18 protein-coding genes, 4 tRNA genes and 2 pseudogenes (2 of these 24 only partly in view) are annotated in these 57,671 nt (G+C 38.8%); 8 read left to right on the top strand and 16 right to left on the bottom strand.

What is annotated here, in order from left to right:
- The 11 genes and pseudogenes from BWD162_RS00755 to BWD162_RS00710 form a co-directional block, all read right to left on the bottom strand.
- Positions 1 to 3,372: the 5' end (the start) of a YadA-like family protein gene (locus BWD162_RS00755; RefSeq protein WP_194284861.1), read on the bottom strand. 4,674 nt of this gene lie to the left of the window's left edge; the window shows 3,372 of its 8,046 coding nt (coding positions 1–3,372); its start codon is at positions 3,370 to 3,372; its stop codon lies beyond the left edge, outside the window.
- A 533-nt stretch (positions 3,373 to 3,905) separates the two neighbouring features.
- Positions 3,906 to 4,943, bottom strand: a pseudogene (locus BWD162_RS00750) (YadA-like family protein); the annotation flags it as partial.
- A gap of 11 nt (positions 4,944 to 4,954) precedes the next feature.
- Positions 4,955 to 5,455 (bottom strand): hypothetical protein, encoded by a 501-nt coding sequence (locus BWD162_RS07840; protein WP_236824121.1) that lies wholly within the window; start codon positions 5,453 to 5,455, stop codon positions 4,955 to 4,957.
- A gap of 14 nt (positions 5,456 to 5,469) precedes the next feature.
- Positions 5,470 to 6,072, bottom strand: a complete 603-nt coding sequence (locus BWD162_RS00745) for a hypothetical protein (protein WP_153300978.1) — start codon at positions 6,070 to 6,072, stop codon at positions 5,470 to 5,472.
- A gap of 317 nt (positions 6,073 to 6,389) precedes the next feature.
- Entirely contained in the window at positions 6,390 to 15,431 is a 9,042-nt protein-coding gene (locus BWD162_RS00740) for a YadA-like family protein (protein WP_153300977.1), read from the bottom strand.
- Between the two features lie 850 nt (positions 15,432 to 16,281).
- Complete coding sequence (locus BWD162_RS00735) at positions 16,282 to 25,296, bottom strand: YadA-like family protein (protein WP_153300976.1); 9,015 nt, start codon at positions 25,294 to 25,296, stop codon at positions 16,282 to 16,284.
- 850 nt (positions 25,297 to 26,146) lie between these two features.
- Positions 26,147 to 30,418: a YadA-like family protein gene (locus BWD162_RS00730; RefSeq protein ID WP_194284860.1), complete on the bottom strand. Its 4,272-nt coding sequence runs from the start codon at positions 30,416 to 30,418 to the stop codon at positions 26,147 to 26,149.
- Between the two features lie 1,870 nt (positions 30,419 to 32,288).
- Positions 32,289 to 32,378, bottom strand: a tRNA-Ser gene (locus tag BWD162_RS00725).
- Positions 32,379 to 32,505: 127 nt separating this feature from the next.
- Positions 32,506 to 33,078 carry an invasion associated locus B family protein gene (locus BWD162_RS00720; RefSeq protein WP_078705003.1) on the bottom strand — a complete coding sequence of 191 codons (573 nt, stop codon included), beginning with the start codon at positions 33,076 to 33,078 and terminating at the stop codon, positions 32,506 to 32,508.
- Positions 33,078 to 41,510 carry a YadA-like family protein gene (locus BWD162_RS00715; RefSeq protein WP_078705008.1) on the bottom strand — a complete coding sequence of 2,811 codons (8,433 nt, stop codon included), beginning with the start codon at positions 41,508 to 41,510 and terminating at the stop codon, positions 33,078 to 33,080. Before BWD162_RS00715 ends, BWD162_RS00720 begins: the two co-directional genes overlap by 1 nt.
- An 842-nt stretch (positions 41,511 to 42,352) precedes the next feature.
- Positions 42,353 to 42,442: transfer RNA gene (locus tag BWD162_RS00710), tRNA-Ser, on the bottom strand.
- A 270-nt stretch (positions 42,443 to 42,712) separates the two neighbouring features.
- On the opposite strand from BWD162_RS00710, the gene rplU reads away from it, so the two are divergent.
- From rplU to BWD162_RS00680, 6 genes are all read left to right on the top strand, one after another.
- Positions 42,713 to 43,189 carry a 50S ribosomal protein L21 gene (gene rplU / locus BWD162_RS00705; RefSeq protein ID WP_078705007.1) on the top strand — a complete coding sequence of 159 codons (477 nt, stop codon included), beginning with the start codon at positions 42,713 to 42,715 and terminating at the stop codon, positions 43,187 to 43,189.
- An 11-nt stretch (positions 43,190 to 43,200) separates the two neighbouring features.
- The gene (gene rpmA, locus BWD162_RS00700) at positions 43,201 to 43,455 is read left to right on the top strand and encodes a 50S ribosomal protein L27 (protein WP_078705006.1); all 255 of its coding nucleotides are present in this window, start codon (positions 43,201 to 43,203) and stop codon (positions 43,453 to 43,455) included.
- 1,935 nt (positions 43,456 to 45,390) lie between these two features.
- Positions 45,391 to 45,549 (top strand): hypothetical protein, encoded by a 159-nt coding sequence (locus BWD162_RS07645; RefSeq protein ID WP_153300975.1) that lies wholly within the window; start codon positions 45,391 to 45,393, stop codon positions 45,547 to 45,549.
- Positions 45,550 to 45,560: 11 nt separating this feature from the next.
- Entirely contained in the window at positions 45,561 to 47,240 is a 1,680-nt protein-coding gene (locus BWD162_RS00690) for a YadA-like family protein (RefSeq protein WP_078705004.1), read from the top strand.
- Positions 47,240 to 47,812 (top strand): invasion associated locus B family protein, encoded by a 573-nt coding sequence (locus BWD162_RS00685; protein WP_078705003.1) that lies wholly within the window; start codon positions 47,240 to 47,242, stop codon positions 47,810 to 47,812. The genes BWD162_RS00690 and BWD162_RS00685 overlap by 1 nt, the downstream gene beginning before the upstream one ends.
- 127 nt (positions 47,813 to 47,939) lie before the next feature.
- Positions 47,940 to 48,027, top strand: a tRNA-Ser gene (locus BWD162_RS00680).
- A 33-nt stretch (positions 48,028 to 48,060) separates the two neighbouring features.
- Here the strand turns inward: BWD162_RS00680 and pgi are convergent.
- The 3 genes from pgi to BWD162_RS00665 all read right to left on the bottom strand — a co-directional run bounded on the left by pgi (position 48,061) and on the right by BWD162_RS00665 (position 54,176).
- Entirely contained in the window at positions 48,061 to 49,710 is a 1,650-nt protein-coding gene (gene pgi / locus BWD162_RS00675) for a glucose-6-phosphate isomerase (RefSeq protein WP_078705002.1), read from the bottom strand.
- A gap of 189 nt (positions 49,711 to 49,899) precedes the next feature.
- A complete protein-coding gene (locus BWD162_RS00670) occupies positions 49,900 to 53,037 on the bottom strand; it encodes an efflux RND transporter permease subunit (protein WP_078705001.1) in 3,138 nt (1,045 codons plus the stop codon).
- On the bottom strand, positions 53,034 to 54,176 hold the full coding sequence (locus BWD162_RS00665) for an efflux RND transporter periplasmic adaptor subunit (protein ID WP_078705000.1): 1,143 nt from the start codon (positions 54,174 to 54,176) through the stop codon (positions 53,034 to 53,036). The genes BWD162_RS00670 and BWD162_RS00665 overlap by 4 nt, the downstream gene beginning before the upstream one ends.
- Positions 54,177 to 54,538: 362 nt before the next feature.
- On the opposite strand from BWD162_RS00665, the gene BWD162_RS00660 reads away from it, so the two are divergent.
- Positions 54,539 to 54,615 (top strand) — tRNA-Arg (locus BWD162_RS00660).
- Positions 54,616 to 55,063: 448 nt separating this feature from the next.
- Complete coding sequence (gene rpsU / locus BWD162_RS00655; RefSeq protein WP_078662929.1) at positions 55,064 to 55,297, top strand: 30S ribosomal protein S21; 234 nt, start codon at positions 55,064 to 55,066, stop codon at positions 55,295 to 55,297.
- Between the two features lie 266 nt (positions 55,298 to 55,563).
- On the opposite strand, the gene BWD162_RS00650 is transcribed toward rpsU, so the two are convergent.
- Positions 55,564 to 56,937, bottom strand: coding sequence for a glutamate--cysteine ligase (locus tag BWD162_RS00650; RefSeq protein WP_078704999.1), 1,374 nt, complete (start codon positions 56,935 to 56,937; stop codon positions 55,564 to 55,566).
- 68 nt (positions 56,938 to 57,005) lie between these two features.
- A pseudogene (locus BWD162_RS00645) lies at positions 57,006 to 57,671 on the bottom strand (16S rRNA (uracil(1498)-N(3))-methyltransferase) (it continues 77 nt past the right edge of the window).

The raw sequence follows: 57,671 nt of genomic DNA, 5'->3' as shown, positions 1-57,671 counted from the left end.
TGGGGCTGTACCTGCCAGTACATCTGCTCCACCACCTAAATACCGAGAAATATTCCCATCAAGAGTTGTAACATTCCTCTCAACATTCGTTACAGCAGCATTCACACCCTCAATGTCCTGACCCACTTCATAAAGCTGTTTACCTGTTACTGCTTCTATCGAACTTTCAGAAACATCTCCATCCTTCAAGCCGGTAAGCACACGAGCTTCCCCTTTGTTGTTGGTGATACTGATCTTATTACCCCCAGTCTGTCCTCCAATCGTAATCAGCTGAGATTCTTGACCTTGCGCTACAAGACTGTCATCCCCTACGCTGTTGTGCAGACCATCAACTTTCTCATAAAGATCTGTCAGTGAACTATCAACACCTGCAAACGCACTGCCAATATCATTATGCTCCTTTTTCTGAATGCTATACGTTGGGGCTGTACCTGCCAGTACATATGCTCCACCACCTAAATACCGAGAAATATTCCCATCAAGAGTTGTAACATTCCTCTCAACATTCGTTACAGCAGCATTCACACCCTCAATGTCCTGACCTACTTCATAAAGCTGTTTACCTGTCACTGCTTCTATCGAACTTTCAGAAACATCCCCATTTGCCAAACCAGTAAGAACACGAGATTCACCTTTGTTGTTGGTGATACTGATCTTATTACCCCCAGTCTGTCCTCCAATCGTAATCAGCTGAGATTCTTGACTTTGCGCTACAAGACTGTCATCCCCTACGCTGTTGTGCAGACCATCAACCTTCTCATAAAGATCTGTCAGTGTATTATCAACACCTGCAAACGCACTGCCAATATCATTATGCTCCTTTTTCTGAATGCTATACGTTGGGGCTGTACCTGCCAGTACATCTGCTCCACCACCTAAATACCGAGAAATATTCCCATCAAGAGTTATAAAATTCTCCACAACATTCAATACAGCAGCACGTAAACCATTAACATCCTGACCCATTTCATAAAGCTGTGCACCTGTTACTGCTTCTATCGAACTTTCCAAAAGACGCCCCTTTGCCAAACCAGTAAGAACACGAGATTCTCTCTTGTTGTTGATGATACTGATCTTATTACCCCCAGTCTGTCCTCCAATCGTAATCAGCTGAGATCCTTGACTTTGCGCTACAAGACTGTCATCCCCTACGCTGTTGTGCAAAACATCAACTTTCTCATAAAGATCTGTCAGTGTATTATCAACACCTGCAAACGCACTGCCAATATCATTATGCTCCTTTTTCTGAATGCTATACGTTGGGGCTGTACCTGCCAGTACATATGCTCCACCACCTAAATACCGAGAAATATTCCCACCAAAAGTTGTGATATTTCCCTCAACATTCGTTACAGCAGCATTCACACCCTCAATGTCCTGACCCACTTCATAAAGCTGTTTACCTGTTACTGCTTCTATCGAACTTTCAGAAACATCTCCACCCTTCAAGCCGGTAAGCACACGAGCTTCCCCTTTATTATTGGTGATACTGATCTTATTACCCCCAGTCTGTCCTCCAATCGTAATCAGCTGAGATTCTTGACTTTGCGCTACAAGACTGTCATCCCCTACGCTGTTGTGCAGAATATCAACCTTCTCATAAAGATCCGTCAGTGTCTTATCAACACCTACAAACGCACGGCCAACACTGTTATGCTCCTTTTTTTGAATAATATACGTCGGTTCTTGACCACCTGCAAGATTTGCATTACCATCTAAATACCGAGAAAGCCTATTAGTAAAAATTGTCATACGCCCATCTACACCAGACACAGCACCTTTTAATTCGACAACATTTCCCATCGCCTGCCAAAGCTGCGAACCAGTGATAGCGTTTGTCGAATTTTCTGAAACATGTCCATCTGCCAAACCAGTAAGAACGCGAGGTCTCGAACCTCTAGCAGCGATGGAAACCACAGTGCCATCTGTTTTTGCTCCAATAGTGATAGCATGTGTCTCTGGATCTTGCATAGTAAAGCTATTACTGGCAGCATCGTAAAGCCCAGTAGTAAGCCGTGTCAGTACCGTATCAACAGCCTCAAAAGCAGACCCAACATCAGCCTGTACCTCCCCCTGAATTCTATACCGCGGAATATGGCCTTCTAGTACATCTCCTTCACCACCGAAATACTTCGAAGTAGCACTGGCCACCTTATACAGCTGGAAACCATTCACTGCTTCTGTAGAGTCTACTCTAATATCTCCGCCGACCAGGTGTGTAATTGTTTTATACCCAGCATCGATCCCACTAGCACTTAACTTTGGACCACCACTTCCCAATGTAATGCTTGATACTTTAAGATCCTCAACCAAATTAAATTGTATATGATTACCCTCTTTGACAATCTTAATATTGCTATCAGGCTGAGCAGAGAAATCAACCCCGTCTTGGTCACCAATGACTGTAACATTTTGGCCGTCAACAGAAATTCTCCAACGACTGGTTACAGTATCCTTAATGATCCATTCTTTCAATGATTTTAGCTGAGCAACATTCACTGCATCAGTATCATGAGTACCAGCAGAGACTCCCGTAATTTGTCGTGTTTTTCCTAGAGGTTCATCACCAATACTAATTTCACCAAGAGTACTTGTCCATTCAATCCGGTTCACGGCATAATGTCCATCAACCCGAGCATTATAACCAGACACTCCAGCACCACGATGGCCTCTAGAGTAGGACCCCAAAGCAACAGCATCTGCTGCGTCTGCACGAGCTTCGGTACCTATACACACTGACCTCCTTGCTAACCCATCGGAATCACACCAATACTCAAGTTTCTCTGGAAGCACCCCACGACTACTGTTTTCACCAATAATAGAGAGCCCGTTTTGCTGATTATATCCCCCTGCACTGGTTGCATCCGCAGATAAGAAAACTATTGCATTACTAGACCGATTAATAGCATTATTTTCTTTCAGCAACCAATCTCTTGTCGTTTCTACATCAATTAAAGCATTCACTGATGTATCAGCCCCACAACTACTTTCAAAGGAATAACCACCAGAATCATCAGAGAGCTGATTGGCGGTCAATTTCTTATAATGCTCTTCTGCGGATCTTTTCTTGCCTGATGTGGATGATGAACGACTAACAACATGATCCACACCACAAGAACGATCACCATGCGTCATAACAACACGCCCATCACGAGCACTTGCAGAAATTACACCACTTGTGCTTTGGCTCGCATTTGCACTTTGAACTGCCGCCCCTGTTGAAGAAAGATGAGAAGCAAAAACTGGAGAAACACTCGATAAAAGAGAAGCCATTACCGCCCCTAATGAAACAACTCTAACCAAAGACACTTCAGACAGAGATCTTGGACCATTGAGGCCTTTGTTTTTTGGAGTGATATGTAATTTTTTCATAACAAATCTTTCAAAAATAAAAAACATCAAAAAAATGCATTTGAGCCATTTAAAAGTCACAATTGAGCACTATCTAATTCAATGGTAGACTTTTGTTGTGAAAACAAACATAAAAAATAAACCAAAGAATGAGACTAACTTTTCAAGCTAACAAATAAAAGAATGAGGTTTTGTAGCTTTTAAATGGGCTGTTTGAGTCAATAGAAATTAATAAGGAAAGTCATCATTTCGGATTCTGTCCTTATAAGGTGTGTGACCTCAAAAATATGTAGTTTTTCATAATAACCCCTCCAAAATAAAAGTTTGTTGTTATTAATGTGGTCTCAAAAATTAGCAAAGTACATATTGATTAGTAAATAGAAGAAATAAAGGGATATAGTTCTACGTATTAAAATGAATCTTAATAAAGATTGAGATGTGTTTTATTTTCCAGTAAAGATAGGTAGTATATATTCGTAGTGGATTTAATTATTAATTAATATTGTCTCAATAAACCTGTGGATAACTTTTTTCTTTCATGGAGTTTGGTTAATTTATTTAGAAAATTTTAATATTAAGCTTACTCCTGCACCTACACCCCAGTGACCTCCAGAAGTCGCTGCAGATAAACTAGAACGGGCCTTTCCATTTTCAGATGTATAACTAGCACCAAAAGAAGATGCTGATTGACTGCGCCATAAACCACTACCAAATGCAACACTTATTGCCCCAGGTATATCAGCGTAACGCAAATTAGACACAGCTAAACCAATAGCTGCTGCTTGTCTTGCTTCTTTTTGGACGTTTTTAATTTTGTAATTTAAGACATCAAATGTCGTATCAGTATAGGTGTTAGCTTGTGCAACAGCACCACCAACTATATTTTCTATTTTTTCATCGGTGTATTTGTTAGCATCGGCAAGAGTAAGTTTTGTCTGTTCTTGGACGTAATCATGCAACTGCCCACCGTTAATCGCTTGTTTTGAACCTTTTTCGATCCTACCATTTGCAACATTGTCAATGACCACAGGGTCACCTTCTTTAACACCGACTAACGTAATGCTATTAACTTTTGCGCCATGTTCATCTTTATCATAAATAACAGCCCCCTCAGTAAGAATGTCAACATCGTTAATTATACTATCAACTTTGTTTTCAAGACCGTCAACCTTTTCATTCGTCTGCCAAAGTTGATCACCTGTAATCGCATCAGAAGATCCCTGTTCAATAGCACCATTAGCCACATTAGTAATTTTACCTGCTTGACCACCATGGTTAGCATCATAGGCTCCTTGTTCACCACTCCAATTTAAACCATCAGAGTTCACTGAAGAATTCGCCTGATTTTCAACTTGCTGAATGTGATCATTGAGACCTGACAGACTACTATTAACAGCACCAAAAGCATCTGCTACAGTATGATAGTCCTGTCTGACATTCTTGCCATTCGTACCAAATTGGACTACACTAAATGTAGGATCTGTCCATTGACCACCCTCATATCCTGCTCCTCCTCCGAAATACCGTGCTATCGTTGTATTCATCTCATAAAGCTGAGAACCTGTTACTGCTTCTATCGAAGCTTGAGTAATTCTTCCTTCTGTTACATTTTCAATTTTTTTCCAGCATCAATCCCAACACCACTCAACGTTGGACCATTACTCTCCACCGTAATGCTAGTTACTTTAAGATTCGGTTTCAGATTAAATTTAACTCCCTGGTCCGTTTTAGTAATGCTAAGATTATCCTTGGAAATTAACTTAACACCGTTTTTATAATTAATTTTTGTAGCACCTCCACTATCAATAGAAAGTTTCCAAGTGCCACCTTGCTTCTCTGTCCATTCCTTTAACTCTTTTAGCTGCGCAATGCTCGCTGCATCAGTATCGTAATAACCAGCGGCCACCCCTGTAATTTGTCGCGTTATTCCTTCTTTTTCATTACCAAAAGAAACTGGATCGTAAGAACTTTTCCATGAAGCATCGGTCCTCCCCGTAGTCTTACCAGACAAGGGATCATAACCAAACAAAATCTGCTGTCCCACTCTAGCATAAGACATAGAGCTTCTCCCCAAAGCAACACCAGAACTGCTACCAGCATTCACATTAACCCCTGAACCTACACACACATTGAAAGCGTTACCTGGCGGGGCGTCACAACGACTAAGTTGTGACGCCCCCTCATCTCCTCGCCAATAACACGTGTACTAGCTGTATTGACAAACCTTGTATTAACAGACCAGTTGATAGGATTATTTTCTTCTAAAAACCAATCCCCTGCCACTCCATCAATTGAAGCATGTGTACTCGCACTTGCTAAAGCATTTACTGAAGCATCAGCCTCACAACTACTCTCAAAGAAATAACCACTAGAACCATCAGAAAGCTGATTTGCGGTCAGTTTCTTAGATTTCTCCTTCGCAGATACTTTCTTACCCGATCTTGATGAACTACGGCTCACAACCTGATCTACCCCACAAAAACGACTACCATTAGCCACCCCAACACGCCCATGACCAACGTTTGCAGAAACCACACCTGCACTTACACTTTGAACTGTCGCCCCCGTTGAAGAGAGATGAGAAGCAAAAACTGGAGAAACGCTCGATAAAAGAGCAGCCATTACCACCCCTAACGAAGCAGCTCTCACCAAAGACACCTCAGAAAGAAGCTTTTGAGAATTGAAGCTTTTATTTTTTAGAGTGATATGTACCTTTTTCATAACAAATCTTTCAAAAATAAAAAACATCAAAAAAAATGCATTTGAGCCATTTAAAAGTCACAATTGGGCGCTAGTTAATTTGATGGTAGGTTTTGTATTGTGAAAATAAACATAAAAATGAACCAGAGAGTGAAACTAATTTTATGTGCTAAAAACAAAAATGTAGTCTTTTAGCTTTTAAATTAGGTTCCTCACATTAAGAACAATTAGTAAGGAGAGTAATCATTTAAGATCTTATCCTTACAAAAGTAGTGGTTTTCATAATAAAAGCCTCCAAAAAAATGTTGAAGTGGGTGAGTTATTATAAGAAGGGTTTATTATTTTAACATTAAGCTTAAACTTATTCCTATACCCCACTGGCCGCCTGAAGTTGTGGTGGATAAATTGTAGCGGGCGCTTCCGTTTTCAGATGTGTAACCGGCACCAAAGGCAAGTGCAGATTGGCCACGCCATACACCACTACTCAATGCAATACTGAATTTGCCAGGTGTGTTGTTGTAACGTAAATTAGATACGGCTAAACTAACAGCTGCTGCTTGTCGTGCTTCTTTTTGGACGTTTTTGATTTCAGAACTCAAAGCATTAAATTTTATATCAGTATAAGTGTTGGCACGTGTAATGATATCAGGGGGTATATTTTCTATATTTTTTATATTTTTTATTTTTTCATCTGTATATTTGTTTGCGTCTGCAAGAACAAGATCCATTTGTTCTTTGGTGTAATCATGCAATTGACCACCATTGACTGCTTGTTTTGAACCTTTTTCGACTTTACCATCTGCAACATTGTCAATGGTTACAGGTGTGTCATCATCAGCACCTACTAAAGTGACGCTATTAGTTTTGTTGCCTTGTTTATCTTTGTCATAGGTGACAATTCCACCCATAAAAGTGTCAACCCTGTTTTCAACCTTACCAAATTTCTCATTCGTCTCCCAAAGCTGATCACCTGTGACTACATCAGTGGAACCCTTTTCAATAGTACCATTTGCTACATTAGTGATCTTACCAACTTGACCATTATGACTAGCATCATAGGCATTTTTCTCATTATCCCAATTTAAAATACCGAAAGCCTGATTTTCAACCTGTTGAATACGATCATTGAAACTAGACATACTATCATTAACAGCACCAAAGGCATCAGCTACATTATGATATGCTTTTTTTCTATTCTTACCATGCCTACCAAATTTCGTAATTGTAAACGTCGGATCTGTCCACTTTCCATCCTGATACCCAGCTCTTCCTCCAAAATACTGCACTATCGTAGTGTTCATCTCATAAAGCTGCTTACCTGAAACTGCATCTGTTGAAGTTTCCGAAACATCTCCCTCTGCCAAACCAGTAAGTTTGCGAACTTTCTCTTCATTATTCAAAATGGAGATCTCATCGCCCTCTACATTCTTACCAATCGTGATCAACTTCGACTCTTTTTCCTGCACTATAAGGCTATTACTTATCGTACTTGTTACATCCTCAACCTTACCTAAAAGAATCGTCAACGTTTCATCAACACCCTGAAAAGCTGCTTCAACACCTGTACGATCTTGATCCTGAATGGTATAAATAGGTGCCGTACCCTTCAGTATATCTGCACCACCTCCTAAATACTTATTAATATTCTTATCAAAGGTTGTAATATTTGTTTGAGCATTCTTAGCACTGCTAACCAACTTCTCAACACTCTGATCCAGCCCATAAAGTTGCTTACCTGAAACTGCATCTGTTGAATCGTTTGAGAGAACTCCATTTGCAACACCTGAAAGAACACGAGTTCCTCCCTTATTGTTAACAATAGAAATCTCATCGCCTTCTACATCTTTACCAATCGTAATCAGCTTCGATATGAGATCTTGTTCTACAAGCCGTTCATTCTCCATTCTAGATTCCAAGCCACTTGTTGCTTCACTAGCCTTTATAGAAAGATCCGTTAATTTCTCACCAACACCCTTAAAAGCTGCTTCAATACCTGTATGATCTTGATCCTGAATTTTATACTTCGGAGCTGTACCCTTCAGTACATCTGCTCCTCCTCCTAAAAATTCATTAAGATTCTTATCAAAGGTTATAATATTTGTTTGAGCACTCTTAGCACTGCTAGTCAACTTCTCAACACTCTGATCCAACTTATAAAGCTGCTTACCTGAAACTGCATCTGTTGAAGTTTCCGAAACATTTCCCTCTGCCAAACCAGCAAGTACACGAACTTTTTTTTCATTATTCAAAATAGAAATCTCATCGCCTTCTACATCTTTACCAATCGTGATCAACTTCGACTCTTTTTCTTGCACTACAAGCCGCTCATTCTCCACTCTAGCTTTCACACTATTTTCTGTACTTGCAGCCTTCACAGAAAGATCTTCAAGCGAACTACTCACACCCTCAAAAGCAATTCCAATATCATTATACCCATACTGTTGAATGGTATAAATGGGTGCTGTACTCTTCAGTACATCTGCACCACCTCCTAAATACCTATTAAGATTCTTATCAAAGGTTGTAATATTTGTTTGAGCACTCTTAGCACTGCTAGCCAACTTCTCAACACTCTGATCCAGCTTATAAAGCTGCTTACCTGAAACTGCATCTGTTGAAGTTTCCGAAACATCTCCCTCTGCCAAACCAGTAAGTTTGCGAACTTTCTCTTCATTATTCAAAATGGAGATCTCATCGCCCTCTACATTCTTACCAATCGTGATCAACTTCGACTCTTTTTCCTGCACTATAAGGCTATTACTTATCGTACTTGTTACATCCTCAACCTTACCTAAAAGAATCGTCAACGTTTCATCAACACCCTGAAAAGCTGCTTCAACACCTGTACGATCTTGATCCTGAATGGTATAAATAGGTGCCGTACCCTTCAGTATATCTGCACCACCTCCTAAATACTTATTAATATTCTTATCAAAGGTTGTAATATTTGTTTGAGCATTCTTAGCACTGCTAACCAACTTCTCAACACTCTGATCCAGCCCATAAAGTTGCTTACCTGAAACTGCATCTGTTGAATCGTTTGAGAGAACTCCATTTGCAACACCTGAAAGAACACGAGTTCCTCCCTTATTGTTAACAATAGAAATCTCATCGCCTTCTACATCTTTACCAATCGTAATCAGCTTCGATATGAGATCTTGTTCTACAAGCCGTTCATTCTCCATTCTAGATTCCAAGCCACTTGTTGCTTCACTAGCCTTTATAGAAAGATCCGTTAATTTCTCACCAACACCCTTAAAAGCTGCTTCAATACCTGTATGATCTTGATCCTGAATTTTATACTTCGGAGCTGTACCCTTCAGTACATCTGCTCCTCCTCCTAAAAATTCATTAAGATTCTTATCAAAGGTTATAATATTTGTTTGAGCACTCTTAGCACTGCTAGTCAACTTCTCAACACTCTGATCCAACTTATAAAGCTGCTTACCTGAAACTGCATCTGTTGAAGTTTCCGAAACATCTCCCTCTGCCAAACCAGTAAGTACACGAACTTTTTTTTCATTATTCAAAATAGAAATCTCATCGCCTTCTACATCTTTACCAATCGTGATCAACTTCGACTCTTTTTCTTGCACTACAAGCCGCTCATTCTCCACTCTAGCTTTCACACTATTTTCTGTACTTGCAGCCTTCACAGAAAGATCTTCAAGCGAACTACTCACACCCTCAAAAGCAATTCCAATATCATTATACCCATACTGTTGAATGGTATAAATGGGTGCTGTACTCTTCAGTACATCTGCACCACCTCCTAAATACCTATTAAGATTCTTATCAAAGGTTGTAATATTTGTTTGAGCACTCTTAGCACTGCTAGCCAACTTCTCAACACTCTGATCCAGCTTATAAAGCTGCTTACCTGAAACTGCATCTGTTGAAACTTCCGAAACATTTCCCTCTGCCAAACCAGCAAGTACACGAACTTTCTCTTCATTATTCAAAATGGAGATCTCATCGCCCTCTACATTCTTACCAATCGTGATCAACTTCGACTCTTTTTCCTGCACTATAAGGCTATTACTTATCGTACTTGTTACATCCTCAACCTTACCCAAAAGAACCGTCAACGTTTCATCAACACCCTGAAAAGCTGCTTCAATACCAATACGACTTTGACCCTGAATGGTATAAATAGGAGCTGTACTCTTCAGTATATCTGCTCCTCCTCCTAAATACTTATTAATATTCTTATCAAAGGTTGTAATATTTGTTTGAGCATTCTTAGCACTGCTAACCAACTTCTCAACACTCTGATCCAGCTTATAAAGCTGCTTACCTGAAACTCCATCTGTTGAAGTTTCCGAAACATCTCCCTCTGCCAAACCAGTAAGTACACGAACTTTCTCTTCATTATTCAAAATGGAGATCTCATCGCCCTCTACATTCTTACCAATCGTGATCAACTTCGACTCTTTTTCCTGCACTACAAGGCTATTACTTATCGCACTTGTTACATCCTTAACCTTACCCAAAAGAACCGTCAATGTTTCATCAACACCCTTAAAAGCTGCTTCAACACCTGTACGACCTTGGCCCTGAATTTCATACTTCGGAGCTGTACCCTTCAGTACATCTGCTCCTCCTCCTAAAAATTCATTAAAATTCTTATCAAAGTCTACAATATTTACCTGAACACCAGATACTGTCCCCGTCAATTGTGCAACGCTTTGCTTGACCCCGTGAAGCTGCTTACCTGAAACTGCATCTGTTGACCCTGCTGAAACAACCCCCTCTTCTAAGCCTGTAAGCTTGCGCAATCCTTTACTCTTGTTGGCAATGGAAATCTCTTTACCTTCTACTTTAGCACCAATCGTGATCAGGCCCAAATCTTCTTGCGCTACAAGGCTGTTCTTTTCCACCTCACCAATCTTACCAGAAAGCTGTGTTAATGTTTCATCAACTCCCTGAAAAGCTGCTTCAATACCAATACGACCTCGGTCCTGAATTTTATACGTCGGCTGTTTACTTTCCAGAACGCTTGCGCTACCACCTAAAGACTTCGTAATATTCTTGTCAAAGTCTACAATATTTACCTGAACACCAGATACTGTCTCAGTCAACTGTGCAACGCTTTGCTTGACCCCATGAAGCTGTTTACCTGAAACTGCATCTGTTGACTCTGCTGAAACATCCCCCTCTTCCAAACCAGTAAGTTTGCGAATTCCCTTCTTATTGTTAGCAATGGAGATCTCATCGCCCTCTACATTCTTACCAATCGTAATTACATTTGGCGATTCATCTTGTGCTACAAGGTTATTACTTATTGTGCCTGTTACATCCTCAACCTTACCCAAAAGAACCGTCAACGTTTCATCAACACCCTGAAAAGCTGCTTCAACACCTGTACGACTTTGACCCTGAATTTTATACTTCGGAGCTGTACCCTTCAGTACATCTGCTCCTCCTCCTAAAAACTCATTAAGATTCTTATCAAAGGTTGCAATATTTGTCTGAACACTCTTAGCACTGCTAGCCAACTTCTCAACACTCTGATCCAACTTATAAAGCTGCTTACCTGAAACTCCATCTGTTGAACCTGCTGAAACAACCCCCTCTTCTAAGCCTGTAAGCTTGCGCAATCCTTTACTCTTGTTGGCAATGGAAATCTCACCGCCCTCTACATCCTTACCAATCGTGATCAGGCCCAAATCTTCTTGCGCTACAAGACTGTTCTTCTCCACCTTGCCAATCTTCACAGAAAACTGTGTTAATGTTTCATCAACTCCCTGAAAAGCTGCTTCAACACCTGTACGACCTTGACCCTGAATTTTATATGTCGGCTGTTTACTTTCCAGCACGCTTGCGCCACCACCTAAAGACTTCGTAATATTCCTGTCAAAGTCTACAATATTTACCTGAACACCAGATACTGTCTCAGTCAACTTCTCAACGCTTTGCTTGACCCCGTGAAGCTGCTTACCTGAAACTGCATCTGTTGAAACTTCCGAAACAGCCCCCTCTTCTAAGCCTGTAAGTTTGCGCAATCCTTTACTCTTATTGGCAATGGAAATCTCTTTACCTTCTACTTTAGCACCAATGGTAATCTTATGCGTTTCTTTCTCTTGATGCACAATGAGACTACCTTCCACACCTTCAACCTTCTTAGAAAGACCTGTCAATGTTTCATCAACACCCTTAAAAGCTGCTTCAACACCTGTACGACCTTGGCCCTGAATTTCATACTTCGGAGCTGTACCCTTCAGTACATCTGCTCCTCCTCCTAAAGAAGCATTAAGATTCTTATCCAAGGCTAAAATATCTTTCTCAGCCTTCCCGACAGTGCCACTCAACTTCTCAACGCTTTGCTTGACCCCGTGAAGCTGTTTACCTGAAACTGCATCTGTTGACCCTGCTGAAACAGCCCCCTCTTCCAAGCCTGTAAGCTTGCGCAATCCTTTACTCTTGTCGGCAATGGAAATCTCTTTACCTTCTACTTTAGCACCAATCGTGATCAGGCCCAAATCTTCTTGCGCTACAAGGCTGTTCTTTTCCACCTCACCAATCTTACCAGAAAGCTGTGTTAATGTTTCATCAACTCCCTGAAAAGCTGCTTCAATACCAATACGACCTCGGTCCTGAATTTTATACGTCGGCTGTTTACTTTCCAGCACGCTTGCGCTACCACCTAAAGACTTCGTAATATTCTTGTCAAAGTCTACAATATTTACCTGAACACCAGATACTGTCTCAGTCAACTGTGCAACGCTTTGCTTGACCTCATGAAGCTGCTTACCTGTGACCGCATCTGTTGAAGTTTTCGAAACATCCCCCTCTTCCAAACCTGTAAGCTTGCGCAATCCTTTATTCTTGTTGGCAATGGAAATCTCACCGCCCTCTACATCCTTACCAATCGTGATTATATTCGACGATTTATCTTGCGTTACAAGACCATTACCTTCCACACCGCCAACCTGTTTAGAAAGTTCTGTTAGTTTCTCATCAACACCCTTAAAGGCAGCTTCAATACCTGTACGACTTTGACCCTGAATTTTATACTTCGGAGCTGTACCCTTCAGTACATCTGCTCCTCCTCCTAAAAACTCATTAAGATTCTTATCAAAGGTTGCAATATTTGTCTGAACACTCTTAGCACTGCTAGCCAACTTCTCAACACTCTGATCCAACTTATAAAGCTGCTTACCTGAAACTCCATCTGTTGAACCTGCTGAAACAACCCCCTCTTCTAAGCCTGTAAGCTTGCGCAATCCTTTACTCTTGTTGGCAATGGAAATCTCACCGCCCTCTACATCCTTACCAATCGTGATCAGGCCCAAATCTTCTTGTGCTACAAAGCTGTTCTTCTCCACCTCACTAATCTTACCAGAAAGCTGTGTTAATGTTTCATCAACACCCTGAAAAGCTGCCTCAACACCTGTACGACTTTGACCCTGAATTTTATACTTCGGAGCTGTACCTGAAAATACGTTTGCTCCTCCTCCTAAAGAAGCATTAAGATTCTTATCTAAAGTTGAAATATCCTCCTTAGCTTTATCAACAGTGCTACTCAACTTCTCAACGCTTTGCTTGACCCCGTGAAGCTGCTTACCTGAAACTGCATCTGTTGAAACTTCCGAAACAGCCCCCTCTTCTAAGCCTGTAAGTTTGCGCAATCCTTTACTCTTATTGGCAATGGAAATCTCTTTACCTTCTACTTTAGCACCAATGGTAATCTTATGCGTTTCTTTCTCTTGATGCACAATGAGACTGCCTTCCACACCGCCAACCTGTTTAGAAAGCTCTGACAACTTACTATCAACACCAGCAAAGGCAGAACCAACATCATGATGACCCTTGCTCTGAATCATAAACGTTGGCTCTGTCCATTTACCACCCTCATATGCAGCTTTTCCACCTAAATACTTCGCAATCGTGCTATTCGTCTCATAAAGCTGCCCACCAGTAATCGCTTCTTTCGAATCTTCTGAAAGCTCTCCATCAGCCAAACCGGTAAGTTTCCGCTGCTCTCTACTACTGTTGGCAATAGAGATCTCACCGCCCTCTGCTTTAGCACCAATGGTAATCGTATGCTTTTCTGGATCTTGCACCACAAGGTTTGTACTGCCTTCCACACCTTCAACCTTCTTAGAAAGCTCCGACAACTTACTATCAACACCGGCAAAGGCAGAACCAACATCATGATGATCCTTGCTCTGAATTTCATACGTTGGCTCTGTCCATTTACCACCCTCATACGCAGCTTTTCCACCTAAATACTTCGCAATCGTGCTATTCGTTTCATAAAGCTGCCCACCAGTAATCGCTTCTTGCGAATCTTCTGAAACAGCTCCAGCAGCCAAACCGGTAAGTTTCCGCTGCTCTCTACTACTGTTGGCAATAGAGATCTCACCGCCCTCTGCTTTGGCGCCAATGGTAATCTTATGCGTTTCTTTCTCTTGATGCACAATGAGACTGCCTTCCACACCGCCAACCTGTTCAGAAAGCTCTGATAACTTACTATCAACACCGGCAAAGGCAGAAGCAACATCATGATGATCCTTCTTCTGAATCGTAAACGTTGGCTCTGTCCATTCACCATCCTCATACGCAGCTTTTCCACCTAAATACTTCGTAATCGTAGTGTTCGTCCCATAAAGCTGCGAGCCATTGATTGCATCTGTCGATGCTGGTTTAACACTTCCACCTTTTACACCAAAAATAAAACGACCATGACCATCTTCATTCCAAATGTTAATAACCTCGCCCCTCGTTTTACCTCCAATCGCGATCTGCCCTTCGTTGAAGTAAATTAGATCCGGATCTCCTCGTATTCCATCTTGTGCTGGTAACGCTTTTAGCTGAGCAACATTCACTGCATCAGTATCTTTACCATCAGCAACACGTGTACTAGCTGTATTAACAGACCTCGTATTAACAGACCAGTTGATAGGATTATTTTCTTCTAAAAACCAATCCCCTGCCACTCCATCAATTGAAGCATGTGTACTCGCACTTGCTAAAGCATTTACTGAAGCATCAGCCTCACAACTACTCTCAAAGAAATAACCACTAGAACCATCAGAAAGCTGATTTGCGGTCAGTTTCTTAGATTTCTCCTTCGCAGATACTTTCTTACCCGATCTTGATGAACTACGGCTCACAACCTGATCTACCCCACAAAAACGACTACCATTAGCCACCCCAACACGCCCATGACCAACGTTTGCAGAAACCACACCTGCACTTACACTTTGAACTGTCGCCCCCGTTGAAGAGAGATGAGAAGCAAAAACTGGAGAAACGCTCGATAAAAGAGCAGCCATTACCACCCCTAACGAAGCAGCTCTCACCAAAGACACCTCAGAAAGAAGCTTTTGAGAATTGAAGCTTTTATTTTTTAGAGTGATATGTACCTTTTTCATAACAAATCTTTCAAAAATAAAAAACATCAAAAAAAATGCATTTGAGCCATTTAAAAGTCACAATTGGGCGCTAGTTAATTTGATGGTAGGTTTTGTATTGTGAAAATAAACATAAAAATGAACCAGAGAGTGAAACTAATTTTATGTGCTAAAAACAAAAATGTAGTCTTTTAGCTTTTAAATTAGGTTCCTCACATTAAGAACAATTAGTAAGGAGAGTAATCATTTAAGGTCTTATCCTTACAAAAGTAGTGGTTTTCATAATAAAAGCCTCCAAAAAAATGTTGAACAATATGTTGAGCGTCAAAAAAGTATATTCAATTGCCGTTAGCTTTCTAAACAAAGGGAAGTATGGGTTGAGCCTTTGAGAGAATAAAGTGGGTAAGTGAGTTTTTAATAGACGCTAGCGAAGAATTTTTATCTCTTTAATACGATTTGTTGGGGGTATTTAAGAGGTGTTTTATTTTTCGGATGCGCTATTTAGAACTGAAAATTTTGAGCTAAAGGTTTGTTTGTTATTTATAGTCTCCTTAATTAAAGCTATTAATCTGGGTAGTAGTTTTTGTTTTAAGTAAGTCAGCCTTATGTTAAAGGGTATATGCGGGCTAGTAAATAAAAAAAATTAAGGAGTTCTAAATTTCATTTCTTTAAGGTGAGTTTGCAGTAAAGATTGGAATGTGTTTTATATCAAGTAAATCTATGGTGTAAATCTTTGTGGTGTGATGTGATTTGTCAACGGTATTATTCTCGGATAAATCTGTGGATAATTTTTTTATAAAAAATTTCTTTAGTTAAATTATTTATCCAAAACATATTTTTGCGCATGGCCGTGTTAATTCTTATGGAATTATTAGTTTAATGTAAAGCTTATTCCTGCTCCTACGCCCCAGTGTCCTCCAGAAGTAGTGAAGGAAAGGTTGGAATGGGTGTTTCCATCTTCAGATGTGTAGCCGGCACCAAAGGCAGCTCCGGAGTGGTTGCGCCATATACCATTACCAAATGCAACACTGAGTTTTCCAGGTATATCGTTGTAGCGTAAGTTAGCTACAGCTAATCCGATAGCTGCTGCTTGTCTTGCTTCTTTTTGGACGTTTTCAATCTTATAATTTAAGGCCTCAAACTTCATATCAGTATAGGCGTTGGCTTGTGCAACAGCATCACCGACTATATTCTCTATTTTTTTATCTGTATACTTGTTGGCATCCGCAAGAACAAGAGCCATCTGTTCTTGAACATAATCGTGCAATTGACCACCATTAACTGCCTGCTTTGAGCCTTTTTCGACTTTACCATCTGCAACATTGTCAATGGTTACAGGTGTGTCATCATCAGCACCTACTAAAGTGATGCTATTAGTTTTGTTGCCTTGTTTATCTTTGTCATAGGTGACAAACCCATCAGTAAGGATGTCAATATTGTTGACCATATCATCAACTTTGTTTTCAAGACTATCAATCTTCTCATTCGTCGCCCAAAGTTGATCACCTGTGACTACATCAGTAGAACCCTTTTCAATAGCACCATTTGCTACATTAGTGATCTTACCAACCTGACCATTATGGCTAGCATCATAGGCATTTTTCTCGTTATCCCAACTTATGCTAGAATTCACTGAAGAGCTCGTCTGAGTTTCAACATGCTTAATACGATCATTAAGGCCAGACATACTATTATTAACAGCATCAAAGGCTTCAGCTACATTATGATATGCTTGTTTTCCATTCTTGTTCTGTGCGTCAAAATCCGTAATTGTAAACGTTGGATCCGTCCATTTTCCATCCTGATACCCAGCTCCTCCACCAAAATAAGTTGCTAGCTGTTTATTCACCTCATAAAGTTGATTACCTGTTATCGCTTCTGTTGACCCTGCTGAAACATCCCCCTCTGCTAAGCCAGTAAGCTTGCGGAAACCTTTACTATTGTTAGCAATAGAAATCTCATCACCACCTGTTTTGGCTCCAATTGTGATTACATTCGACGATTCATCTTGTGCTATAAGACTATTACTGACCGCAGTCGTAACACCTTCAACCTGCTTAGAAAGAGCTGTCAACGTATTATCAACACCTACAAAAGCAGAAGCAACATTATCATACTCCTTGCTCTGAATTTTATATGTTGGCGCTATATCTTCTAGTACACTTGCTCCACCCCCCAAATACTTATTAATACTCGCATCTAAAGTTAAAATATCCTTCCCAGCCTTCTCAACAATAGCATTGAGCGGATCAAATTTCTGCTCAACCTTATGAAGCTGCTTACCTGAAACTGCATCTGTTGAAACTTCCGAAACATCTCCATCAGCCAAACCAGTAAGTTTACGAGCTTTTCCTTTACTATTAGTGATATTGATCTTACTGCCTTCTACTTTACCTCCAATGGTGATTACCTTCGTATCTGAGTGCTGTGCTATAAGGCTGTCATCCCCAATACTTTCAACCTTATCAAACTTCTCATAAAGATCTGTCAACGTATTATCAACACCCTTAAAAGCAGCTTCAATACCTATATGATCTTGATCCTGAATGGTATAAATAGGTGCTGTACCCTTCAGTACATCTGCTCCTCCTCCTAAAAACTCATTAATATTCGCACCTAAAGTTGAAATATCCTCCCCAGCCTTCTCAACAATAGCATTGAGCGGATCAAACTTCTGCCCAACCTTATGAAGTTGTGAACCTGTGACCGCATCTGTTGAACCTGCTGAAACTTGCCCATCGGCTAAACCAGTGAGTGTGCGAGCTTTTCCTTTACTATTGGTAATATTGATCTTACTGCCTTCTACGTTCCCACCTATCGTAATCAACTTCGTACCTGAATGCTGTGCTACAAGGCTGTCATCTCCAACACTGTTTTGCAAGCTATCAAACTTCTCATAAAGATCTGTCAACGTATTATCAACACCCTCAAAGGCTGATGCAATACTATGATACGGATTGTCCTGAATAGTATAAGTCAGTTCTGTACCTGAAAATATGTTTACTCCACCCCCTAAATACTTATTAATATTCGCCTCTAAAGTTGAAATATCCTTCTCAGCCTTCTCAACAATAACATTAAGTGGATCAAACTTCTGTTCAACCTTATGAAGTTGTGAACCTGTTATCGCTTCTGTTGACCCTGCTGAAACATCCCCCTCTGCCAAGCCAGTAAGCTTGCGGAAACCTTTACTATTGTTAGCAATAGAAATCTCATCACCACCTGTTTTGGCTCCAATTGTGATTACATTCGACGATTCATCTTGTGCTATAAGACTATTACTGACCGCAGTCGTAACACCTTCAACCTGCTTAGAAAGAGCTGTCAACGTATTATCAACACCTACAAAAGCAGAAGCAACATTATCATACTCCTTGCTCTGAATTTTATATGTTGGCGCTATATCTTCTAGTACACTTGCTCCACCCCCCAAATACTTATTAATACTCGCATCTAAAGTTAAAATATCCTTCCCAGCCTTCTCAACAATAGCATTGAGCGGATCAAATTTCTGCTCAACCTTATGAAGCTGCTTACCTGAAACTGCATCTGTTGAAACTTCCGAAACATCTCCATCAGCCAAACCAGTAAGTTTACGAGCTTTTCCTTTACTATTAGTGATATTGATCTTACTGCCTTCTACTTTACCTCCAATGGTGATTACCTTCGTATCTGAGTGCTGTGCTATAAGGCTGTCATCCCCAATACTTTCAACCTTATCAAACTTCTCATAAAGATCTGTCAACGTATTATCAACACCCTTAAAAGCAGCTTCAATACCTATATGATCTTGATCCTGAATGGTATAAATAGGTGCTGTACCCTTCAGTACATCTGCTCCTCCTCCTAAAAACTCATTAATATTCGCACCTAAAGTTGAAATATCCTCCCCAGCCTTCTCAACAATAGCATTGAGCGGATTAAACTTCTGCTCAACCTTATGAAGTTGTGAACCTGTGACCGCATCTGTTGAACCTGCTGAAACTTGCCCATCGGCCAAACCAGTGAGTGTGCGAGCTTTTCCTTTACTATTGGTAATATTGATCTTACTGCCTTCTACGTTCCCACCTATCGTAATCAACTTCGTACCTGAATGCTGTGCTACAAGGCTGTCATCTCCAACACTGTTTTGCAAGCTATCAAACTTCTCATAAAGATCTGTCAACGTATTATCAACACCCTCAAAGGCTGATGCAATACTATGATACGGATTGTCCTGAATAGTATAAGTCAGTTCTGTACCTGAAAATATGTTTGCCCCACCTCCTAAATACTTATTAATATTCGCACCTAAAGTTGAAATATCCTTCTCAGCCTTCTCAACAATAACATTAAGTGGATCAAACTTCTGTTCAACCTTATGAAGTTGTGAACCTGTTATCGCTTCTGTTGACGCTATTGAAACATCCCCCTCTGCCAAGCCTGTAAGCTTGCGCAATCCTTTACTCTTGTTGGCAATGGAAATCTCACCGCCCTCTACATCCTTACCAATCGTGATTACATTCGACGATTTATCTTGCGTTACAAGACTATTACTGACCGCAGTCGTAACACCTTCAACCTGCTTAGAAAGAACCGTCAACGTTTCATCAACACCCTGAAAAGCTGCTTCAACACCTGTACGACCTTGGCCCTGAATTTCATACTTCGGAGCTGTACCCTTCAATACATCTGCTCCACCCCCTAAAGAATCCTTAATATTCTTATCCAAGGTTAAAATATCTTTCTCAGCCTTCTTGACAATAACATTGAGCGGATCAAACTTCTGTTCAACCTTATGAAGCTGCTTACCTGAAACTGCATCTGTTGAAACTTCCGAAACAGCCCCCTCTTCTAAGCCTGTAAGTTTGCGCAATCCTTTACTCTTATTGGCAATGGAAATCTCTTTACCTTCTACTTTAGCACCAATGGTAATCTTATGCGTTTCTTTCTCTTGATGCACAATGAGACTACCTTCCACACCTTCAACCTTCTTAGAAAGACCTGTCAATGTTTCATCAACACCCTTAAAAGCTGCTTCAACACCTGTACGACCTTGGCCCTGAATTTCATACTTCGGAGCTGTACCCTTCAGTACATCTGCTCCTCCTCCTAAAGAAGCATTAAGATTCTTATCCAAGGCTAAAATATCTTTCTCAGCCTTCCCGACAGTGCCACTCAACTTCTCAACGCTTTGCTTGACCCCGTGAAGCTGTTTACCTGAAACTGCATCTGTTGACCCTGCTGAAACAGCCCCCTCTTCCAAGCCTGTAAGCTTGCGCAATCCTTTACTCTTGTCGGCAATGGAAATCTCTTTACCTTCTACTTTACCCCCAATCGTGATCAGGCCCGAACTTTCTTGCGCTACAAGGCTGTTCTTTTCCACCTCACCAATCTTACCAGAAAGCTGTGTTAATGTTTCATCAACTCCCTGAAAAGCTGCTTCAACACCTGTACGCTTTTTATTCTGAATGGTATAAATAGGCGCTGTACCTGAAAATACGTTTGCTCCTCCTCCTAAAGAAGCATTAAGATTCTTATCTAAAGTTGAAATATCCTCCTTAGCTTTATTAACAGTGCTACTCAAGCCCTCAGCATTTTGCTTGACCTCATGAAGCTGCTTACCTGTGACCGCATCTGTTGAAGTTTTCGAAACATCCCCCTCTTCCAAACCTGTAAGCTTGCGCAATCCTTTATTCTTGTTGGCAATGGAAATCTCACCGCCCTCTACATCCTTACCAATCGTGATTATATTCGACGATTTATCTTGCGTTACAAGACCATTACTGACCGCAGTCGTAACACCTTCAACCTGCTTAGAAAGAACCGTCAACGTTTCATCAACACCCTGAAAAGCTGCTTCAACACCTGTACGACCTTGGCCCTGAATTTCATACTTCGGAGCTGTACCCTTCAATACATCTGCTCCACCCCCTAAAGAATCCTTAATATTCTTATCCAAGGTTAAAATATCCTTCCCAGCCTTCTCAACAATAGCATTGAGCGGATCAAACTTCTGTTCAACCTTATAAAGCTGTTTACCTGAAACTGCATCTGTTGACCCTGCTGAAACAGCCCCCTCTGCCAAGCCTGTAAGCTTGCGCAATCCTTTACTCTTGTTGGCAATGGAAATCTCTTTACCTTCTACTTTAGCACCAATCGTGATCAAGCCCGAATCCTCTTGTGCTACAAAGCTGTTCTTCTCCACCTCACTAATCTTACCAGAAAGCTGTGTTAATGTTTCATCAACACCCTGAAAAGCTGCCTCAACACCTGTACGACTTTGACCCTGAATTTTATACTTCGGAGCTGTACCTGAAAATACGTTTGCTCCTCCTCCTAAAGAAGCATTAAGATTCTTATCTAAAGTTGAAATATCCTCCTTAGCTTTATCAACAGTGCTACTCAACTTCTCAACGCTTTGCTTGACCCCGTGAAGCTGCTTACCTGAAACTGCATCTGTTGAAACTTCCGAAACAGCCCCCTCTTCTAAGCCTGTAAGTTTGCGCAATCCTTTACTCTTATTGGCAATGGAAATCTCTTTACCTTCTACTTTAGCACCAATGGTAATCTTATGCGTTTCTTTCTCTTGATGCACAATGAGACTACCTTCCACACCTTCAACCTTCTTAGAAAGACCTGTCAATGTTTCATCAACACCCTTAAAAGCTGCTTCAACACCTGTACGACCTTGGCCCTGAATTTCATACTTCGGAGCTGTACCCTTCAGTACATCTGCTCCTCCTCCTAAAGAAGCATTAAGATTCTTATCCAAGGCTAAAATATCTTTCTCAGCCTTCCCGACAGTGCCACTCAACTTCTCAACGCTTTGCTTGACCCCGTGAAGCTGTTTACCTGAAACTGCATCTGTTGACCCTGCTGAAACAGCCCCCTCTTCCAAGCCTGTAAGCTTGCGCAATCCTTTACTCTTGTCGGCAATGGAAATCTCTTTACCTTCTACTTTACCCCCAATCGTGATCAGGCCCGAACTTTCTTGCGCTACAAGGCTGTTCTTTTCCACCTCACCAATCTTACCAGAAAGCTGTGTTAATATTTCATCAACTCCCTGAAAAGCTGCTTCAACACCTGTACGCTTTTTATTCTGAATGGTATAAATAGGCGCTGTACCTGAAAATACGTTTGCTCCTCCTCCTAAAGAAGCATTAAGATTCTTATCTAAAGTTGAAATATCCTCCTTAGCTTTATTAACAGTGCTACTCAAGCCCTCAGCATTTTGCTTGACCTCATGAAGCTGCTTACCTGTGACCGCATCTGTTGAAGTTTTCGAAACATCCCCCTCTTCCAAACCTGTAAGCTTGCGCAATCCTTTATTCTTGTTGGCAATGGAAATCTCACCGCCCTCTACATCCTTACCAATCGTGATTATATTCGACGATTTATCTTGCGTTACAAGACCATTACTGACCGCAGTCGTAACACCTTCAACCTGCTTAGAAAGAACCGTCAACGTTTCATCAACACCCTGAAAAGCTGCTTCAACACCTGTACGACCTTGGCCCTGAATTTCATACTTCGGAGCTGTACCCTTCAATACATCTGCTCCACCCCCTAAAGAATCCTTAATATTCTTATCCAAGGTTAAAATATCCTTCCCAGCCTTCTCAACAATAGCATTGAGCGGATCAAACTTCTGTTCAACCTTATAAAGCTGTTTACCTGAAACTGCATCTGTTGACCCTGCTGAAACAGCCCCCTCTGCCAAGCCTGTAAGCTTGCGCAATCCTTTACTCTTGTTGGCAATGGAAATCTCTTTACCTTCTACTTTAGCACCAATCGTGATCAAGCCCGAATCCTCTTGTGCTACAAAGCTGTTCTTCTCCACCTCACTAATCTTACCAGAAAGCTGTGTTAATGTTTCATCAACACCCTGAAAAGCTGCCTCAACACCTGTACGACTTTGACCCTGAATTTTATACTTCGGAGCTGTACCTGAAAATACGTTTGCTCCTCCTCCTAAAGAAGCATTAAGATTCTTATCTAAAGTTGAAATATCCTCCTTAGCTTTATCAACAGTGCTACTCAACTTCTCAACGCTTTGCTTGACCCCGTGAAGCTGCTTACCTGAAACTGCATCTGTTGAAACTTCCGAAACAGCCCCCTCTTCTAAGCCTGTAAGTTTGCGCAATCCTTTACTCTTATTGGCAATGGAAATCTCTTTACCTTCTACTTTAGCACCAATGGTAATCTTATGCGTTTCTTTCTCTTGATGCACAATGAGACTGCCTTCCACACCGCCAACCTGTTTAGAAAGCTCTGACAACTTACTATCAACACCAGCAAAGGCAGAACCAACATCATGATGACCCTTGCTCTGAATCATAAACGTTGGCTCTGTCCATTTACCACCCTCATATGCAGCTTTTCCACCTAAATACTTCGCAATCGTGCTATTCGTCTCATAAAGCTGCCCACCAGTAATCGCTTCTTTCGAATCTTCTGAAAGCTCTCCATCAGCCAAACCGGTAAGTTTCCGCTGCTCTCTACTACTGTTGGCAATAGAGATCTCACCGCCCTCTGCTTTAGCACCAATGGTAATCGTATGCTTTTCTGGATCTTGCACCACAAGGTTTGTACTGCCTTCCACACCTTCAACCTTCTTAGAAAGCTCCGACAACTTACTATCAACACCGGCAAAGGCAGAACCAACATCATGATGATCCTTGCTCTGAATTTCATACGTTGGCTCTGTCCATTTACCACCCTCATACGCAGCTTTTCCACCTAAATACTTCGCAATCGTGCTATTCGTTTCATAAAGCTGCCCACCAGTAATCGCTTCTTGCGAATCTTCTGAAAGCTCTCCTTTAGCCAAGCCGGTAAGTTTCCGCTGCCTTCTACTACTGTTGGCAATAGAGATCTCACCGCCCTCTGCTTTGGCACCAATGGTAATCGTATGCTTTCCTGGATCTTGCACCACAAGGTTTGTACTGCCTTCCACACCTTCAACCTTCTTAGAAAGCTCCGACAACTTACTATCAACACCGGCAAAGGCAGAACCAACATCATGATAACCCTTGCTCTGAATTTCATACGTTGGCTCTGTCCATTTATCACCAACACTACCATCATACGCAGCTCCTCCACCTAAATACTTCGTAATCGTGGTGTTCGTCCCATAAAGCTGCGAGCCATTGATTGCATCTGTCGATGCTGGTTTAATACTTCCACCTTTTACACCCAAAATAAAACGACCATGACCATCTTCATTCGAAATGTTAATAACCTCGCCCCTCGTTTTACCTCCAATCGCGATCTGCCCTTGGCTGTTGAGGTAAATTAGATCCGGATCTCCTCGTATTCCATCTTGTGCTGGTAACGCTTTTAGCTGAGCAACATTCACTGCATCAGTATCTTTACCATCAGCAACACGTGCACCCGTTGTATTAACAGACCTCGTATTAACAGACCAATTGATAGGATTATTTTCTTCTAAAAACCAATCCCCTGCCACTCCATCAATTGAAGCATGTGTACTCGCACTTGCTAAAGCATTTACTGAAGCATCAGCCTCACAACTACTCTCAAAGAAATAACCACTAGAACCATCAGAAAGCTGATTTGCGGTCAGTTTCTTAGATTTCTCCGCAGATACTTTCTTACCCCATCTTGATGGAGTACGGCTCACAACCTGATCTACCCCACAAAAACGACTACCATTAGCCACCCCAACACGCCCATGACCAACGTTTGCAGAAACCACACCCGCACTTACACTTTGAACTGTCGCCCCCGTTGAAGAGAGATGAGAAGCAAAAACCGGAGAAACGCTCGATAAAAGAGCAGCCATTACCACCCCTAACGAAGCAGCTCTCACCAAAGACACCTCAGAAAGAAGCTTTTGAGAATTGAAGCTTTTATTTTTTAGAGTGATATGTACCTTTTTCATAATAAATCTTTCAAAAATAAAAAACATCAAAAAAAATGCATTTGAGCCATTTAAAAGTCACAATTGGGCGCTAGTTAATTTGATGGTAGGTTTTGTATTGTGAAAATAAACATAAAAATGAACCAGAGAGTGAAACTAATTTTATGTGCTAAAAACAAAAATGTAGTCTTTTAGCTTTTAAATTAGGTTCCTCACATTAAGAACAATTAGTAAGGAGAGTAATCATTTAAGGTCTTATCCTTACAAAAGTAGTGGTTTTCATAATAAAAGCCTCCAAAAAAATGTTGAACAATATGTTGAGCGTCAAAAAAGTATATTCAATTGCCGTTAGCTTTCTAAACAAAGGGAAGTATGGGTTGAGCCTTTGAGAGAATAAAGTGGGTAAGTGAGTTTTTAATAGACGCTAGCGAAGAATTTTTATCTCTTTAATACGATTTGTTGGGGGTATTTAAGAGGTGTTTTATTTTTCGGATGCGCTATTTAGAACTGAAAATTTTGAGCTAAAGGTTTGTTTGTTATTTATAGTCTCCTTAATTAAAGCTATTAATCTGGGTAGTAGTTTTTGTTTTAAGTAAGTCAGCCTTATGTTAAAGGGTATATGCGGGCTAGTAAATAAAAAAAATTAAGGAGTTCTAAATTTCATTTCTTTAAGGTGAGTTTGCAGTAAAGATTGGAATGTGTTTTATATCAAGTAAATCTATGGTGTAAATCTTTGTGGTGTGATGTGATTTGTCAACGGTATTATTCTCGGATAAATCTGTGGATAATTTTTTTATAAAAAATTTCTTTAGTTAAATTATTTATCCAAAACATATTTTTGCGCATGGCCGTGTTAATTCTTATGGAATTATTAGTTTAATGTAAAGCTTATTCCTGCTCCTACGCCCCAGTGTCCTCCAGAAGTAGTGAAGGAAAGGTTGGAATGGGTGTTTCCATCTTCAGATGTGTAGCCGGCACCAAAGGCAGCTCCGGAGTGGTTGCGCCATATACCATTACCAAATGCAACACTGAGTTTTCCAGGTATATCGTTGTAGCGTAAGTTAGCTACAGCTAATCCGATAGCTGCTGCTTGTCTTGCTTCTTTTTGGACGTTTTCAATCTTATAATTTAAGGCCTCAAACTTCATATCAGTATAGGCGTTGGCTTGTGCAACAGCATCACCGACTATATTCTCTATTTTTTTATCTGTATACTTGTTGGCATCCGCAAGAACAAGAGCCATCTGTTCTTGAACATAATCGTGCAATTGACCACCATTAACTGCCTGCTTTGAGCCTTTTTCGACTTTACCATCTGCAACATTGTCAATGGTTACAGGTGTGTCATCATCAGCACCTACTAAAGTGATGCTATTAGTTTTGTTGCCTTGTTTATCTTTGTCATAGGTGACAAACCCATCAGTAAGGATGTCAATATTGTTGACCATATCATCAACTTTGTTTTCAAGACTATCAATCTTCTCATTCGTCGCCCAAAGTTGATCACCTGTGACTACATCAGTAGAACCCTTTTCAATAGCACCATTTGCTACATTAGTGATCTTACCAACCTGACCATTATGGCTAGCATCATAGGCATTTTTCTCGTTATCCCAACTTATGCTAGAATTCACTGAAGAGCTCGTCTGAGTTTCAACATGCTTAATACGATCATTAAGGCCAGACATACTATTATTAACAGCATCAAAGGCTTCAGCTACATTATGATATGCTTGTTTTCCATTCTTGTTCTGTGCGTCAAAATCCGTAATTGTAAACGTTGGATCCGTCCATTTTCCATCCTGATACCCAGCTCCTCCACCAAAATAAGTTGCTAGCTGTTTATTCACCTCATAAAGTTGATTACCTGTTATCGCTTCTGTCGAACCATTTACAATATCCCCATCTAAAAGAAACTTCAGTTTATTGTTTTCTGCTGTCCCTCGTCCTTCTCCTTTATTGACATGAAGCGCAACAAAAGCTCCCTCCTTATCACTCCAAAATAAAGCATTCTCCTTAACAGCTGCAGTATTAGTATTAATATTATTCTGCAATTTCGTCAGTATATCATCAACGCCGGCAAATGCAGTACCAACATTGTTATAACTCTGCTTTTGAATGGTATAAGTCGGTGCAACACCTTCTAGTATGTTAGCACCACTTCCTAAATATTGAGATATATTTGTATCAAGCTTTGTTATATCCTCCTGAACACCAGACACTGTGCCAGTCAACGCCTTAACACTTTGCTTGACTTCATAAAGCTGCTTACCATTGACTGCTTCTACCGAATCACTTGAAAGAGCTCCGTCCTTCACGCCAGAAAGTTTCCTAGCTTCTCCATCTTTATTAGCAATAGTGATCTCAGTACCTCCTGTTTTAGCACCAATAGTGATCTTATGCGTACTTAGCTCTTGTTGGACAAGGTCGTTATGTATCACATCATTAATTCTACCAAAAAGCTCCGTCAGTGTATCATCAACACCCTTAAAGGCTGCTTCAACACCTGTACGATCTTGACCCTGAATTTCATACCTTGGCTGCTTACCTGTCAGCACATCCGCTCCACCACCTAAATACTCCGAAATATTCGTATCAAGAGTTGTGACATTCCTTTCAACTTCTAATATAGTGCTACGCAAAGCAGTAACACTCTGCTTAACTCCATGAAGCTGCGAACCATTCACTGCCTCTGTCGAACTTTCTGAAACTTGTCCATCGGCCAAACCAGTAAGTTTACGGAGTCCTTTATTATTGTTAGTGATAGAAATCTCATCACCATCTGTTTTAGAACCAATGGTAATTAGCCTAGATATGGGCTCTTGCTGGACAAGGCCATTATTTAACACGTTTGCAACACTATCAATCCTACCAGAAAGCTGTGTCAATGTATCATCAACACCAGCAAAGGTAGAAGCAATATTATTATGCTCCTCTCCCTGAACCATATACGTCGGCGCTATACCTGCAAGTACATTTGCTCCACCCCCTAAATACTGAGATATATTCTTATCAAAGTCTGTGATATTCTTCTGCATACTAGACACTGTGCTTGTCAATACGTCAACACTTTGCTTGACGCCGTGAAGCTGCGAACCATTCACTGCCTCTGTCGAGTTTGCAGAAAGTTCCCCTACCTCCACCCCAGAAAGCACTCGAGATTTTTCATCTTTATTGGCAATGGAAATTTCATTGCCCTCAACTTCTTTACCAATGGCGATTACCTTCGTTCCTAGATTTTGGCGTACAAGAATGTTCTCAACCTCACCAGAAAGCTGTGTCAGTGCATTATCAACGCCTTCAAAGGCACTACCAACATTACTATGTTCATTGCCTTGAATTGTATAAGTTGGCGCCTTACCTGTCAGTACATTTGTACTACCACCCAAATACCGAGAAATGTTCGTATTAAGTTTTGTGACATTAGTATCAAGATTCGTCACCCTTCCTTCAATTTTTGATACAGTACCAACCAGTGTCTTAACATTTTCATCCACCTTATAAAGCTGAGCACCGTTAACTGCTTCTGTCGAATGTGCAGAAAGATTTCCGTCTTTTACACCAGAAAGTACCCGAGTATCTCCTTCACGGTTAGTAATTTTGATTTCAGCACCATCAGTTTTGGCACCAATGGTGATCCGCCTGGTTCCTAAATTTTGCTCTACGAGAGTGTTATCTATTACATCGTTAATCTTTTCAGAAAGCCGTGTCAGTGAAATATCAACACCTGTGAATGCATCTCCGACATTATTATGCTCTTGACTTTGAATTGTATAAGTCGGTGCCGTACTTTCCAGTACATTTGCTCCACCGCCTAAATACGTCGCAATCGTGCTGTTTAGTTCATAAACTTGACCGGCATTTACTGCATCTTTTGAATCTCTAAAGAGAAATCCATCCGCCACACCCCTAACTTGCATATCCGAAGCATTGATCCCACCCGTAGTCACTGATGGACCATCCACAATAAATAAACCATTATCGACTAAACGGACACTTCTTGTCCAGATGTTCTTCAGCACAAGAGTCTCAGCCAAATCAAATATTATTTTATCGTCACTTTTGACAATTTCAATATTTTTACTTCCAGCGACTAAATTGAGACTGTTATCTTTATTAATTTTTGTAGTATTTTGACCATTAACAGAAAGCTGCCAAGTACCACCTTCTTCTTCTACCCATGTTTTTAATGCTTTCAGCTGGGCAATATTCACTGCATCAGTCTCTTCAAAACCAGCGGCTACTCCTATAATTTGCCGTGTTTTTCCACTGTTTACATCACCAACACTAACTGCACCTTTAGTACTTCTCCATATCGGTGACGTGTTCATTGAAGCGATGTCACTTTCAGGATCATAACCTGAAACCCATTTTCCAACTCCGGTTTTAGAATCATCACCTAAAGCAATACCGCCCTCCACAGATGACTGTGCACCATAACCAACAGCAGTACCTAATTTAGCCTCAGCAAAAGGCCCTATGGCTATTGCCTTCATTTCAGCCGCATTTGCGTAATTGCCTATAGCAATAGAATGTATCTTAAAAGCCTTACTAGTTAAACCTAGAGCTATAGCGCCACCACCTTTAGCCCATGCTCCCTTGCCAACTGCAATATCCTCTTTAGTTTCTGCATTCGCATCAAGACCTAACTGAGTACCAACTCCCCTATAACCCTGTATTCCCTCAGGTATTGCAGAAATCTTTTTTATATTCACACCAGCAGCAATAGCATTAAACATAGCATCCACATCAACACTTAAAGTAATCGGTTGAATTACAGAACCATTAAGATTATAATTAATAAATTGTTGATTAGCGGTCAGTTTCTTAGATTTCTCCTTCGCAGATACTTTCTTACCCGATCTTGATGAACTACGGCTCACAACCTGATCTACCCCACAAAAACGACTACCATTAGCCACCCCAACACGCCCATGACCAACGTTTGCAGAAACCACACCCGCACTTACACTTTGAACTATCGCCCCCGTTGAAGAGAGATGAGAAGCAAAAACCGGAGAAACGCTCGATAAAAGAGCAGCCATTACCACCCCTAACGAAGCAGCTCTCACCAAAGACACCTCAGAAAGAGACCTTTGACCATTGAGGCCTTTGTTTTTTAGAGTGATATGTACTTTTTTCATAATAAATCTTTCAAAAATAAAAAACATATTTGGACATCAAAAAGTCACAATTGGGCGCTAGTTAATTTGATGGTAGGTTTTGTATTGTGAAAATAAACATAAAAATGAACCAGAGAGTGAAACTAATTTTATGTGCTAAAAACAAAAATGTAGTCTTTTAGCTTTTAAATTAGGTTCCTCACATTAAGAACAATTAGTAAGGAGAGTAATCATTTAAGGTCTTATCCTTACAAAAGTAGTGGTTTTCATAATAAAAGCCTCCAAAAAAATGTTGAACAATATGTTGAGCGTCAAAAAAGTATATTCAATTGCCGTTAGCTTTCTAAACAAAGGGAAGTATGGGTTGAGCCTTTGAGAGAATAAAGTGGGTAAGTGAGTTTTTAATAGACGCTAGCGAAGAATTTTTATCTCTTTAATACGATTTGTTGGGGGTATTTAAGAGGTGTTTTATTTTTCGGATGCGCTATTTAGAACTGAAAATTTTGAGCTAAAGGTTTGTTTGTTATTTATAGTCTCCTTAATTAAAGCTATTAATCTGGGTAGTAGTTTTTGTTTTAAGTAAGTCAGCCTTATGTTAAAGGGTAAGGGGGTATATGTGTAACGAGCAAAAAATTTAAAGGGGGAGTGTTTTATTTTTCCAAAGCGAATTATAAGGTGTTTTTTATAATGTTTTTTAAACTGAAGTAGAGCTTTGAGGTATTTATTGGTATATTTCATTATAAATTGGGGTGTTTTTAATTTCTGTGTAATGAAATAAATGGTTTATGCGAGGTTAATTTGCAGACGAGTGTGATTATTAGAGAGAATTTATAAGTGTTGGTAAATGTTTTTTTTTGTTTGAAGGGAGCGTTAATAATCGTGGGGGTAAATTTAGTAATAACATCGGTAATTATTTTGAGTGTGGTTGTTTTTGTAAAATTTTTCTTTACAAGAAATGCTTATAAATGGCTTAGTTATTGGGTACTTGAAACAAGATTTCTTCCTGCCTCAATAGCTTCTTTCTGTATTGTATGTGGTCCATCAGTCATCACAACAGCACTAAATATTTATAACACCAGTTAACTCTTTAATTCTGTCGTTCTAGGGGAATATTTTTGATATAAGCTTTAACTGTGACATCTTCTCGATTATTTGAGATTTTTTTCGTAACTACTTCCACTATCCTTAATGATAGTCCATTTCCCTTTCTGAAATACTTAGTGTCTCCTGTTATTTCAATGGGAGTTTGTGTGTAATCCCTGCTTTGCAACTTTTACAAAGCTCTCACCAGAGGAATGTTTGTAGGTAAAACAGGGACAAGCAAAATACAGTAGTGTTTGCCCAACAATGAATTATGCTTTTATTAAAGCGTTGATACCTTCATAAGAATAAAAACCATCAAAATCATAATTGAAAAATCGTAATGAATAATATTATTCATCTAAAGAGAGAAAAAACGCAAATTCCAAACAGATGTTCTTCTTCCCATCTTGCCTAAATTAGTAAAAACACTTGGAATTGATATCTTATGGATGATGCAACATTCATCAGCGACACGTAGAGCAAGAAGCTTATCAAATAAACCCTTTAGCAACTCGCTTAGAAAAGCATATAATGTAACAAACACTAAAAATCAGCTTATAGATAAAAAAATACAAGCTACAAATAAAAGCAGCTCATGCAGAGGTATAATTTCACGCATAAAAGCAATTTTTGGGTAAATGGCAAGTAGCACAACACCTCTTTATACAAAGAGCGCTAACTACAAAAACTAACTATTGAATCAATTAAAAGCTACAAAAAGGCAATAGATAGTACCTGAAAAACTTAATAAAATTAAAGCAATAAAAACTCTCTAACTTCTACATAAATATTTGATTTTATTATACTTTGGCGGAGAGAGAGGGATTCGAACCCTCGATATGGTTTCCCATATACACGCGTTCCAGGCGTGCGCCTTCAACCACTCGGCCACCTCTCCAGAGGCTTGCACTATATTCAGAAAGAAATAACCTGCAACCTTAAATTATATACCTTAGGAAATAAAAAATTACTTTATTCATCAAAACTAATGCTGAAATAGATAAAATTGATATTTGTTGATTTTATTATTGCAAAGAGAAAAGCGCTTCATTCAACCCCTTAAATGGCGTTACAAAGGAAAGCGTTTTTCCCTCTTTAAGCTGATAAGAAATGCGCACATTGCTACTCTTGCTTATTTGTTCCATTAAAACTGGCCCTATGGGATATTGTGCTAAACAGATTTCTTTATTGCACTGCTTATAACTAATAAGAAGCGGTTTTTTAACACCTTCCATAAACACTTGAATAGGAACATTTGTGTTAGCGTTTGGTAATGTTCGTAACAACATAACCGGTTGTCCACCTTTTGTAGAAACAAGAGACCAGCTAAAGACCTTGTTGCCTTCTTTATCATTATAGATTGTCTGAGTTACATTACAGATACCTTGTTTAACTGTTTTGTTTTCATCGCAAATTAATGTCCAATAATGAAATTGCATAATAATTCGGCGTATTTCTCCAGGTTTTCCACTGGGCACTGATAATTGCGGTGGATGCACTGTATAAATACTGTCTTCCTCATTAGCAAAGCTTACAGCCTTTCCTAAAAAAACAAGAACAAACAAAAGACCTGCAATATATTTCCGGTTTTTTATCATTATTTCAATGACCAACTTACTCCTGCCCCTACACCCCAGTGTCCTCCGGCAGTCGTTGCAGATAGGTTAGAACGAATTCTTCCATTTTCAGACGTATAACCAGCCCCAACAGCAATTGCAGACTGGCTGCGCCATAGACCACCACCAAATGCAAAACTCATCTGTCCAGGCATATTATCATAACGTAAGTTAGACACAGCCAAACCGATAGCTGCTGCTTGTCTTGCTTCCTTTTTAGTATTCTCAATCTCAGAATTTAAGGTTTCAAACTTCATATCTGTATACTTGTTGGTTTGTGCAATAGCGTCACCAACCATATTCTCTATTTTTTCATCTGTATATTTGTTTGCATCCGCAAGAATCAATTCCATCTGTTGTTTAGTGTAATCATACACTTGTCCACCATTAATTGCTTGTTTTGAACCTTCTTCAATTTTACCATCCGCAACATTATTAATGACTACAGATTCACTTGCACTACCACCTGTTAAAGTGATGGTATTGGTTTTGTTCCCATATTCATCTTTATCATAGCTAACAATTCCATCAGTGAGGGCGTTAACGGCGTCCGTCATACTATCAACCTTATTTTCAAGAATGTTAACTTTTTCATTGGTTTCCCAAAGCTGATGACCTGTAACCGCATCAGAAGATCCCTGTTCAATGGCACCATTAGCCACATTGGTAATTTTACCTGCTTGACCATCATGACTTGCATCATAGGCATTTTTGTCATCATCCCAATTTAATCCATTAGAATTCACCTGATTTCCAACATGCTCAATACGGTCACTGAGACCAGACATGCTGTTATTAACAGCCTCAAAAGCATCAGCTACAGTATGATATCCCTGCTTTTCACTCTTGCCTTTCGCACCAAATTGCACAACATTAAATGTAGGATCTGTCCATTGACCGTTATTATACCCAGAACCTCCACCTAAATAAGATGCTAGCTGATTATTCATTGAATGAAGCTGATGACCTGTAACCGCATCAGAAGATCCCTGTTCAATGGCACCATTAGCCACATTGGTAATTTTACCTACTTGACCACCATGGTTAGCATCATAGGCATTTTTGTCATCATTCCAATTTAAACTATTAGAGCCCACCTGATTTCCAACATGCTCAATACGGTCACTGAGACCAAACATGCTACTATTAACAGCCTCAAAAGCATCAGCTACAGTATGATAGCTCTGCTTTTCACTCTTGCCTTTCGCACCAAATTGCACAACATTAAATGTAGGATCTGTCCATTGACCGTTATTATACCCAGAACCTCCACCTAAATAAGATGCTACCTGGTTATTCATTGAATAAAGTTGGTTACCCGTAATTGCTTCTGTTGAACCATCTGCAATATCCCCATCTAAGAGAAACTTCAATTTGCTATTTTCCTCTTTCCCTCCTCTTGTATGAAGCGCAACAAAGGCTTTCTCTTCATCGCTCCACAATAAAGCATTTTTCTTAACGACTGTAGAGTTGGTATCGATATTGTTCTGCAGCTGGGTTAGTGTCTCATCAACACCTACAAAGGCAGCTCCAACATTATTATGCTTCTTCCCCTGAACCGTATATGTTGGTACTTGACCTGTTAATATATTGGCACCACCACCTAAATATTCTGAAATGTTTGTATCAAGAGTTATTACATTCTCCTTCACACTAGACACAGCACCATTCAAGGTCTTAACGCTCTCCTTTACGTCATAAAGTTGCTTACCATTGACTGCATCTGTGGATGCTTCAGTAATTTTTCCATCCTTCACACCAGAAAGTATCCGAGTGTCTCCTTCATTGTTGGTGATATCGATCTTATTACCCTCTACTTTGCCTCCAATAGTGATTAGTTTTGATCCCTTCTCTTGCTGTACGAGATTGTTGTGTATTGTAACATTATCACCTTCGATACCATCAATTTTCTCAGAAAGCTCTGTCAAGGCATCATCAACACCTACAAAGGCAGCTCCAACATTATTATGCTTCTTCCCCTGAACTGTATATGTTGGTGCTTGACCTTTTAATATATTGGCATCACCACCTAAATATTCTGAAATATTTGTATCAAGCTTTGTAATATTTCCTTTCACATCAGATACTGTGCTATCCAACGTTTTAACACTCTCTTGTACGTTATAAAGCTGCTTACCTGAAACTGCATCTGTGGATTTATCTGAAAGCTCTCCATCCTTTATACCAGAAAGCTTCCGTAACCCTCCACTTTGGTTAGCAATGGAAACCTCATCACCCTCTACTTTGCCTCCAATGGTGATTAGTTTTGACCCTTTCTCTTGCTGTATGAGATTGTTGTGTATTGTAACATTATCACCTTCGATACCATCAATTTTCTCAGAAAGCTCCGTCAAAGCACCATCAACACCTACAAAGGCAGCTCCAACATTATTATGCTTCTTCCCCTGAACTGTATATGTTGGTGCTTGACCTTTTAATATATTGGCATCACCACCTAAATATTCTGAAATATTTGTATCAAGCTTTGTAATATTTCCCTTCACATCAGATACTGTGCTATCCAACGTTTTAACACTCTCCTTTACGTCATAAAGTTGTTGACCATTCACTGCATCTGTGGATTCTTCAGTAATTTTTCCTGCCTTTACACCAGAAAGTGTCCGAGTGTTTCCTTCACTGTTGCTGATATCGATCTTATTACCCTCTACTTTGCCTCCAATGGTGATTAGTTTTGACCCTTTCTCTTGCTGTATGAGACTGTTGTCTATTGTAACACCACCACTACCAACTTCGATACCATCAATTTTCTCAGAAAGCTCTGTCAAGGCACCATCAACACCTACAAAGGCAGCTCCAACATTATTATGCTTCTTCCCCTGAACTGTATATGTTGGTGCTTGACCTTTTAATATATTGGCATCACCACCTAAATATTCTGAAATATTTGTATCAAGCTTTGTAACATTTCCTTTCACATCAGATACTGTGCTATCCAACGTTTTAACACTCTCTTGTACGTTATAAAGCTGCTTACCTGAAACTGCATCTGTGGATTTATCTGAAAGCTCTCCATCCTTTATACCAGAAAGCTTCCGTAACCCTCCACTTTGGTTAGCAATGGAAACCTCATCACCCTCTACTTTGCCTCCAATGGTGATTAATTTTGACCCTTTCTCTTGCTGTATGAGACTGTTGTCTATTGTAACACCACCACTACCAACTTCGATACCATCAATTTTCTCAGAAAGCTCTGTCAAGGCACCATCAACACCTACAAAGGCAGCTCCAACATTATTATGCTTCTTCCCCTGAACTGTATATGTTGGTGCTTGACCTTTTAATATATTGGCATCACCACCTAAATATTCTGAAATATTTGTATCAAGCTTTGTAACATTTCCTTTCACATCAGATACTGTGCTATCCAACGTTTTAACACTCTCTTGTACGTTATAAAGCTGCTTACCTGAAACTGCATCTGTGGATTTATCTGAAAGCTCTCCATCCTTTATACCAGAAAGCTTCCGTAACCCTCCACTTTGGTTAGCAATGGAAACCTCATCACCCTCTACTTTGCCTCCAATGGTGATTAATTTTGACCCTTTCTCTTGCTGTATGAGATTGTTGTGTATTGTAACATTATCACCTTCGATACCATCAATTTTCTCAGAAAGCTCTGTCAAGGCACCATCAACACCTACAAAGGCAGCTCCAACATTATTATGCTTCTTCCCCTGAACTGTATATGTTGGTGCTTGACCTTTTAATATATTGGCATCACCACCTAAATATTCTGAAATATTTGTATCAAGCTTTGTAACATTTCCCTTCACATCAGATACTGTGCTATCCAACGTTTTAACACTCTCCTTTACGTCATAAAGTTGTTGACCATTCACTGCATCTGTGGATTCTTCAGTAATTTTTCCTGCCTTTACACCAGAAAGTGTCCGAGTGTTTCCTTCACTGTTGCTGATATCGATCTTATTACCCTCTACTTTGCCTCCAATGGTGATTAGTTTTGACCCTTTCTCTTGCTGTATGAGACTGTTGTCTATTGTAACACCACCACTACCAACTTCGATACCATCAATTTTCTCAGAAAGCTCTGTCAAGGCATCATCAACACCTACAAAGGCAGCTCCAACATTATTATGCTTCTTCCCCTGAACTGTATATGTTGGTGCTTGACCTTTTAATATATTGGCATCACCACCTAAATATTCTGAAATATTTGTATCAAGCTTTGTAATATTTCCCTTCACATCAGATACTGTGCTATCCAACGTTTTAACACTCTCCTTTACGTCATAAAGTTGTTGACCATTCACTGCATCTGTGGATTTATCTGAAAGCTCTCCATCCTTTATACCAGAAAGCTTCCGTAACCCTCCACTTTGGTTAGCAATGGAAACCTCATCACCCTCTACTTTGCCTCCAATGGTGATTAATTTTGACCCTTTCTCTTGCTGTATGAGACTGTTGTCTATTGTAACACCACCACTACCAACTTCGATACCATCAATTTTCTCAGAAAGCTCTGTCAAGGCACCATCAACACCTACAAAGGCAGCTCCAACATTATTATGCTTCTTCCCCTGAACTGTATATGTTGGTGCTTGACCTTTTAATATATTGGCATCACCACCTAAATATTCTGAAATATTTGTATCAAGCTTTGTAACATTTCCTTTCACATCAGATACTGTGCTATCCAACGTTTTAACACTCTCTTGTACGTTATAAAGCTGCTTACCTGAAACTGCATCTGTGGATTTATCTGAAAGCTCTCCATCCTTTATACCAGAAAGCTTCCGTAACCCTCCACTTTGGTTAGCAATGGAAACCTCATCACCCTCTACTTTGCCTCCAATGGTGATTAATTTTGACCCTTTCTCTTGCTGTATGAGATTGTTGTGTATTGTAACATTATCACCTTCGATACCATCAATTTTCTCAGAAAGCTCTGTCAAGGCACCATCAACACCTACAAAGGCAGCTCCAACATTATTATGCTTCTTCCCCTGAACTGTATATGTTGGTGCTTGACCTTTTAATATATTGGCATCACCACCTAAATATTCTGAAATATTTGTATCAAGCTTTGTAACATTTCCCTTCACATCAGATACTGTGCTATCCAACGTTTTAACACTCTCCTTTACGTCATAAAGTTGTTGACCATTCACTGCATCTGTGGATTCTTCAGTAATTTTTCCTGCCTTTACACCAGAAAGTGTCCGAGTGTTTCCTTCACTGTTGCTGATATCGATCTTATTACCCTCTACTTTGCCTCCAATGGTGATTAGTTTTGACCCTTTCTCTTGCTGTATGAGACTGTTGTCTATTGTAACACCACCACTACCAACTTCGATACCATCAATTTTCTCAGAAAGCTCTGTCAAGGCATCATCAACACCTACAAAGGCAGCTCCAACATTATTATGCTTCTTCCCCTGAACTGTATATGTTGGTGCTTGACCTTTTAATATATTGGCATCACCACCTAAATATTCTGAAATATTTGTATCAAGCTTTGTAATATTTCCCTTCACATCAGATACTGTGCTATCCAACGTTTTAACACTCTCCTTTACGTCATAAAGTTGTTGACCATTCACTGCATCTGTGGATTTATCTGAAAGCTCTCCATCCTTTATACCAGAAAGCTTCCGTAACCCTCCACTTTGGTTAGCAATGGAAACCTCATCACCCTCTACTTTGCCTCCAATGGTGATTAATTTTGACCCTTTCTCTTGCTGTATGAGACTGTTGTCTATTGTAACACCACCACTACCAACTTCGATACCATCAATTTTCTCAGAAAGCTCTGTCAAGGCACCATCAACACCTACAAAGGCAGCTCCAACATTATTATGCTTCTTCCCCTGAACTGTATATGTTGGTGCTTGACCTTTTAATATATTGGCATCACCACCTAAATATTCTGAAATATTTGTATCAAGCTTTGTAACATTTCCTTTCACATCAGATACTGTGCTATCCAACGTTTTAACACTCTCTTGTACGTTATAAAGCTGCTTACCTGAAACTGCATCTGTGGATTTATCTGAAAGCTCTCCATCCTTTATACCAGAAAGCTTCCGTAACCCTCCACTTTGGTTAGCAATGGAAACCTCATCACCCTCTACTTTGCCTCCAATGGTGATTAATTTTGACCCTTTCTCTTGCTGTATGAGATTGTTGTGTATTGTAACATTATCACTTTCGATACCATCAATTTTCTCAGAAAGCTCTGTCAAGGCACCATCAACACCTACAAAGGCAGCTCCAACATTATTATGCTTCTTCCCCTGAACTGTATATGTTGGTGCTTGACCTTTTAATATATTGGCATCACCACCTAAATATTCTGAAATATTTGTATCAAGCTTTGTAACATTTCCTTTCACATCAGATACTGTGCTATCCAACGTTTTAACACTCTCCTTTACGTCATAAAGTTGTTGACCATTCACTGCATCTGTGGATTCTTCAGTAATTTTTCCTGCCTTTACACCAGAAAGTGTCCGAGTGTTTCCTTCACTGTTGCTGATATCGATCTTATTACCCTCTACTTTGCCTCCAATGGTGATTAGTTTTGACCCTTTCTCTTGCTGTATGAGATTGTTGTGTATTGTAACATTATCACCTTCGATACCATCAATTTTCTCAGAAAGCTCCGTCAAAGCACCATCAACACCTACAAAGGCAGCTCCAACATTATTATGCTTCTTCCCCTGAACTGTATATGTTGGTGCTTGACCTTTTAATATATTGGCATCACCACCTAAATATTCTGAAATATTTGTATCAAGCTTTGTAATATTTCCCTTCACATCAGATACTGTGCTATCCAACGTTTTAACACTCTCCTTTACGTCATAAAGTTGTTGACCATTCACTGCATCTGTGGATTCTTCAGTAATTTTTCCTGCCTTTACACCAGAAAGTGTCCGAGTGTTTCCTTCACTGTTGCTGATATCGATCTTATTACCCTCTACTTTGCCTCCAATGGTGATTAGTTTTGACCCTTTCTCTTGCTGTATGAGACTGTTGTCTATTGTAACACCACCACTACCAACTTCGATACCATCAATTTTCTCAGAAAGCTCTGTCAAGGCACCATCAACACCTACAAAGGCAGCTCCAACATTATTATGCTTCTTCCCCTGAACTGTATATGTTGGTGCTTGACCTTTTAATATATTGGCATCACCACCTAAATATTCTGAAATATTTGTATCAAGCTTTGTAACATTCCCCTTCACATCAGATACTGTGCTATCCAACGTTTTAACACTCTCCTTTACGTCATAAAGTTGTTGACCATTCACTGCATCTGTGGATTTATCTGAAAGCTCTCCATCCTTTATACCAGAAAGCTTCCGTAACCCTCCACTTTGGTTAGCAATGGAAACCTCATCACCCTCTACTTTGCCTCCAATGGTGATTAGTTTTGACCCTTTCTCTTGCTGTATGAGATTGTTGTGTATTGTAACATTATCACCTTCGATACCATCAATTTTCTCAGAAAGCTCTGTCAAGGCACCATCAACACCTACAAAGGCAGCTCCAACATTATTATATATCTCCTTTTTATATGAGCCATCCTTATCAAATTTCACTATTGTAAATGTAGGATCAGTCCATTTGCCATCGTCATACTTGGCGCCTCCACCAATAGAAGATGCCACCTGTTTCAGCCCTTTACTACCTTCTTCTCCCACCCATTCTCTTAACGCTTTCAGCTGAGCAAGATTTACCGCATCAGTATCTTCAGAACCAGCAGCAACTCCTATAATCTGCCGTGTCTCCACTCGACTCCCGTAACTAAGACCATTACTACCATCATTACCAACACTCACTGGAGCCATATTACTTGACCATTTACGCTCTTCTGAATCTGTTATCCTATCAAGTTTAGGATCATAACCTTTAACCCACGGTCTACGATTAGAATAAGAAGATTCACCTAGAGCAACACCTGACGAATACTCTACTGCAGTGTCTGGACCTAAACATAGGCTGGTTATTGGAGACCCGCAATATACTACTTGCGGCGCACGTGCCACTTTTCCAGCCATAGGGATGGGAAGCAGTCTGGAAACACTATTCACACCCACTGCATTGGTAAACAAAAAATCAGCCATTATCGCATCCCAATAATCTTCGGTGAGCTCTTCAGTTGACTCTTCTTCAGACTTAGATGCCTTAAGTGACCCGATAACGCTATTCACACCCGTTGCATTGATAATTGAGGGATTAACGCCCTTAGTCATATTCTGAACTGTTGGAGCCGTTGAAGAAGGCTGAGCAGCAACAACTGGAGAAACACTGGATAAAAGCGCAGTCATTACCGCACTTAGTGAAATCGCTTTAACTAAAGACGACGCACGAGAAGCGCAATAACAATCTGAAACACTTCCATTTCCCACTATATCTTTTTTCATTACAAAATCCCTCAATTAAATGCAAAAATAAAACTAAACGTCACAAAAAAACCCTTCGCAAAAACAACTTTGCGCATCAACAATCAGTAAAAAAGTAAAAACTATCACTTTGATACAAAGAGCTATCTCAGTATCACCTTAAAATCTTTGAAAATTAGATCCCCAAAAAAGCCTACCTAAAAGCTTTCAAATGAAAAACAAAGAAAACTAAAACATCTTATTGAAAATATTATACTCCCCGCGCTTAAACATAATGTAATGTATATTTTGATCAAAAAGACTTTTTGCTATTTTATAAAAAATCAATACGATTTTATAATAAAGAACAAAATCCAATTGATAAATCCTTTTTCACTTGAAAAGACACATGATCTTAAAAAGCTAAATCCCCTTTTAAATCAAAGCCTTAAGCAAAATAAAAAATTCTTATGTCTGCTTTGGAAACATCATATACCCCGCTTTTTATAATAATAAAAATTGACTTGTTATCAAAACAGTCTTTTATTTATTTTTATTAGTAACAACTTGTGTTTCATATAAAACATACAAAATATCATTTCAATAGAAAAGTAAATAATTTTTTAACTATATTCAAAAAAATTTTTTAAAAATATTGAAATTTAAAATTACTTATATGTAGTAATATGATTAAATGGTTTATTGATAATCATTCGATCCAAACAAGAGAAAAAAAGTTTTCTCGTATGTAATGAAAATGAATGAAAGAGATCACGAGCTTGTCAAATATTTAGCCGTAGCTCAATGGAGTTAAAAGTGTTAAATATGTATTCATTATTGCACAATAAAATTTACACTAAAAAATCTGACTTTATATTTAATAATGGCGGAGAGAGAGGGATTTGAACCCTCGATAGAGTTGCCCCTATGCCGCATTTCGAGTGCGGTGCTTTCAACCACTCAGCCATCTCTCCATATGTAAACGCAATAAATTTCCATTATAAATTTGTGTATATGGTGCTTAATAATCTTCAATTGTTTTAAGTACAACCTTTTTTGCTTCTTTGTTGGCTTTTCTTGACAGAGAACAGAAATTCTATCAATATATAAATATTAAGGGAGTTTGCGCTCTAAGAGGTGTTGTTTATCCCTTTTAAATTTTACGACTGATAAAAAGAAGCCTATTTCCCCTACTGAATAAAGTAGGAGTGTAATAAGAGCATGATCGAACGAAAGGATAAAAAATGTTCGCAGTCATTAAAACAGGTGGTAAGCAATATCGTGTTGTCGCTAACCAGGTGTTAAAAGTTGAAAAGATTGTTGGTAACGCCGGTGATATTGTTAAATTCGGTGATGTATTGATGATAGGTGAAGGGGAAAGCATAGCTATTGGCGCACCTGTTATCGCTGAGGGTTTAGTTACAACTGAAATTGTAGAACAAGGGCGTGCTCGTAAGGTTATTGCATTTAAGAAACGGCGTCGTCAAAATTCGAAGCGTACTCGTGGTCATCGTCAGGAAATTACGACACTTCGTATTTTAGAAATTTTAGCGGATGGTTCAAAGTCTAAAAAAGTAGTGGCTAAGTCAGTTGAGAAGAAAGCAACTGTGCCAAAAGAAACAAAAACTTCTGCTCCTTCTAAAGAAACTGCCACAAAAACTACTAAAAAAAAGGCTGCGTCACAAAAAGCGGCTGCGATATCAAAAAGTAAAGAAAACTAAGGGAGAATTCTATGGCACATAAAAAAGCTGGCGGTTCCTCGCGTAATGGTCGCGATTCAGAATCAAAACGTCTTGGCGTTAAGAAATTTGGTGGTGAAGTTGTTATTGCGGGAAACATTATTGTTCGTCAACGTGGTACACGTTGGCATCCTGGTGAAAATGTTGGTATTGGGAAAGATCATACTCTCTTTGCACTTTCAAATGGGAAAGTTTCTTTTCGTAAGAAAGCAGATAACCGCTCCTATGTTTCAGTCATTCCTACATAAAGGGGATAGAAGTAATCTGAGTATTTTTTTAAATAGATTGGTATATATTGAATTTTTGTTTTAAAGTTCTGAAGTATTAAAAGATAGTATACTGTCTTTCTTTTTGTCCTAGATATACAATAAATGTAAAAGCCATATGAGAAGCTGAATCAAAACAGAATTTTTTGATTATTTTCTAAAAGATGTGTTTCATTTTCCTTTATACGAAGATATTGAGTGATAACCTGCATTCTACAACGGACTTTTTCTGTTCATACGATTTTATTTAAAGGTAAAACTTTGATCGCTTAAGTTTGTCCTTTGAGGATGGAAGGTTACGGTATTACTTGATCTGGGAATCAAGTATGCGGATACTATGTAAGTATGTTTTAAAGATAATTATTCTCTATATGGGGGTGCTCTTTGGTGAGTTATTTATGTTGAATGCTTAATTTAGCTGAACTCAAATTCACTGTATCAGTTATTCATTTTTAAATGATATTTCACTTGGTATTATTTTACAGACGATTTATCATTTTTGATACAGTTTGGTTTAACTGTGCAAAAGTTGTAAGGTTGATAATAATATTAGGGAGATAATGTTTTTACACGGCTAATTTTAATACATTTGATATTTCAGCAATTTGTACTGTAAACGCCAATGTTTTAGCATTGAGATTTAAAGTAAGCATCACTTAGCGAATGATGTGATTATAAACGACTGTTATTATAACTGATCTTATAGATAGATAGCATAGGTACTGTCTATTACGTTAGCATTATCTGGAAATTTGTTTATTAATTATTACCACAACGATTACAAACATCATTCTGCTTATAATATAACTTCTTATCTATTGAGTATTCCTGTATTAGTTGAGCGAGAAAAACCATAATAAAGTGAATTAACAATTTTCATTTGAAGTTTTTCATATGATACATAAAAAAGAACTTCATTTTACTCTGTGTGAGCTGTTGTGAATGATTTCTGAATAGTTTTAAAACTTTAAGGATTCTAGCTATCTTATACAATGAAAACAGCTATGAAATAGGTGTTTTTTACGCAAAAATTATCCTAATAATCATATTTTGCAGCTTTAATGTCGTAGTTGAGTGAGTGTTTAAATGTTATTGAACTGTTTTTTGAACAGTCTTTTCATTAATTTCTAATGATTTTACTTATAAACACATTATGTTATTTATATATTGCGCAAAATTTAACATATGATGATAAATTATAAAGTTAAAATAGCAATATTTTATTATTAAAACAATCAATTATATCTGTGCAGTATTTTTATAAAGCAAAATGTAATACTAAATTTTTTGAAATTGTTTGATAGTTATATCATGGCTATAGAGTAACGATTTTCAGGTTTTTATCATATAAGGTTCAAGGTTTTAGAAGTGCACTGTAGATATCATTGAACATAAAATATATCTCAGTGTTTATTGGAATCCATCTTATAAAAAAATATACAAGAAATTATTTATTGGTGCTCTTGCCATTTTATTAATGTGCGCTATCTGAAAAACAAATTGATATTAATAAAGAAACTTTTGCAGCATAATGTATTATATTTTGATGGAGGTTATGTGATATTTCTAAAAGTAAGTTGTATATTTTTTATTTGAAGGCCTTTAATTAAAAAGGGTCTAATCTTTTCTAAGCTTCAATATTTTTTAAAAATCTTAGAACGATGCTGGAATAAACGTAGCATCGAAAAGTTTTTTATCTTTTTTTCATTTTTTCCTAATGCGCAACAGTGGCTTTGCGAAAGGTTTTCTTTTGCTTTTTGTGATGATGTTGGTCTCTGTTTTGGTGCTTCAATATATTGCCTTATTTTAAGGAGTGTTATGCAAAAATTGTATTTAAGCTTAAAAAACAATGAATTGAATTATTGTCATTTCCTTTATGGGTCACTTTGGGTCAAAGTAGTTTCGTTAGGAATTGCAGTGGCGGTGCTTCTGTCGAGTTTTTCTCCTGTCTTTGCCTCTTTGAAGAGTAAAGGTGCGGGTGTTGTACAGGGTCCAGGTGCATACGCAGAACACGGAGAAGATACTGCCATCGGTGGTGGAAAGACGCGTGCTAAGGGGGCAGTGCTACAGCTGTAGGTGCCTCTAGTTTGGCTTTGCGGTCATATTCTACAGCAATAGGTAGTTACGCAAAAGCGTGGGGCAAGAACGGTACGACAGCCATAGGTGCTTTAGCTACTACGGATGAACTTGGTACGGCTGTTGGTTATAAAGCACAATCATCTGCGTGGGGTGGTGTTGCTTTGGGTAACCATTCTAAAGCGGATGTTAAGGAAGGAATTGCCGGTTATGATCTTAGAGATATTTTGAACAAACAGAAAAATTCACCTGCATGGAAAAGTACTAGAGGTGCAGTGAGTATTGGTGATATATCCCAAAGAATAACACGCCAGATTGTAGGGGTAGCTGCTGGTTTTAAAGATACTGATGCAGTGAATATTGCACAGCTGAAAGCGCTAAAAAAATGGGTAGAAAAAGAAGGCGCTACTTGGCAACTTTCTGTGAACGGCCAAAACATTATAAAAGTTACACCAAAAAGCAAGATTGATTTAGCTGGAAGTGATAATCTTAAGGTTATTAAAAAAGATAAAAGCAATCAAGTTATGTTTGATCTGGCTAAAGATCTAAAAGTATCAAGTGTTACATTAGGAGATATCAGAGTAAGTGATAACGGAATTAATGCTGGAAATAGAAATATTACAAACGTGGCAGAAGGAAAACTTTCAGTAGACTCGACAGATGTAGTCAGTGGTGCACAGCTTTATAAGATAGGAGACTCTATTTCTCAATATTTAGGGGGTAATACAATATTCAGAAATGGTAACCTTCTGAAGCCATGGTATATTTTATCTCGTATTTCTACGGATGGAACTGTAAAACAGGCTAACTTTAATGATGTTGGTAGTGCTTTTAGAGAACTTGATGTAAATATCAAGAATGTAAATAGTCATCTAAAATATGTGTCAGATAATTTTGGGGAAGCAATCGGTAAGATTTTTGAAGATTTGCAACATAATACTGTGTCATGGAGCAAACGTGATAAGGCATTTGCTGCACTTCATACAAAAGGAGGGAAAAGAAAAAATAGCAAACTTAGGTTTCTTGCAGATGGAGATATTGCTCCTAACTCCACTGATGCTATTACAGGCAAGCAGCTTTGGAAGACGAATGAGAGGGTTAACAGTCTTAAAGGCAAAGTTGATAATGTGATTGATCAAGTTAACACTCTTACTGAGGAGGTTGTTACCTATGACAAAGATGAATATGGTAAAAAAAGCAATAGCATCACTTTAACAGGTACTGATGACGGTACACCTATAATCATTGACAATGTTGCAGATGGTAGAGTCGAAAAAGGTTCAAGACAAGCGGTCAATGGTGGTCAACTGAAAGAACAGATAAGTCTTGTTCTTTCAGACGCAAACAAATATACAGATGAAAAAATAGAGAATATGGTTGGTGACGCTATTGCACAAACCAACAAGTATACAAATATGAAATTTGAAACTTTAAATTCTGAGATTGAGAATACTAAAAAGGAAGCAAGACAAGCAGCAGCTATCGGTTTGGCTGTAGCTAGCTTGCATTACATTAATACACCAGGGGTGCTCAGTATTGCATTTGGTAGTGGTGTATGGCGTGGTCAATCAGCACTTGCTTTTGGAACTGGTTATATGTCTGAAGATGGAACAGTACGCTCCAACCTCTCCGTTACCACTTCTGGAGGGCATTGGGGTGTAGGGGCAGGAGTAAGTTGGTCATTGAAATAATGATAAAAAACCGGAAATATATTGCAGGTCTTTTGTTTGTTCTTGTTTTTTTAGGAAAGGCTGTAAGCTTTGCTAATGAGGAAGACAGTATTTATACAGTGCATCCACCGCAATTATCAGTGCCCAGTGGAAAACCTGGAGAAATACGCCGAATTATTATGCAATTTCATTATTGGACATTAATTTGCGATGAAAACAAAACAGTTAAACAAGGTATCTGTAATGTAACTCAGACAATCTATAATGATAAAGAAGGCAACAAGGTCTTTAGCTGGTCTCTTGTTTCTACAAAAGGTGGACAACCGGTTATGTTGTTACGAACATTACCAAACGCTAACACAAATGTTCCTATTCAAGTGTTTATGGAAGGTGTTAAAAAACCGCTTCTTATTAGTTATAAGCAGTGCAATAAAGAAATCTGTTTAGCACAATATCCCATAGGGCCAGTTTTAATGGAACAAATAAGCAAGAGTAGCAATGTGCGCATTTCTTATCAGCTTAAAGAGGGAAAAACGCTTTCCTTTGTAACGCCATTTAAGGGGTTGAATGAAGCGCTTTTCTCTTTGCAATAATAAAATCAACAAATATCAATTTTATCTATTTCAGCATTAGTTTTGATGAATAAAGTAATTTTTTATTTCCTAAGGTATATAATTTAAGGTTGCAGGTTATTTCTTTCTGAATATAGTGCAAGCCTCTGGAGAGGTGGCCAAGTGGTTGAAGGCGCACGCCTGGAACGCGTGTATATGGGAAACCATATCGAGGGTTCGAATCCCTCTCTCTGCCATTACTAGAAAATTTAAATAAATTTTCAAACCTTTTATTCAGCACATCTCGCTTGAATATGCGTCAGTAATCCTAATGTTGAACTATCACGATTATTAACTCTGGATTCTCCACGTATAACGGGTAACAATTCATTTGCTAACTCTTTACCAAACTCAACACCCCATTGATCAAATGAATTAATATTCATTAAAACCCCTTCAATAAAAATACGATGCTCATAAAGTGCCATTAAACGACCGAGCGTAAAAGGCGTCAACAAATCCTGAACGAGCATAATGCTTGGCCGATTTCCTTTCAAACTTTTATGAAGCGCCAAATTATTTGCTTCACTATCATTAATTGTATTATTAACAACAGTGTCCCAACTGTCTTTAATAATGTGGCCTTTCATCAAAGCCTCTGATTGCGCCAAACAATTAGTTACTAATATATCATGCATATCACTTAAATGCGGTTCATGCCCTTTGACAAATAAAATAAATTCCACAGGAATAATATCTGTTCCTTGATGCAGAAATTGAAAAAAAGCATGTTGCCCATTTGTCCCCGAATCGCCCCAAACAACTGGGCCACTTGAAAAGCCTATTGGTATACCATCTAAAGAAATATGCTTGCCATTTGACTCCATATCAAGTTGCTGTAAATAAGCCGGAAAGCGTATTAAACGCTGCGCATACGGAATGACTGCACGCGATGAATAACCACAAATAACACGATGCCAGAATCCTAAAAGAGCAAATCGAATCGGAATATTTTTATGCAAAGGTGCAGTTTTAAAATGCTCGTCCATCTGGTGTGCACCCTTGAGAAACTGACGAAAGTTTTGACCACCAATTGCCAACATAACAACAAGACCAATTGCTGACCAAATTGAATAACGTCCCCCAACCCAATTCCAAAGTTCAAAAATCCTTGAAGAATCTATACCAAATTCCATCACTTTATCGGCTGCGCTGGAAACACCAACAAAATGCATTTTTACCGCTTCTTCTCCTAAATGTGAACTGATCCATTGGCGTGCAACTTTAGCGTTTGCTACGGTTTCAGATGTTGTAAAAGTTTTAGAAGCAATAATAAAAAGTGTTGTTTCTGGATTCAAATTAGCAAGAACATCAACAATATGTGCACCATCCACATTAGAAACAAAATGACAACGCGGTCCATCATGATAAGGCTTTAAAGCATTAGTAACCATTGCAGGTCCAAGATCAGACCCTCCAATACCAATATTTACAATATCAATTATCTTCTCACCACTATACCCTCTATAGTGACCACAGCGAACCATTTCAGAAAATTCTTCCATACGAGTAAGAACGGCTTGGATATCTTGAACAATATTACGCTCATTCAACATAAAAACTTCATCAGCAGACAAACGTAACGCAATATGAAGAGCTGAGCGTTTTTCAGTTACATTAATAGCTTCACCCGAAAACATCGCCTTACACTTGCCTGAAACATCCGCTGCAATAGCAAGATTATCTAAGAGTTTCAGCGTATTTAATGTTACACCACACTTTGAAAAATCGAAAAGGAAATCATCAAGTCTTAAAGAAAAACGAGTAAAACGCTGTTCATCCTCTGCAAAATGTCGACGAATATCACAAACTTTATCTTCTATAATATGCTTTTTCAAAGTCTTCAAAGCTACTTCAAAAGCTCTTTCATTGCGAACCATAATTATTTTCCTATGGTCATTGACAATAATATCAAGACACAAATGACTCTAAAATAGAGGATAGTTCCTCTACTCTAACCCATTTTGACTGCTCACATATGAAATAACACAAAATAGAAAGATAAGCACTCAAATGGTATCCCTTAGACAAAAGTTAAAAAACTGTGTCAATCTTCTATTCAAAAGCAGTTATTTGACTTGGCTTAGTTCTTTTGTCAAATGTTTAGCTTCTTCCACTTTTGGCTTTATAAAACGTCCGAGAAATAGATAAACAACTGGTGTTACATAAAGGGTAAAAATAGTTGCCAAACCCAAACCACCAACAATAACCCAACCTAAAGCTACACGTGCTTCTGCACCAGCACCCTTTGCTAAAACCAAAGGAATACCTCCTAAAATAGCGCAAATCATCGTCATACAAACTGGCCGGAGACGAACATTAGCGGCTTCTTCTATAGCTTCACGTACACTTTTACCTTTATCACGTAACTGATCTGCAAACTCAACAATCAGAATACCATTTTTAGCCATAATACCAATTAATAAAATCAAACCAATTCGACTATAAATATTGAGACTAACACCACCCAAAAGCATAGCAATTACTGCACAACCAACTCCTAATGGTACAGTAGCCATTATAATAAAGCCCGAAACAAAACTTTCAAACTGTGCGGCTAAAATCAATAAAATAATTACAAAAGCAATTCCAAAAACAATCATTAAATCAGAAGATGTTTCACCAAGAGTTGCTGCATCTCCTAAAGGAATAATATAATTTCCCTCTGACAATAAAGGAAGCGCGGCTTCTTCTACAGTCTTATAAGCACTCCCTAAAGAAACTCTTAGAGCAAGATTTGCACCTATAACAACAGCACTCATGCGTTCTTCCCGTTTTAATTGAGGTGCAATAGCTTTTTCACATAAATCTGTGATAACTGATAAGGGAACATATTTACCATCTTTGGTTTTTAAAAAAACATTTTCTAAATCAGCAGGATTATTGATAGGATTCTTACGCGATGTAAGTTTTACATCATAAGCGTGATCATCCACATAAATCGAGCCAATCTGCTTTCCATCTACCATTGTTTGCAATGTATCACCCAAATTGGTGATATCAATCCCTAAATCAGAGGCTTTTTCTCTGTTAATTTCGATAAAAAATTGAGGTTGCGTCGCATCAACAGTAAGCCGCGGACGAACAAACTGCGGATCAGTGCGTAAAGTGCTTACAAGCTTATCAGCAATTGATTGTAGTTGGGTATAATCATCTCCAACGACCGCAAATTGCAATCCTTGGCCAATTCCTGAAATCCCTAAAGAACTAATTTGTGCAGCAAATGCAAAAACCCCCGGAAACTGCTTAACTTTTGCATTAACATCTTTTAAAATTTCTTGCTGGCTACGCGAACGCTTGTCCCAAGGTGAAAGCAACAAAATAAGAAAACCATTATTAGATGAACCTCCAGCTCCAGAAATAGAATAACTGTTAACAATTTCACCAGCATCACGCAACGGTTTTAAACTCGCTTCAATTTGCTGCATCTGATCATTTAAATAATGTACTGAAATATCTTGTGGTCCACTAACGACTAAAAAAATAATTCCTCTATCTTCTGCTGGCGTCAACTCCTGTTTAAGCGCCATATAGCCTCCAATACAGAAAACGAAGAAAATAAGCGAAGCAAAAACAACAGTCCAAGGTCGTTCCAAACATTTATGCAAACTATAAGCATACCCCCTACTAAAGAAAGCACTTATCCGAAACAGAAAAATTAAACGATGTGCCTTTTGCTCATCATCTTTAACATGCTTTTCTTCTTTAAGAAAGCGTGAAGCAAGCATAGGACACAGAGTTAAAGCAACAACTGAAGAAAGCAGAACAGATACTGATAATACAAAACCAAACTCTCTAAAAAGTCCCCCAATTTGCCCAGGAAGAAAGGAAATAGGCACAAAAACAGCTACCAAAGTTAACGTCGTTGCCACAACAGCAAAAAATACTTCCTGTGTTCCTAATACAGCTGCTGACCGAGCACCAAATCCCATATTGCGCCATCGAACAATATTCTCAAGAACAACAATTGCGTCATCCACAACAAGCCCAGTTGCTAAAACAAGCCCTAAAAACGTGAGAATATTTAGGGAAAAACCTGCAAGATAAATTGCAGCGATTGTCCCAATCAGAGCTACCGGAATAGACACAGCAGGAATAAGTGTTACACGAACATCTCCTAGAAATAGAAAAATAATCAAAATAACACTAAGTACAGCAATAACTAATGCAATCTCAACTTCATGAAGAGCACTCTTAATAAAAATAGCATCGTCATTAGGAATACTTATATGGACAGAAGAAGGAAGAACATTTTTGAGATGTTCAACAACAGCTCGAACATTTTTGGAAATATCAAGAGTATTAGACTGCGCCTTACGTACAATACCTAACCCAATTCCCACCTTCCCGTTTACACGAAGAATAACTGTCTCTACATCAGGGGACAAAGTAACATGCGCCACATCACCAAGACGCACATGAGGCTTTAATACAACTTGTTCAAAAGCTTCTGGTGTCGTCAAACGAGCAGTTGCACGTACAATTAAAGCTTGCTCAGAATTACGTAACGATCCCACAGGTGCATCAGTAGTCATATCAGACAGAACACGTGAAATATCCCCTACAGTTAACCCATAACTGGCAAGTTTTGCTTGATCAATATCAATCTGAAAAATCTTCACACGAGCGTTATCAACCTGCACATCACCAACACCATCAACAGCAGAAAGTGCATCAACAATTTGATCATTCACAACCGTTGTCAAATCATCAATATTCATTGTTGGTGAAGTTACAACCAAATACATCATCGCAGCAGCATTTGAATCTGCTTTAATAATTACAGGTGGCTCCGCATCTTTTGGTAAAGAATAGGCAATACGAGAAATAGCATCGCGAATATCAGATGCCGCAACATTTAAATCAACACCAACATTAAATTTAACCTCCACACGAGAACGACCAAAAGCGGAAGCTGAAGAAATCGTTTTAACCCCTGAGACACGAGAAACTGCATCTTCTATAACTTTCGTAATCTCACGATCAATTGTTTCTGCTGATGCACCAGTAAAAGTCGTTTTAATTGTTGCCACTGGAATATCTACATCTGGCAATTCACGCACATCAACGCTCATCCATGCAGAAATCCCTGCAATTACAATCAGAGCATTTAAAACAAAGGTAAAAACTGGCCTGCGAATAAAAAACACCATTATACCGCTTTGTTCTGACTTTGCTAAAGGCTGTTTCTCAACTTCTTGACTCATTGCCTATCCTGCCCATTAGCTTCTGATAATTGCTTTTGATGAGCCTTTGAATCATGAACAATAACATGACCACCCGGACGAAGCATTTGTACCCCTTGAACGACAATCTGATCACCATTTTCTAGGGGAGCTTTTACAAATACTTGATTTGCTTTATGCTGAATAATTGATACTGGAACGTATTCTACTTTACCCTCTCTCACACGCCAAACGAATGACCCTCTACTGTTCCATTGAATGGCAAGAGGATCAACGACCGGGAAAGAACCATCGTGAAATTGAAACGTAACAGAAAAAGACATACCAGACATAAGTACATTTTTTTCATTCTGAATTTCAACTTGAACGTGAAGTGTACGGCTTTGTGGATCAACCATATTATCAACCGCATAAACATGGCCAACAAAAGTCTTATCTGGCTGTGCTATTAAGGCTGCAGTCACTTCATCCCCTTTATGGATACGTGATGCATATCGTTCAGGCACCCAAATATCAACCAAAATACGTTCGTTATTCTCAACACGACCTATCACAGTATTAATACCAACAGAATTTCCCACATCAATAGGTAAAATACCAACAATTCCACTAATTGGTGCACGAATTATTCGCCGATCAAGTGCTAAATCAGCATCAGACAAAGTTAAATTTGCATTCTCTAATTCTAAGCGCGCAGTAATCTCTTGAACCTCTGTTGCTGTATTAGTCGCACGTAATTTAAGAATACGTGAAAGCGTTAAGGCACTATTGTCGCGTTGAACTTTTGCTCTTGCAGCTGCTATTTCTTCCTTTTTAGAATCAAGTTTTGCAATCGCATCACCTACCTGCACTTTTGTACCGGCAGACACAAAAATCTTATCAACAACGCCTCCTGACCAAGGAGCTAAATCCACCGCAGCAATAGCCCGTCCACTACCAATAGCATTAAGACGTTCATAAAAATCTTGAACTTTAACAAGATCAACAACGACATTTACCGGCAGCATTCCCATTGATGCTTTCGATGCAGCATGCGGTGCATTTTTTGTTTTACCTTCTGTAGGAACAAGACATTCTATATCGTGTTTTGACCAAAAATAAATGGCAACACAAATAATACCCAAAAGCATTAATGGAATGATCTTTTTCAGCGATCCCATATATCTATCCTTGCTTTGTCATTTACTTACACCAATGCACTTGAAATAGTTTTCAGCAGCAATATTTGAATTTTGCAAAAATTGAATCGTAGATAATATAACCACACTGCAAAAACGTATTTCATTTATATAATCATTAATTTGACTATCTTTCATAGAACAGACCGTCAAGTTAACTATCGTTCATCTTAGATCTTACCACGAACCAAATAAAAAAATAATATTATACAGAAGCTTTATAGAAATCATAAATACCTTAAACTTTAAACAAAAAAACTTTTTTACCAAGTTTTACTTGCAATTCATCAACGAAACGATTAGGAACCCCATGTCTTAACGATATTAAAAGACTGGAAATTTATGCACCCGTAGCTCAGCTGGATAGAGCACCAGACTACGAATCTGGGGGTCAGGAGTTCGAATCTCTTCGGGTGCGCCAAATATTTTAGTAGAATCAAAAGGCTATAGAGAAATTAAAGGCTTTTAATTTTGTTGGTTTTACTGAATTGTTGGCTTTTATCCCCCCATACTTTTTGTAGCTTCTTGATTGTTTTTATATTGAATCGCTTTCTATTAACCACCTTGATATAGAGCAACTGCTACAATAGCATAATCTATATCTAACCCTACTTGTCACTGAAAAATTCATCTTAATTTTTCAGTTGAACAATGAAATTGGTAATCCTTATAAACACATATTGATAAGTTCAATTGTTAATTATAAAAAACTGCATATAGCAAAAAAATAGAGTTTTTGAAAAGCAATATAGACAACCACCTTATTTATATGGTATGCGCATTGCTAATATAATTCTTTTGGCTTTGTTCAAAAGGCAGTGGGCTTTTGCCTAGTTTATTTAGAACATTGAGACAAAGTAAGGTAAACTGTGCAAGTACTCGTTCGTGATAATAATGTTGATCAAGCATTGCGTGCGCTAAAAAAGAAAATGCAGCGCGAAGGTATCTTTCGTGAAATGAAGATGCGTGGATATTATGAAAAGCCATCGGAAAAACGGGCTCGTGAAAAGGCTGAGGCTATTCGTCGTACACGTAAACTTGCCCGTAAACGCGCGCAAAGAGAAGGTCTCATTAGTAACGGCCGAGCTGTTTTTGTACGATAATACATTTTTATTTATGCGCTATAAATAACTCAAAAAGAGAGTTAAGTGATATTAAAAATATCTAGATTTAAATGAAAATCTGTAAATAGAGTTTTCTTTTTATCTTAAATAAATTTCACTCCCTGCCTAAATGTGATTACGATTTTCAGCTATTATTGAGAGCTTCATAATTACAAATATTTTAGTTATTTTTAAAGAATATACAAGAGAAAACACATATGGGTATTTTACAACAAAGACACAAAAAGCTTTTCCTACTTCAAAATCTAATAAGCACATTCTAAAAACACTGGCTCTACAGACCCACCCCAAATAGAATGATAATTAGATAACAACCTATCAGCATCTGTTTGACCCATTGCAATCATTTCTTCCAAAGGATTAAGAAAACTTTCCTCATCATAACCGCCAGTATCATATTGCTTGCGATTTTTTAAACCCTTGCGTGAAATCGCAATAGCTTGGCGTGCTAATTCTAAAATTATCGTTTGACGAAAAGGTGTTTGCAATCCTTCTTTTGGAACACGTCTACGCATACCTAAAACTTCTTCAAAACACCAATCTTTCGTCAAAGCTTCCGCCTCATTAAGCGCTTCACTATCATAAAGAAGACCAACCCAAAAAGCAGATAATGCACAGATATGTTTCCAAGACCCGCCATCAGCGCCTCTCATTTCTAAAAAGCGCTTTAAGCGTACTTCAGGAAATAAGGTCGATAAGTGATCTACCCAATCTCTTATATTAGGTGTTGAATCTACAATTTGCCCTTTCAATGCTCCATTCATAAATTGGCGAAAAGTTATATGTGTACAATCATGATAATGCCCATCGCGTATAATAAAATACATCGGTACATCAAGTGCCCACTCAACATAATCAGCAAACCCAAAGCGTTCGGAAAATATAAAAGGAAGTACTCCTGTTCTTTGATTATCAGTACCACACCAAACATGAGAACGCCACGATAACAAATCATTTGGGTGCCCTTCAATAAAAGGTGAACTGGCAAATAATGCTGTTGCAATGGATTGCAATTTCATTGACACTTGCATTTTGCGCCGCATATCAGTTTCAGATGAAAAATCAAGATTCACCTGAATAGTCGCTGTTCTATACATCATATCAAGACCACTATGACCAACTTTTGGCATGTATTTAGTCATAATTTGATAACGTGATTTGGGCATTTGCGGTGTTTCATCTAAAGTCCATTTTGGACTAGCACCAATACCTAAAAAACCAATACCTAATGGTCCTGAAATTTTTTTAAGGAGAGCCAAATGTTCCATCAGCTCACAATAAGTGTGGCCAACCGTTTTTAATGGTGCACCAGATAATTCAAACTGCCCTCCAGGCTCCAAAGAAATCGCACCTTGACCCGCTGATTCTACAAGCCCCACAATATTTCCTTCATCTAAAACAGCTTTCCACCCTAGAGCTTGTTGCATCCCCTCTAAAAGTGCACGAATACCCTTTGCACCTTCATATGGAACAGGACGAAAACCATTTATATAGAATGGAAATTTCTCATGCTCTGTACCAATACACCAATCATTTTCTGCTTTACAACCCTCTTGAAGATAGCCAACTAGAGAATCTAAATTGTGAATTTCACTTTCATCAGTTGTATCAAGCGCCATAAATTATTTTACCTTATCAACAAATTCGACCACTTAAATGAATTGTTTTAAATGATATTGCAAGCTTCTTAATCGATTGACCAAGCCTCTACTGTAGTATTAATAAGGGCCAAAGCTGCAACAGCTGCAGTATCAGCACGTAAAATACGTGGACCTAATGATATAGGAATCACAAAAGAATGTTTTCTTAAAAAGGCCTGCTCTTCTTTACTAAATCCTCCTTCTGGTCCAACAAGAACACCAAGCGGTATAGTTCCATGCTTCTTTAAAAAAGGTAATGGATTCTGTATTTCATGTGATTCATCACAAAAAAACAAAGAGTGTGTCTTATCCCAACGCGCTAAAAGTGTTTTTAACGATACAGCAGGCAAACATTTCGGTAAAGACAAAATGCCACATTGTTCAGCAGCTTCAATAATATTAGCCTTTATACGCGCCATATTGATACGAGAAACTTGTGTATGATGTGTTATAATAGGCTGTAAAATAGATACCCCCATTTCTACAACCTTTTGTACCATATAATCTAAACGCGCATGTTTAAGTGGAGCAAAACAATAAATAAGACCCGGACATGTTGTTTGAGATCTTGTCTGATGAACAAGCTGAACTATTACAAACTTTTTTTAATAGCGGTAATCTCGGCCAACCATTCACCATCTTCCCCATTAAAAAATAAAATCTGATCTCCCTCTTTCATGCGCAAAACATGCACAAGGTAAGAAACTTGAGCT

The organism is Bartonella sp. WD16.2, from assembly GCF_002022505.1.
GTDB lineage: Bacteria > Pseudomonadota > Alphaproteobacteria > Rhizobiales > Rhizobiaceae > Bartonella.
The sequence above is the reverse complement of the archived record's forward strand: the minus strand, read 5'-3'. Positions and strand labels throughout refer to the sequence as shown.

What these genes read in the sequence shown, in the direction of transcription:
- BWD162_RS00720 (WP_078705003.1), bottom strand. Translation starts at nt 33,078, where the DNA reads ATGATAAAAAACCGGAAATATATTGCAGGTCTTTTGTTTGTTCTTGTT.
- BWD162_RS00670 (WP_078705001.1), bottom strand. Translation starts at nt 53,037, where the DNA reads ATGAGTCAAGAAGTTGAGAAACAGCCTTTAGCAAAGTCAGAACAAAGC.
- BWD162_RS00740 (WP_153300977.1), bottom strand. Translation starts at nt 15,431, where the DNA reads ATGAAAAAGGTACATATCACTCTAAAAAATAAAAGCTTCAATTCTCAA.
- BWD162_RS00665 (WP_078705000.1), bottom strand. Translation starts at nt 54,176, where the DNA reads ATGGGATCGCTGAAAAAGATCATTCCATTAATGCTTTTGGGTATTATT.
- BWD162_RS00730 (WP_194284860.1), bottom strand. Translation starts at nt 30,418, where the DNA reads ATGAAAAAAGTACATATCACTCTAAAAAACAAAGGCCTCAATGGTCAA.
- BWD162_RS00745 (WP_153300978.1), bottom strand. Translation starts at nt 6,072, where the DNA reads ATGAAAAAGGTACATATCACTCTAAAAAATAAAAGCTTCAATTCTCAA.
- BWD162_RS00650 (WP_078704999.1), bottom strand. Translation starts at nt 56,937, where the DNA reads ATGGCGCTTGATACAACTGATGAAAGTGAAATTCACAATTTAGATTCT.
- rpmA (WP_078705006.1), top strand. Translation starts at nt 43,201, where the DNA reads ATGGCACATAAAAAAGCTGGCGGTTCCTCGCGTAATGGTCGCGATTCA.
- BWD162_RS00685 (WP_078705003.1), top strand. Translation starts at nt 47,240, where the DNA reads ATGATAAAAAACCGGAAATATATTGCAGGTCTTTTGTTTGTTCTTGTT.
- BWD162_RS00715 (WP_078705008.1), bottom strand. Translation starts at nt 41,510, where the DNA reads ATGAAAAAAGATATAGTGGGAAATGGAAGTGTTTCAGATTGTTATTGC.
- BWD162_RS00735 (WP_153300976.1), bottom strand. Translation starts at nt 25,296, where the DNA reads ATGAAAAAGGTACATATCACTCTAAAAAATAAAAGCTTCAATTCTCAA.
- pgi (WP_078705002.1), bottom strand. Translation starts at nt 49,710, where the DNA reads ATGGTTCGCAATGAAAGAGCTTTTGAAGTAGCTTTGAAGACTTTGAAA.
- rplU (WP_078705007.1), top strand. Translation starts at nt 42,713, where the DNA reads ATGTTCGCAGTCATTAAAACAGGTGGTAAGCAATATCGTGTTGTCGCT.